The organism is Rhodanobacter sp. MP7CTX1, assembly GCF_014205795.1.
Taxonomy (GTDB): Bacteria; Pseudomonadota; Gammaproteobacteria; order Xanthomonadales; family Rhodanobacteraceae; genus Rhodanobacter.
Genome location: NZ_JACHCN010000001.1, coordinates 113,796 through 170,338, shown reverse-complemented (window position 1 = coordinate 170,338; position 56,543 = coordinate 113,796). Strand labels below are relative to the sequence as shown.

The following is a 56,543-nucleotide window of genomic DNA, read 5'->3' as shown; positions in this document are numbered from 1 at the left end:
ACGTCCTCGACCTGCGCATCACCGCTGGCAATGCGAAACGCCAGTCGCGGATGTTCCGGCCACAGCGGATGCACGCTGCTGTTGCCGCCCGGCTGCAGATAGATCGCCAGCTCATGCTGCTGGCCGAACGCGGTCAGCGCAGCCAGGTCGCGCTCGCTCAGCGGCTGCATGTGCCGAAACACCAGCGCCATGGTGTCATCGCCGGCCGCGAATTCAATTTGCGGAATGTCGCTGGCTGCGTCCATGCCGTTGAGCAGGTCGGCAAGCAGGCCGATCTTCGGGCCCAGCGCCGGGTGCATCACTTCGCACTGCTGGATATCGGCCACGAAGCGCGGATTTTCCTCCTCACGGAAGCCCACCAGCACACGGCCCTTCTTCGCCACGTTGCGAACCGACAATCGTCCCTTGCGCCGATAACCCCAGGGTTCACCCGTAAGCGGCGGCAGCCACGCCTGCGGCGTCACCTTGCCGATGCGTTCGAAATTCTCCGCCAGAACGCGCTGCTTGGTGGCGATCTGTGAGGGGGCATCCAGGTGCTGCAACGAACAACCACTGCACTGGCCGAAGTGTCGGCAACGCGGTTCCACCCGGTGCGGCGAACGGGTTATCAGCTCGACGACTTCAGCTTCGTCAAAATGGCGATGACGCTTGCGCAGACGCAACAGCGCCTGTTCGCCTAGCAGCGCACCACTGACAAAGACCGCCTTGCCATCGACACGGGCCACGCCGCGACCGTCATGACTGAGATCGGTGATGACGGCTTCGAAGGTCGCCGACGGAACGGAGTTGGATCGTGACATGGGATCTGAACAGATAAGGCCGCACTGGCTGGCCGCCGATTATCACAGATCGGCCCGGATGGCGCCCAGCAACGGTGCCCGCGCCAGGTTTTTTTGGGGAACGCCCGACACCACACCGCCCTGGCTGCGCCGGGTGTTCCGTATGAAACCAGCCCTATCGCGGCCTATTTGCGTACCCAGGCACCGCTGGCGTTCTGGTAGTACCAACTTGCCTTGGCTTTGTCGATCCAGCCCTTGGCAAACGTGGCACGGATCTGCGCCTCCCACTCGGGGTGGCTGTTGGCGTGGGCCACTTCGCTATAGAGCGCCGCACGATCGCGATTTTCGTCGGCCACGGTGGCATTGGCCTGGGCCCGCTGGTCCAGTGGCACCTTGCTCGCGTCCCGCATGGCGACCATGCCATCGCTGGTGAAACCCACCGCGCCGCTGTCCAGCAGCGTGCCCAGCGCACCCTGAAAACGTTGTTGCATACGCTGGCGGATCGCTTCGGTAGCACTGGTCTGGATGCGGATGTTCGGCGTATCGGCGGCATACGCTGCCGGAATCAACAGATCGAGCAGCATTGCGGAGGGATGCTGGCCAGCACTTGGTGGCGTGTCTTTTTGATCCTTCGGCGCAGGGGGCGCGGGTTGCCCTTGATCACCCAGCACGTTGCCGATGAATTGATCGGCCGCCTTCTGCGCTGCCGCTTCAGGGAAATACACGTTGATCGTGACGCAGCCGACCAGCAGCACGGCGAGCGTGGCCAACGTTATACGGACAAGCTTGCGCATGATGGACTCCGATGTCCGAGCTGAGAACTGACGTTTGAACGAAAAACCGTGCGCATGCCACCACGCGAGCGATCAACGGATTTCAGGTGCTGTCCCGTCGATCGCGGCATGCAGGCGCCGGACCAGGGTCGGCCAGTCCACCTGAGTTTGATGGCCGATCACCCGCAAATGCGGCAGGCCGCTGCCTTCGACAATAGTGTAACCGTCGTCGCCCGTCTCCAGTCCGCTCATCTGACAGACCGCACCGCGCAACGTGCAGTCGAGACCGATGCGCTTGTAGCTGAACGTCTTGAATAATTTCATCACCATGCCCTGCAGGCCGGAGCTTATCCCGCCGCCGCCGAGCGTGGTGAGATTGTTCACGGCGCGCTGACTGATCCGGCCACCGCTATCGGCCAGCAGGCTCGCCTTGAACGCCACCGGACTCCAGTTCACCAGTCGCAGGTCCGCGATCGAGCCATTCAGCCGTCCGGTCATGTTGCCAAAATCGAAGACGCTGGTGATCGCGGCCAAGTCGAGTTGTTGCAGATGGATGTCGCCGTTCAATACCGGACTTGGCCCAAACGGCTGCTGCAGCGATAGCCGGGTGATATCGACAAAGCCACCGAACAGACTGGCCGACAAGCCGCCCTGCAATTCAAAGCGATCGTCCACCCAGCGCAATGACGGAATCGCGCCGCCAAGCGTGCCGGGGAATGCCGGCCAACCCACGGCATGACTGAATGCGGCCATATCGACCCCGGTCACCACCAGCGAGGTCTCCAGGCGCTGCCCTTTGGCCGCTGCAGGGCGCCAATCGAGTTCGGCTACCCGCAACTGGCCCTTGAACACGGGGACTTCCAGCGGCCGTTGCAGGCTGAGCGTGCCTGCATGGCTGCGCCAACTCGATTGCGCGGCGCCGTTGGGTATCCGATAAAACTGCAGGCTGCGCCAGAGGAGAGTGGTGGCTGGCCGGTCTTCTTGCGCCGCCCAATCCAGTCCGCCGCGTAAACCGCTGACTGCCACGCGGCCGTCCTCATCGGCCAAATCAAGGCCTGCGGTATTGAACGCGAAGCTGTACATGCCGTCGGCACGCAGATCCAGCCCCCCGCTCAACTCGCCGTCGATGCTCATATTGCGTAGGCCCAAGGTGCTCAGCCATGCCTGGCCGTAGCGCTGGTAGGCAGCGGGAAAACTGGCCTGGAAGTGGTCCACTTTGAGCTTCTTCAACTCACCCTTGGCATCGAACGCGAGTGCCCCATCCAGTTGCAAAGCATCCGCGTCATCGACATGCAAACGGCTCAGTTCGAACGCGCCGTGCTGCGCGCTGGCCTGCAGCACCAACTGCACCGGGTGGTTCGGCAGTTTGGCGTAGAGCGGGCCCAACAGTAGTTCGCCCCCGTGCAGGCTGGCATCCAGGTCGATCTGGGCCGGTCCATCGGTGGTGTCGAGGCTGAAGCGGCCATTGCCGCTCATGCCTTGTCCGGCCAGCGTGCCGGTCGGGGTATCGAAACCGACACCATCGAGCGTGAACTGCCCGGTCGACTGCATGCCCGTGTCGCGCAGGTCCAGCGCCAGCACGGCGTCCAGACGGCCCGCGGTGGGACGGCCTGACCAGACTGTACCGAGCAACCCCTGCAACCAGCCAGCAGGGAGATTCTTCAGATTGATCTGCGCGTGAGTGGGCTGATCCAGCGGCGAGGCGACACCGGCCTGTGCATTGCCCTGCTGGATATCAACCTGCAGCGTATTGGCCAGCTCGCTGATCAGCATGTTCACGTGCGCATTGCTGAGCGCCCCACCCGGCGCACCGGTCACGCGCACGCTGCCGTCAAAAATCCAGCCGGCCCGCTCGTTTTGCAGGGCTCCGTCGAGCGTCAGGCCCAACCGTCGCCAGCCCATCGCCGGAATATCCGCCTGGGCAGCATGCAGTTGCAGGTGCAGTCCGCCACCGGCATCCTCGCCAATCCTGGCGGTTACTGTCTGCAATCGGACCCCATGGACGTTGATCGAACGGGCCGTCAGCAGCACATCCGCGCGCGCCGGCATCGCCCAACCGGCGACCAGCAGTAGGCAAAGGCAGAGCAAAAGGTGGCTTGATGTAGGACGCATGTAAGGCCATTCTGCCAAATCCAGCTGAACGATAAGGATTTCGTCATGCCCAGCAATCTCGAAGCGTCGGATTTCGACTCCGCAAACACTCCGTTTGTGAGGGTCATGGTGGCAGACGACGACCCCAGCAGCTGTAAGTTCTTTGCTGATGGGATGCGCTCGCTGGGCGCACACGTGGAGGTCGTTACGGACGGCCTGACAGCGATCAAGCGTGCGCGCACCGAGACCTTCGACTTGCTGCTGCTGGATTGCCGCATGCCGGGCGGCGGCGCACTGCAGATCCTGACCCTGCTGCGCGACGATGCGCAGGCCAACTCGGCAGCAAGCCTCGCGGTGGCCACCACGGCCTGGCTGGAACCGTGCGACCGCCAGCCACTACTCGCTGCCGGCTTCAGTGAGATCTTGATCAAACCCTGCGGGTTGGCGAATTTGCGGCGAATAATGGCGCTGGTTCAACCGGATCGACACGACGTGCCTGTACTGGATGACCAGGCCGCGTTGATTGCCACCGGTGAGGCCACCACCATGCGCGCGCTGCGGCTATTGTTGCGCGATGAGCTGACCCAGCTTGACCGGGACCTCGATCAACTCAATCGCGACAGCGACAGCTTCAGCGATCGACTGCATCGCCTGCGCTCATCCTGCGGTTTCTGCGGGGCTACGGCGCTGTCGACCCAGGCTGCGCTCCTGCAGCGTCAACTGGCGCAACACGACGCGACACCCGAATCGGTGGCACGTTTTCACAAGGCGCTGCTGACCACCCTGCAGGCGTTGGATGCCTAGCGCCGCGACACGGCCATCGACAATACCCGCCAGGCGCGCAATTCGCGGCCGCCGAGATGGAAGCGGATGACCTCTCGCATCATGTCGCGCAGGGACTTAAGGCCGCTGGCATCGGGCATCCGATCCTGCTCCAGCGCCAACAGGTCGCTGCCGCGCAGGGCCTGCGCGTTGCCGCCAGAGCAGCGCTCGGCACCGTGCTCCACCACATAGCGATAGTGCGCATCCGGCATCAGCGGCTCGCCCGTTTCGGCGTCGTGCTGCAGCTGCAGGCCGTAGCCGATCGCCTGCAGCAGGTCGCGTTCGAAGCGGCGCAGACTCCAGGCCAGTGGTTCGTCAGCGGCAAGTCGTGCCAGGGTTTGCGCGTACGCGTCGAACACCGCCGGGACCGGATCCTGTCGTTCGGTCAGGCGCACGATCAGTTCGTTGAGGTAGAGGCCTGCGACGCCGGCGTCGCCGCTCAAGCGCAATGGCGCGCCGGCGATCTCCACACCGGTCAGCGTGGCCATCTCGCCACGCAGCAGCAGATCCAGTGTCAGCGCTTGCAACGGTTCGAGTTGCGCGCGTCGCAGGCGCGCTCGCTCACCGCGGACACCTCTTGCGACCACGCCCAGCCTGCCATGTTCGCGCGTCAGGCACTCCAGCAGCAGCGACGTCTCGCGATAAGGCCGCGCGTGCAGGACATAGGCGGGTTGCTGTTCGAGGCGCATGGGTCAAGTCTAGGGGCGAGAGACGAGTAGCGAGGGCGCCAAAACCGAAAACTGTGGGCAGCCTGAGTTTTTGAGCTTGCGCCCTCGCGACTCGCCCCTCGTCCCTGCTCTAATCCGTATAGCCGAACTTCTTCAGCATGTTCTCATCGTCGACCCAGCCTTCGCGCACCTTCACCCACAGCTTGAGGAAGACCTTGCGCTCGAACATGCGCTCCATGTTGCGCCGTGCGCTCATGCCGATCGACTTGAGCTGGGCACCACCGTGACCGATTACGATGGCCTTCTGACCGTCGCGCTCGACCCAGATGATCGCGTGGATTTCCGCAATGCCATCAGGACGATCGCTGAACTGCTCGATTTCCACGGTGGTCGCGTAGGGCAGCTCCTGATCGAGCCGCAGCATCAGCTGCTCACGCACCATCTCGGCAGCGAGGAAGCGCTCGCTACGATCGGTGATCTCGTCTTCACCATGCACCGGCGGCTGTACCGGCAGACGCTTCAAAATGGCCTGCTCGAGCTCTTTCAGACCCTGCTGCTTGAGCGCGCTGACGTAATGGATTTCGTCATACGTGTGCTTGGCCACCAACTCGGTGACGAACGGCAGCATCACCGTCTTGTCCTTGCTCAGGTCGACCTTGTTGATCACCAGCAGCCGCGGCGTCGACTGCTCGACCAGCGCGGCGTACAGCGCCTCGTCCTCATCGGTCCAGCGACCAGCCTCGATCACCTGCACCACCAGATCGACATCGCTGATCGCCGAACGCGCAGCACGGTTCAGGCTGCGGTTCATCGCGCGTTTGGCGCCGCGGTGCAGTCCGGGTGTATCGACATACATGATCTGCCCGGCTTCGCTGGTGGCGATGCCAAGGATGCGGTGGCGGGTGGTCTGCGGCCGTGGGCTGACGATCGACAGGCGGAAGCCGATCAACGCGTTCAGCAGGGTCGACTTGCCCACGTTGGGGCGCCCGGCCAGGGCGACGTAGCCGCAACGAAAATTCTCATGCGGCAAGCCGCCGACGCCGTCGGCGGCGGGTTCCAGTTCGTGGTTCATGACGTGATGTGCTCAGTAAGCGGACGATGGGTAGTGTAGTGCTTCGCCGCAGTGGCACGGAGCCGGCAACAAGGGCTCGCAGGCGTGACCGGTCATGCGGCAGGCGCCCTGGGCGCCTGAGAAGGTCGTGCAACGGGGGGCGCTGGCAAGCAGGATCAGGACTTGCGGTGCTGTTCCAGCAGCTGGTTCAGCACGGTTTCGGCCGCATCCTGCTCCGCCGCGCGGCGGCTGACCCCGCGGGCCTCGGCCTGAAACGGCAACGGTTCGCTGATCGCGCAACTGACATCGAAGGTCTTGGCGTGATCTTCGCCATGACTGGCAGCCAGCTCATATTGCGGAAGTGGCCAGCCCCCGGCCTGCAGCCATTCCTGCAAGCGGGTCTTGGCGTCCTTGGAAGATCTCGGCAATGCCGCGATACGCTCGCCGAACAGCCCGCGGACGACCTCGCGGCAGGCCTCAAAACCGGCATCCAGGTACACCGCGGCCACCAGTGCCTCGAACGCATCGGCGAGGATCGAATCGCGCCGGAAGCCACCACTTTTAAGCTCGCCGGGACCGAGTTTCAGCTCGTCACCCAGCTCCAGTTCACGCGCCACCAGCGCCAGCGCCTGGCCATTGACCAGTTGGGCACGCAATCGCGACAGCTCGCCCTCGCTGGCCTTGGGATGAGCCTCATAGAGCATCTCGGCGATGATCGCGCCGAGCAAGGCGTCACCGAGAAACTCCAGCCGCTCGTTGTTCGGTTTGCCGATGCTGCGATGGGTCAGTGCCAGCTGCGCCAGCACCGGGTCGCGGAAACGGTAATTCAGTTCCAAAAGTTACTCGCCCAGATTGCCCTGCAAAGCCACGCTCTTGTCGAAGTGCAGCAGGAAATCGATGTTGTACATGAAAGGAATTTTCTTGTCGTAATTGACATTCAGCGTGCTGGTGCCACCGGCGTCGCGCTGAATGGTGATGTCCGCCGGCTTGATGGTGGCATCGTCGACGTACTGGAAATTCATCTTGAAAAACAGCTCACGGCGAATCTCGTCCAGCGTCTTGCCATTGGTACCTTCGGTGGCGATCTGGCTCATCGCCTTGGACACACCCATGAATTCGGAATACGACGGCAACAGCTTCATCGCCATGAAGGCGAAAAAGCCCACGATCGCCATGATGAACAGAAACCCGATAAGAGTGACGCCCGACTGCTTCGATTTCATAGTCCCCTCGCTATGCCGCCTGCGTGGCGTGCCTTTCTGTGATTGAGTTCGCCTAACCCTTCGTCGATCGAGCTTGTCGTCCATCGGGCCCCCATCGATCCCGCCGACGCAACGGTTACGCCAGCGGATTCTCGCACTGTTGGCGGCCCGGCGTACGAGAGCCTGTTCGATCCCGTCACGCCTTAGAACCTGTTCAATCAGTGGATGATGTTGCCGATGCGCGAGAAATCCACGCCGCCGGTACCCCAGCCCTTCCAGCTCATCCAGATCAGGAATGCCTTGCCGGCCAGATTCTGCTCCGGCATGCAGCCCCACCAGCGACTGTCCAGACTGTCGTTCCGGTTGTCACCCATGACCAGATAGCAGCCAGCGGGTACCTTCGAAGGCACTTTTTCGTTGGGAATGGAGTTCGGCGTGGTGTAAGCGGGCATCTGCGCGATCGTGTGATTGACCGGGCTACCGTCCTGGCGCCTCAGATGTTCGGTCCAGACCGTGGCGCCCATGTCCAGCATGATCCGATCCACGCCGCGCTGCGGATTACCCACATACGGGCCAATTTCGTCAGCGGTCACAGGTTGGCCATTGACCAGCAGATCGGCACCATGCACTTCGACGGTATCCCCTGGCAGGCCGATGACCCGCTTGATCCAGTTCTGTGACGGCACCGGGGCATGCGGATCACTGCAGCTCATGTCGCCGCTGCGCACCAACGTACCAGCGTCTTCGCACAGGTAGCCCGGAAAACGGAACACCACGACGTCGCCGCGTTTGGGTTCACCCAGGTCCAGGAACTTGGTGTTGAACGCCGGCATGCGCAGGCCGTAGGCAAACTTGTTCACCAGGATGAAATCGCCCACATCCAGCGTCGGCATCATCGAACCGGAGGGGATCCGAAAGGGCTCGCCGATGAACGAACGCAGCAGCAACACCACCAGCACCACCGGAAACAGCGAACGGGACCAATCCACCGGCGCCGGATCGCGGTACTCGGCGTTGGCCGCATCCAGCCGTGCCTTGCGCTTCTTGTAGAGGAACAGGCGGTCCAGACCCCAGACCACACCGAACAGTACGGTGAGGCCGAGCAGAATCGCCGAAAAGTCGAATTCCATGCCTTAACTCCAGAGTGCCGGGCGGATCATCATTGATCGCGCTTTTACTTGTCTACTTTCAGTACGGCGAGGAAGGCTTCCTGCGGAATCTCCACGCGACCCACTTGCTTCATGCGCTTCTTGCCTTCCTTCTGCTTTTCCAGCAATTTTTTCTTGCGGCTGATATCGCCGCCGTAGCACTTGGCCAGAACATTCTTGCGCAGGGCTTTCACGGTGGAGCGCGCGATGATCTGTGCGCCGACGGCCGCCTGGATGGCCACGTCGAACTGCTGGCGCGGAATCAGATCCTTCATTCGCTCGACCAGTTCGCGTCCGCGCCGATCGGCGTGGCTGCGGTGCATGATCAGGCTGAGGGCGTCGACGCGATCACCATTGATCAGCACGTCGGTACGCACGAATGGACCTGCCTCGAAGCGATCGAAGTGATAGTCCATCGAAGCGTAACCACGCGAGACGGATTTGAGCCTGTCGAAGAAATCCATCACCACTTCGGCCAGCGGCATCTCGTAGCTGATCTGCACCTGGGTTGCCAGATACTGGATCGAACGCTGCACGCCGCGCTTCTCCTCGCACAACGTGATCACGTTGCCGATGTAGTCCGGCGGCGTAAGGATGTTGGCGACGATGATCGGTTCGCGGATCTCCTGCACCTGGGGCGACGACGGCAGCTTGGCTGGATTGTCCAGCAGCATGATCGAGCCATCGGTCTTCAGGATTTCATAGACCACGGTGGGCGCGGTGGTGATCAGGTTCAGATCGTATTCGCGCTCCAGCCGCTCCTGCACGATCTCCATGTGCAGCATGCCGAGGAAACCGCAGCGGAAGCCGAAGCCCATCGCCTCCGACGACTCCGGCTCGAAGAACAGCGCGGCGTCGTTCAGGCGCAACTTGTCCAGCGCCTCGCGCATTGCCGGATAGTCGTCCGAGGACACCGGAAACAGGCCGGCGAACACGCGCGGCTGCATGTGCTGGAAGCCGGGCAGCGCCTTGCCGGCAGGCTTGCTGGCCAGAGTCAGCGTGTCGCCGACCGGCGCGCCGTGCACGTCCTTGATCGATGCATTGATCCAGCCCACTTCACCGGGTCCGAGCCTGTCCAGCTTCTTGCGCTTGGGCGTGAACACGCCGACGTCGCCTACTTCGTGCGTGCGGCCGGTCGACATCACCAGCAGCTTGTCGCCAGGCTTGATCTCGCCCTGCATGACACGCACCAGCGAGACCACGCCGAGATAATTGTCGAACCACGAGTCAATGATCAGCGCCTGCAGCCGATCGGTATCGCGCGGCTTCGGCGGCGGAATGCGGGCGATGATCGCTTCCAGCACTTCGACCACGTTCAGGCCGGTCTTGGCACTGATCGCGACGGCATCGGTGGCATCGATGCCGATCACCGCCTCGATTTCAAGTTTTACTTTTTCGATGTCGGCGGTCGGCAGATCGATCTTGTTCAGCACCGGCACCACTTCCAGCCCCTGCTCCACCGCGGTGTAGCAGTTCGCGACCGATTGCGCTTCGACACCCTGCGCCGCATCCACGACCAGCAGCGCGCCTTCGCAGGCAGCCAGCGAGCGGCTGACTTCATAGGAGAAGTCGACGTGACCCGGGGTATCGATGAAATTCAGCTGATAGGTCTTGCCGTCGCGTGCGGTATACGGCAGCGACACCGACTGTGCCTTGATCGTGATGCCACGCTCGCGCTCGATCGGATTATTGTCCAGCACCTGCGCTTCCATTTCGCGCGAAGTCAGCCCTCCGCAGATCTGGATAATGCGATCGGCCAGTGTGGATTTGCCGTGATCGATATGGGCAATGATGGAGAAGTTGCGGATCAATTCCATGGAGCGCTGGCGGCCTGTCAGGCTTGGGTTGGCCGCCATGCATCAAACACAGGCAGCGCATCACCGGAATGGCGACGCTAACCCGGTATTATCGCATGGATCCCGCTGCCGCTACCCGCCCGTCGCCACGCTTGGCGGATCGGCGGTTGGTAGGGTCCGTCCTTGATGGACGCACCCTACCAACCGGATCGTGTGGTATCAAAGTCGGATCGATCAACGGGCCGCCGCAGGCACTGTCAGCGCTATGAAACTGCTCTGATTGCCCCGCCGCACCAGCAGCAACACGGTATTGCCGGGTTTGACGTCCCTCAAGGCCTCATGGAACGCAGCCACACCGCTGATCTTCTGCTGATTGACCATCAGGATGACGTCGCCCGGCTGCAAACCCGCTTGCGCAGCCACTTCGCTGGCAACGGCGCTGATAGCCACGCCCTGACCCGGCTTCAGGCCCGTTTGCTGGCGAGTATCGCCATCGGGCGCCTGCACGGTCAGACCCAGGGCATTGGCACCACTCTGCGCGGCCGGCGTGGCCTGCCCTGAGCCGCCCACCGCCTGTTCGTCACGCGGCATCTCGGCAATCGCCACTTCGATGGTCTGTTTTCCGCCGCCGCGCAGAATCTGCACGGGCACCTTGGTGCCTGGCTTGGTCATGCCCACCAGCGGCGGAAGATCCGACGCCTGCATCAGCGGCTTTCCATCGTAGGAAAGAATAATGTCACCGGCCTGGATCCCGGCCTTTTCGGCACCGCTGGCTGCCGTGACGGACACCACGGCGGCGCCCGTCGCACTGCTGAGCTTGAACGCCTTGGCCATGTCGTCGCTGACCGGCTGCACCTCGACGCCCAGCACGCCACGCGACACATAGCCCTTGGTCTTGAGCTGCTGGATCGCACTCATCGCCACGTCAATCGGGATCGAGAACGACACGCCCATGTAGTTGCCGGTATTCGAGTAGATCTGCGAATTGATGCCAACCACCTGGCCCTGCAGGTTGAACAACGGGCCGCCGGAATTGCCCCGATTGATCGGGACATCGGTCTGGATGAACGACGTATACGGCTGATCCTGCTGCCCCAGATTGCGACCAACCGCACTCACGATGCCCTGCGTCACGGTGTAGTCGAAACCGAACGGGGAACCGATTGCCAGCACCCACTGGCCCGGCTTCAGGGTGCGCGAATCGCCAATGCTCACCGCCGGCAGGTTGCCGCCGTCATTCACCTTGAGTAGCGCGATATCGTACTTCGGGTCGGTACCGACCACCTTGGCGGTGAGCGTGCGCCGATCTTGCAGGCGCACCGTGACCTCATCGGCACCATCGACAACATGATTGTTGGTTAGGATGTAGCCGTCACCGGAAATGATGAAACCCGAGCCCAGCGAAGTATGTTTCTGCTCTTCGGGCGAGGGCATCATCGGCATGCCGAAGAAGCGCCGCAAGATCTCGGCCTGCGGATCGTCGGGGCTGTCCTGGCCGGGCATGCCGGACTGCGATTGCCGAGGCTTTCCGGCGTATTTGGCTTCGACGTGGACCACTGCGGGCGCGTTTTTCTCCACGATGCCGGTGAAGTCCGGCAGCATGGCCGCGCTAGGCGCGGTCTGCGCCTGCGCGCCCGTAACCGCAGCAATACTTATCCATGCGCAGTACGCCAAGGTGCGCAAGATGGAATGACTCATGACTCCTCCTTGGTTGACTTCAGCTTGAAAACTTCAGGCACCACAAACTTGAGGTTCCGCAAACGAGGGACTGCGAACGCAGTCGACCATGCGGCCCGCATGACGGGCCGATCGGCAGAAAATAAACCGGGGAAGACTAACCGCAGGCAAGCGCACTCGGTCCGGTCTTATTGAGCGACGGCCTGACGCGAAGGTGACGGCGCTACCTTCGGCGATGGATCAAGCAGTAGAAGATAACTGCCGTCGTTGTTGCTGAGTGTCCGGTACCGATGCAGCGGCGTGTCGCCCAACTGGCGACGTGCATAAATCGGCTGATTCTCATCCAGCGGTGCACCCAACGTGGCTGACGCCTGCTGGCTGAGCAACCCTGCAGAATCGCCACTCAGCCACGGCGGCACGGCAGCGGGAATCGTTTGTCTGCTCTCCGGGGCGACCCTGGCAACCGAATTCGCGTTACGCGGCGTACTCAGTCCCGCACGAAGCTCGGCGTCGTTGGTCGGTTGGCCGATCATCAAGGCGGCCGCCGCCACGCTGGCAGCAATCGCGCCGCCGGCCGACCAGCGTAGCCAGTGGTTGCCACGACGCCCGTTGCCCGAATGGCTGCTGGTTGCCGGCGTCGATTCCTGCTCGATCGCCAGCATCACTCGTGAGGCAAACCCCGGCGAGGCCATCAGGGGCAGCTGTCGACGCAATCCGTCGCGGGCGATGTGGTAATGCGCCCAAGCCTGTTGCAACGAGACATCGTGATCGAGTCGACGCAACAGAAAGCGCAGCTCTTCCTTCGACAATTCGCCGTCAATACCGGCCGAAAGGTTTTCCCGAATGGATTGATCTACGTTTGCTTGATTCATGTCTGCCTGATTCATGCATGGTCCTCGCGGTCCGACAACAAAGGCCGCAGCTTTTCATCGATTGCCTCGCGTGCCCGGAAAATACGTGAACGCACCGTACCGATCGGACAGCCCATCGCCTCGGCGATTTCATCGTAACTGAGACCATCCACTTCACGCAGTGTGATGGCGGTCCGCAGTTCCTCGGGCAGGGCTTGGACAGTGGAAAATACGGATTGTTCAATTTCCTGGCGCATCAGCTCACGCTCTGGCGTTGCGCTGTCGTGCATACGCTCGGCCCCAGCCATGAAGACGGCGTCTTCGGCATCGATGTCGTCGGTCGGCGGGCGCCGGCCCATAGCCACCAGATGGTTCTTGGCCGTATTTACCGCGATCTTGTACAGCCAGGTATAGAAAGCACTGTCGCCGCGAAACGAGCCGATTGCCCGCCACGCACGGATGAACGACTCCTGCGCGATGTCCTCGCACTCGGCATGACTTCTCACGTAACGCGAAACGAGGCCGATCACCTTGTGCTGGTACTTAAGCACCAGCAGGTCGAATGCCCGTTTGTCCCCACCCTGGACACGCTCAACCAGCGCGCGATCCAGTTCGTTTTCGCCCATCCGGGCCGTATCCATCGTCAATGCCGTCATCCGCTGCGGGAACTGGTTAGAACTGAACGCCCCGCTCAGACCTCGGCCGAGCGCTCAAGTTCAGCTTGCGTGAGTGTGCTGTCACACCATAACGCACGGCCCGTTGGCTGGTTGTCATGCGCAGGAGTGACGCCTCCCTGCCTGCCAGCGGCCCATCTGCCCGTTATGGGGCCGACCGCCAACAGCTCAAGCCGGCTCGGCCGTTCGCACATCCAACAGGCGTTGCCGCTCGGCCAGCAGATTGTCGAAGCTGATCGGCTGCAGCGGCCGGCAGAAAAGATACCCCTGCAGTTCGTCGCAACCATGGGCGCGCAGGAACTGCAGGTGCTGTTCAATTTCCACACCCTCTGCCACCACGGCACGCTTCAGGCGATGGGCCATTTCGATCGTGGCACGAACGATCGCTTCGTCGTCCGGATCGACACCGATATTGCGCACGAAACTCTGATCGATCTTGATCCGGTCGGCCGGCAATCGACGCAGATAGTCCAGCGATGCGGCGCCGGTGCCGAAATCGTCGATCGCGATATGGCAGCCGAGTCTGTGCAGCGCGTGCAGGTTCTCGACCAGGTTGGGTGCTTCCTTGATGCTGATGCTCTCGGTGATTTCCATCTCCAGCAAGGTGGGGTCCAGGCCGGTTTCGTGCAGCACCCGGCCCACGGTCTCCAGCAGTTGCGGCTCCATCAGTTGCACGGCGGACAAATTGACCCCGAGCCGCAAGCGCAGGCCATAGCGCTCTTCCCATTCCTGCGCCTGCCGGCATGCCGTACGCATGACCCATTCGCCAATCGAGACGATCAAGCCGGTTTCCTCGGCCAGAGGGATGAACACCGCCGGGCTGATCATGCCTAGTTCCGGGTGCTCCCAACGCACCAGTGCCTCCATCCCGACGATGTCCTCGGTGGTCGTATTGACCTGCGGCTGATACACCACGCGCAGCTCGCCGTTGCCTTCCGCATGTCGCAAGCGGGAGCGCAAGGCGGTGCCATGTTGTTGCGCGTATTCGGGGCTCACCTCGTAGATCTTGAAATTGTTGCGGCCGTCATGCTTGGCCGCATACATCGCCTCGTCGGCATGTTTGAGCAGGGTTTCCGCATCGCTCGCGTCATCAGGAAAAAAGCTCAGGCCCATGGAGGCGGTGACCCGCAACTCGGTGCCGTCATCGAGGTACAGCGGCGCTTCCATCACCTGTACGATCTTTTCGGCAACCCTCAATACATCGTCGTTCTTCACGATATGCCGCAGCACGACCGTAAACTCGTCGCCGGCATAGCGCGCCACCGTGTCGGAGGCACGGATACTGCTGCACAGACGCTGCGTGACCACCCGCAATACCTGATCGCCAGCGGCATGACCGTGCGTGTCGTTGACCGTCTTGAAGCGGTCGAGGTCGACGAACAGCACGGCAAAGCATTCGCCGTGGCGGGTCGCCTCCCGGATGATCGTGTCCAGCCGGTCGTTGAACAACAGCCGGTTGGGCAGCCCGGTCAGCGCATCGACCAGCCCCTCGGCACGTCCCTGTTCCCGGGTCCGGCTCAACTCCAATACATGCGAGAAGCGGGCCGCGGCACAACGCAATACCGGCTCGATGATGCCCATTTCGCCGAAGCCTTTGCGGCTGCCGGCCAGCATGGCGCCGAATACCGTGTGGCGTTCGTCGTACAGTGGCAGACCGGCGAATCCGGCGAGACCGAGCTGCTGCAGCAGCGGATCCATCGATGCCAATTGCCGTGCATCGGCACGAATCAAAACAGGCTTGCCGCCGAGTACCAGTTGCAATGAACTCTGCAGTGACGCCGGCGGCCACGCCGGATCCTCACCGTTCCATAACTGCAGGATCTGAGTCGCCGTGTCAGCCCCGTCCTGGCGCGCCGACCAGACGGCGAGGTAATCCAGACCCAGCTCGTCGAACAGCAGCCGCCCCGCGGCGATTTGCGCATCGACGCCACTGGTCGAGGTGAACATGCGTGATAGCAGCGACAACGCAGCCTCGGCCCGCAGATCGGCCCGATCGCTGCGAAACATCAGTGCCAGCGCATCCTGCCCGGCATGACGTATGCGCCGCACGCTGGCCTGCCCCGTATCGACACCCTGTGACGACTTTCGCTGGCACGGATACCAACGGCGGTCGGCCTCAGCCAGTACCTGCTGGATCGAGACGCCTTCAAACCGCAGCACCTGGGACAACGGCAGCCCCTGCCATTGACTGGCATGCATGCGGCTATGCCTGGCCACTGTGGGGCTGACCTCCAGCAATCGGCCCGTCTGTGGGTCGGCAATCAGCCATTCACCGTCGCCTTCCTCGAAGACGTAGCGGTAATCCTCATGCGCGCCGCCAGGGACCGGCTCGACGGTTGCGCTGCCCGGACCCGGTGCGCTGGATGAGCGCCGCCAGCGCGCCACCAACTCGGTGCTGATCTGCGCGGCATTCAACCAGTCGACGATACCTGCGGGCAGCTCGGCAGGATTCAGCGAAGCCTCTTCGGCCAATACCGCGATCAGCGGCGTTTCGGCGCCACCTGGCAGACGGCGCAACTGCTCGCAACACTTTTGTGCCTGCTGCTCGTCACCGGCAAACACCACCACGATCAGCTGCAGCGGCGGCAGCATGGGGCGCCCCTCCAGCAGAATCGCTGCGTGGGGCACATCGCGTGCGCTATGAATGTGCGAATAGCCAGCCTGATCGAGCGCATCGAACAGGTTGCGGCGTAACTCGCGCTGCGCAGCGATCACCAGGATGCCGGAGTTCATTCGCTCACTTGCCTCAAAGTTTCCGGCCTCGAAGTGTCCAATCTCAAACCAGCCACCGGCCGTCGCGCAGGCGCAGGCGCTGCGGCTGGCTGTCCTCAGAGCGCAAATGCGTCGCCAGATCACCCAGATGTTCGGCGAGCGCCGCCGGAACGTCGATCAGCACTACCCGCCGCAAGTGGTCTTTCGGCGAGCGTGCAAGTTGGCGCAGCAAAGTCGCATCCATCGCCGACAACGGCAATTCCAGCCCCACCAGCAAATAGACGCCAAAATGCATGCTCTGCTGCATGTAGCGCAGTGCGTTACCCAGCCGCTGACAATCCGGCACCCGGACGTGCACGTCGCGCAGGCTGCTCAGGCCGGTGTCGGGCTGCCACAGATACACGGCCTGGCCGCTATGTCGGGCAATCACGCGGAACTGATTGATCAGTTCATGGACGTCCTTGCTGTCCAGCACCACCAGACCGCTGGATGCAGCCAGAATGTGCTCGAAAATCTCGGTACCGGCTTGCGGTGGAGCAGAAGCCATCGCGGAAGTCATTGCGTTCCCGTCCTGAGGTGCCGGCGGTATTGCCGGTATAGCCAGGCCCGTCAACAGCTGACGGGATAATTTGTCAGGATTTGTCCGCTTGTGGCGGCTTCCTTGGAACCACGGCGAGTTGAGCCACCCGCCGCCAAGTCCAGCCGCCATCTTTGCCGGGGCCAGTCAGCCTCGACAGAGCGCCTCCTGACCGGACTTCGATTTCACACCTGCTTCACCTGACGGTCAAGCATCCCCGTCACATCTCGCAATCATGGCAGCAGAACGGTATGGTTCAGACCACCTCAACCACGCCTGCAGCCCCCATGTTCGAAGGATTGCGCTTCAATCACTGGAAGACCAGCGAAGGCGACGACGGCGTTGTCGTCCTGAGTCTTGATCGTGCCAACAGCAGCGTCAACGCGATTTCGCGAGCGGTGCTGGATGAGTTCGAATTGATCGTCGAACGGCTGGCGATCGAAAAACCGGCAGGCGTCATCATCCATTCGGCGAAGCCGGCGGGATTCGCGGTGGGTGCCGACATCAAGGAATTTGTCGAATACGCCAAACACGAAACCGTCCATGAAAACATCACGCACGGCCAGCGCATCTATGAAGCACTGGCCCGCCTGCCCTGCCCCACGGTAGCGGCGGTACACGGCGCGTGCATGGGTGGAGGAACCGAACTGATCCTGGCCTGTAGTCAGCGCATCGCCGCGGACGACGACAAGACGAAGATCGCCCTGCCTGAAGTGATGCTCGGGATCCACCCCGGCTGGGGCGGCACCGCACGCCTGCCGCGATTGATCGGTGCCATGGATGCCCTGCCCGTGATGCTGACGGGCAAATCGCTGTCGGCTAAACGCGCGCTCGCGCTCGGTGTAGTCGATCGGCTGAGCCGCCCGGAGGAACTACTGGCCGAGGCCCGCCTGCTGCTGCGTCGGCCCGAGCCGCGCCCATTCGCGCGACGCGCCAAGGCGTGGGCCAGCAATACGTGGCTGGCCCGGCAGATCATCGCGCCGATGGTGCTCAAGCAGACAGCAGCGAAGGTGCGCAAGGAACACTACCCCGCTCCGTTTGCCATGATCGACGTATGGAAGCGTGGCGGCGGCAACATCCAGCAGCGGCTGAAACTGGAAGCACATTCGGTCGCCAAACTGGCGCAGACGCCCACCGCACAGAACCTGATCCGCGTCTTCTTCCTGCAGGAGCGGCTGAAGGGCCTGGGCGGTGGCACCGATCCAGCTATCAAGCATGTGCACGTGGTGGGCGCCGGCGTGATGGGGGGCGACATCGCTGCGTGGGCGGCGTTCAAGGGTTTCGAGGTCACCCTGCAGGACCGCGAGATGAAATACATCCAGCCTGCACTGGATCGCGCCCGACAGCTTTATGAGAAAAAGCTCAAGAACCCGGACAAAGTCGCGCAGACCACTCGCCGTCTGCGCGCCGATGTCGAGGGCAAGGGCGTGGCGCAGGCCGACCTGGCGATCGAGGCGATCTATGAAAACGCCGAGGCCAAGCGCGAGTTGTACGAAGCGATCGAGCCGCAGTTCCAGGGCGACGAGATTCTCGCCAGCAACACCTCCAGCATCCCATTGGACGAACTGCGCCAGGGTCTCAAGGCACCGCAGCGCTTTCTCGGCCTGCACTTCTTCAATCCGGTGGCGCAGATGCCGTTGGTCGAGGTCGTGCGGCACGACCAGCTCGATCCGGTGATCGAGAAGCGCGCGCTGGCATTCTGCAAGGCAATCGGCAAGCTGCCGGTGGTAGTGAAGGGTACGCCGGGCTTTCTCGTCAACCGTATCCTGATGCCCTATCTGCTCGAAGCGATGCGCCTGTACAGCGAAGGCGTGCCGGGCCCTGTGCTGGATCGCGAGGCGAAAAAATTCGGCATGCCGATGGGGCCAATCGAACTGGCCGACACCGTTGGCCTGGACGTCTGTGCCTCGGTCGGCAAGGAACTCGCGCCGTTCCTTGGGCTGGAAGTGCCGCCGGGGCTGGACGAAAAACTCGCCGCCGGCAAGCGCGGCAAGAAGGATGGCCAGGGCCTGTATGTGTGGCAGGACGGCAAGCCGATAAAACCCGAGGTCGACCAGCACTACGTCATGCCGCCTGACCTGCAGGAGCGCATGATTCTGCCGATGGTCAATGAGGCGATCGCCTGCCTCGCGGACGGCGTGGTCGACGACGCCGACCTGCTCGATGCCGGCGTGATCTTCGGCACCGGCTTTGCCCCGTTCCGGGGCGGCCCGATTCAGTACGCGCGCAGCGAAGGCATCGACAAGGTCAAGCTGAAACTGGAGCAGTTAGCCCAGCGCTATGGCGAACGTTTCAGCCCGAAAAATGGGTGGGGTCATCCCGCGCTGGCGCAGAGTGACCTCGTGATCCCATAGCAAAGAAACAGGGACGAGAGTCCCTGCTTCCACTCACCACATCAAGTCGTCGGGCACGCCGTCATCGCCCACGCCGGTGGCATTCGGATCGACCAGCAACGCCAGCTGATGTGAATCGATTTCGCGTACCTGTTCGGCGACCTCGCGACTGACCAGCAAATAGCGCCCCCCTTGCTGCACGACACCCAGCTCGCCGGCGTTGAGCGCTGTCAGCTGTGCGGCGTCGACATGCACCCGCCGGATCTTGCCGCCATATTCGAAATTGCGCGGCTGATCAGCCTCGGCCTTGTTGAGCGCCTTGCCGTCGAGGAGCTGCTGAATTTTGAGTTTACGCTCACGGCGCAGGCGGGCCTGTTCGGCCGCCTCCTGCTCGATGCGTTTGCGTTCGCTGGCTTCGGTTTGCGCACGAATCGCATAAGCCTTGGCGAGATCCATCTCGCCCTGATCCCGACGCGGCGGCCGCGGTACGTGCGATGACGGATGGGGCTTCGCGTTTTTGTGGGCAGGCTTGCCAGCTTGCGCCGGTGGCGGCGTACGCTTTTGCTCGCGAACGCGGTCTTGTTGGCCCCGTTCTTGTTGAACTTGTTTGACGATGCCGCTCTTGAGCAGCTGATCGCGCAGGGAATCGGCCATGAGGGTGATCCGTGGTCGCAGACTTTGTGTAGGTCGGAATCGGAGATTTTGTGAGAATCGAGGTCGTCGGTCAGTAGTGCGGCGGCGGTGGTTCGGTGTGCGGATCGTCGGCCTGCGCAACGCGCATCGATGAAAGCTCGCCGCGCAGCTCGCGCAGCGAACGTTCCAGCGCGGCAATCCGCATCGACTGATCGGCATCTGCCGTCATCAGCGCCTGCACCGTGTCATCGATGAAAGTCAGTTTGACCTCCAGTTCGGCCAGCCGTTGTTCGAGGGTGTCGTTCATTGCTTGATCTGCAGACTGCGGCCACGGCCGATACCGTAGTACGCCAGACCTGCTTCTTCCACCGCGACCGGATCATAGAGATTGCGACCGTCGAAAATGACCGGCTCGCGCAGCGCAGCGCGGATGCGCTGGAAGTCGGCGCTGCGGAATGCTTTCCATTCGGTGACGATGGCCAGCACATCGGCGCCTTCCAGCGCGTCATAGGCGTGCTCGCACAACACCAGATCATCGCGCTCACCGTACAGCCGAAGGGTTTCCTCGCGTGCTTGCGGGTCGAACGCGCGCACCTTCGCACCGGCACTCCACAAGGCTTCCATCAGACGTCGGCTGGAAGCTTCGCGCATGTCATCGGTATTGGGTTTGAATGCCAGACCCCACAATGCAATCGTCTTCCCCGCCACCGATCCGTCGAAGTGACGCGAGATCAGCTCGAACAACTTGGTCTTCTGTTGCAGGTTCACTGCTTCGACTGCAGTAAGCAGCTGTGCGTCGTAACCGTAGCTGCGCGCCGTGCGCTCGAGCGCTTGCACGTCTTTGGGAAAACACGAGCCGCCGTAACCCGCGCCCGGATAAATGAAGTGGTAGCCGATCCGTGGGTCCGAGCCAATACCCTGGCGTACCAGTTCCACATCGGCGCCAACACGTTCGGCGATATTCGCTATTTCGTTCATGAAACTGATTTTGGTCGCCAGCATCGCATTGGCGGCGTACTTGGTCAGCTCGGCCGATCGCTCATCCATCACCACCATGCGGTCGTGATTGCGATTGAACGGCGCATACAACTTGCGCAATAGCGAAACCGCGCGTTCGCTGGATGCGCCCACAATGATGCGATCGGGCCGCAGGCAATCTTCCACCGCGGCGCCTTCCTTCAGAAACTCCGGATTGGACACCACATCGAACTCGACGCTGGCAGCACGCGCGACCAGTTCGGCCGCAACGGTTTCGCGTACGCGATCAGCGGTACCGACAGGCACGGTCGATTTGTTCACCACCACCGCATAGCGATCCAGGTGCCGGCCAATGGTTCTAGCCACCGCCAGTACATATTTCAGATCGGCACTGCCGTCTTCGTCCGGTGGTGTCCCGACCGCGATGAAGATCACATCGCCATGCGCGATTGCAGGCGCCGCATCGATGGTGAAATCAAGCTGCCCACTGGCATGGTTGCGCCGGACGATCGACTCCAGCCCTGGCTCGTAAATCGGAATCTCGCCACGTTTCAGGCGCTCGACCTTGGCCGCATCGATATCAACGCAGACCACACGATTGCCCATTTCCGCCAGGCATGCGCCGGTGACCAGGCCAACATAGCCGGTGCCGAAAATAGTGATTTTCATCATCTCGCGACGACTTCCCTGAACTTTAGCGTGCTGCGTAGCCGCCTATTGTAACCGCGTACCGACCAGCACCTGACACCTGCCAGTCACCAAAAGCAAAGGGGCGCGAATGACTCCGCGCCCCTTTGGATTGTCACAACCGCGTTGACTAAGACTTACTGACCACCACCGGCAGCGCCACCCGGGGCAGCACCAGCCGGCGTCGGGCCGGTCTTGACCAAGGTCACGTCGAAGATCAGCGTGGCATTTGGCGGCATCGGCGGACGCGGCTCGGAACCGTAAGCCAGTGTCGACGGAATGAACAGCTTGTAATGGCCACCGACCTGCATCAGCTGCAGACCTTCCTTGAAGCCCGGAATCACGCCAGCGAGCGGGATCGAAGCCGGACCTGGCGGGTTGTGCTTGGCCGAAGCATCAAACACTTCACCGCTAACGAAAGAACCGGTGTAATCGATCTGCACGGTATCGTTCGGACCCGGGCGAGCGCCGGTACCCTGGCTGATCACCTGATACTGCAGGCCCGAGGCAGTCGTCTTCACGCCGGCAGCGCTCTTGTTCTTGGCCAGGAAAGCATCGCCCTCGGCCTTGTTCTTGGCGCCAACGCGGACCATCTCAGCCTGGTACTTGGTCTGGATCTGGGCCATGAACGCATCATGGACCTGCTTGGCTTCAGCGTCGGTCATGGTCGGCTTCTGGCCCGACAGCGCCGAAGTTACCGCACGGCCCACAGCTGCGGGATCCAGCTCATCGCGCATGATTGGTGGAACTTGGGAAGCGATCTCCCAGCCCACGACGTAGCTAGCCTTTGCCTTGTCGACCGTGCCCGTGCCGGCGGCGCCGGTTTTGGCAGCCTGAGCGTACACGCCCGCAGTCATGCCCAGCGCAACAGCCATGGCGGCCGCCGTCAGCGTGGGACGCAGAAAATGCTTCATTCGTAACTCCCTCGTAATTTGATATGCCGGCATTGCCAACCGGGCCCCCCCAGTGGAGGCAGGCCCCACATTGTGGGGCGCTTGTCCAGTCTTGGCAACGATGCCGTACTACGACCGTCAGTCGACATAAAGGTTCATAGAGCCTTCATCGGGCTCATCCAGGGCCATTGCCGGGTGAACCGGGCTTATCCAGCGTCTCCTTCAAGGCGGCCTGCAGGCGCGCGTGCAGCTGCACCAAACCGCGCCACAGCGCCACTGCGAAGGCCACGCCCAGCAACACCAGCGACAATGCCACCCCACGCGGCGGCAGGATCGTCGACCCGAGCACACTGACCAGCAGCGCCAGCGCCAGTAGGGTTGCCAAGGGAATGACCCGGGCAAGCACCTGCCGGATGGCCTGGGTATATGAGCCGGCAAACCGCTCACTGATGCCGATCTCGGCCAGCAGCATGCCCAGCGCCTCTGCCTTGCGGTAGATCGCGGTCAGTATTGGCAGGGACAGAAAGAGCGCACATGCCCAGATCAACGTGTGGCGCATGTCGCGCCCGATACCGAACATCGAGAACCAGTCCCAGTTGTGTGAGTTGACGTAGGCACCAATCATGAACAGCGTCACCACCAACAGCACATTGATCGCGATATGCCATAGCAGCCGCCGGAAGATCGCTGCCAGCGCGGCGTTTTCATTGACCGGCTTGAGGTTTTCGAGCCAGCCGCTGTAGCTGGTCGCGAGTAGCTGCAACGAACGCGGCGTGACGCGTCGCAGGCCATCGGCCAGTCCGTCTGCCGAGCGCGTCAGATACGGCGATGTCGCCATGCACACGACCGATACTGCCACCGCGATCGGGTAGATGAAGTTGCTGATCACGCCCAACGAAAGCCCAAGCGTGGCGATCACGAACGAGAATTCGCCGATCTGCGCCATGCCCAAACCCGAGCGCAATGCCGTGCGTGGATCGTGGCCGACGAGGAAAATACCCAGGCTGCACACCACGGTTTTGCCGACGATCACCACGGCGGCGATCAGCAGCGCCGGCAAGGCGTATTGCACCAGCAGCGCCGGATCGATCTTCAGGCCAATCGCCACGAAGAACAGCGCCGCAAACATGTCGCGCAGCGGCTCTACCAGACGCACTACGCGGCCCACGCTGCGCGATTCAGCCACCACGGCGCCTGCGAGAAATGCGCCCAGCGCCACACTGAAGCCCATCCAGACCGCGAACAGACTGGCTCCAAAACAGATCCCCAGCACGCTGACCAGCAGCGTTTCATCACGACCGAAACCGGCCACGTAGTCGACCAACCGCGGCAATAGCAGCAGACCGAGGATCATTCCCGCGACCATGAACAGCCCGAGGTGCCCGACCAGCGTGAACGCGGTTTGCGCCTGCACCGAGCCACGAATTGCCACCGCCGTCAGCAAGGTGAGCATGACGATGGTGAGCATGTCCTCGGCGACCAGCAGGCCCACCACCAACTTGGCGAATGGCTGACGCCGCTGGCCGCTCTCGGACAACGTGCGGGTGGCCACCATGGTCGAGGACAACGAGATGATCGCGCCCAGAAACAGCGCATTCATGCCCTTCCAGCCGAACAGTCCGCCGATGCCTACGCCGATCCACAGCATCAAACCGACTTCGACCACCGCGACCAGGAGCACCCCGATGCCGACTTCACGCAGTTTGTGCACGCTGAATTCCAGCCCCAGCGTGAACATCAGCAGTACCACGCCGAGATTGGAGATGTCATCGATGGCTTGCGGATCGGCCACCAGCACGCCGGGCGTATGCGGGCCAATCAACACGCCGGCCAGGATGTAACCCAGCAGCACGGGCTGACGCAGACGCTGAAACAGGATCGTGGTGGCGCCGGCCACGATCATGACGATGGCAAGGTCGCGAATGAATCCGATTTCGTGCATGCCCTTTCAGCACCTGCTCAACTCACCGGCAGCTTAAACGAACACTCCATGATCGGTTCGCTCGACTCGCTCGATCGGTGGGAGCGGTCATTCTGCGCATCACATCAATCATCGCGATGCCGAAAAAAAGCTTGACGGATATCTGACTCGGACCTATTCTTTCGGGCTTCCAGCGGCGGGGCCATAGCTCAGCTGGGAGAGCGCCTGCATGGCATGCAGGAGGTCGGCGGTTCGATCCCGCCTGGCTCCACCAACTTACATTTGTCCCCATCGTCTAGAGGCCTAGGACATCACCCTTTCACGGTGGCGACCGGGGTTCGAATCCCCGTGGGGACGCCACTTCAACCAGGCAGCGCGGTATGGCAGTCGGGTTGGATGGCTAAAGTTGGATCGCTGGAAGTGTTGCAGAGTAACCGTTGGAAAAATGCGGAGTGGTAGTTCAGTCGGTTAGAATGCTGGCCTGTCACGCCGGAGGTCGCGGGTTCGAGTCCCGTCCACTCCGCCACTAACCGAAAGCCCGCCTGGTGCGGGTTTTTTGTTGCCTGTTATTTGCTGGCAGCCTCGATCGGGCTTGCGCTGGATTCGTCGCGCTCCAGGGTGCCGATGGAATGCCCCTGCTCGCCCAGGTACTCCAGCCAGCGCGACAGAAAACCATTCATGCGCAGGCGATGCTGAAGCACCGTGTGCGCCGGCGGAAAGGGGCCCAGCACCTGCCATAGATGCCGCCCAGGGTGGCAATGCAGCGCTTCGGCCACATGCGCGTCGGTGTACATGCGCAACTGCGCCGACGGCGCCCGCTGACCGGTATGCGCGTCGACAAAATCGTAGGTGAGCTCCAGCTCCAGCGTGTACGGATGGCGCTCCTGCAGATGCAGATGCACGTTGAGGCCGTCATCCACATCCGAGACATAGCGTCCCGGCGCCAGCTGCTGCGGGCCGAACAGGCGTGCCAGCCGGTGATAGTTTTCCGCATACAGCCCCATCAGGAAACCGAAGCGGCCCGGCAACAAGGGGGATCGACTATCCAGTGTGGCAATCATCGGCAACACAAACTCCAGAACTCATTCAGAACATGGTCCGCTCGATACCGAAGCGGTCGAAAATCTTGCTGGCAATCTCCTCGATCGAGACATGCGTGGTATTCAGGCTCGGAATGCCGGCGTGGCGCATCAACTTGTCGGCCTGCTCCAACTCCCAGCGGCATTGCTGCAAGGTGGCATATTTGCTGCCGGCACGACGCTGCTCGCGAATCTGCGCCAGCCGTTGCGCTTCGATGGTTAGGCCAAACAGGCGATCGCGGTAGGGACGAAGACGCGCCGGCAGCTCAAGTTTGTCCAGATCATCATCGGTCAGCGGGTAGTTGGCGGCGCTGACCCCATAATGCAAGGCCATGTAGAGGCAGGTCGGCGTCTTGCCCGAACGCGATACGCCGACCAGGATCAGGTCGGCCTGCGCGTAATCCACATCCATGCCGTCATCGTGCGAGAGCGCGTAATTGGTCGCATTGATGCGCGCCTCGTACTTGTCGAAATCAACCATGCCATGCGAACGATTGACCGCACCGGAACGCTTGGTGCCAAGTTCATCCTCCAACGGACCGATGAACGGCGCGAACACATCCAGCATCAGCGCGCCGCTGGCAGCCACGATGTCGCACAGCGCGCGTTCGGCCATCGTATTGACCACGATCGGCCGTTCGCCGGTTTGCGCATAACGCGTCTTGATCCGCAGCGCGGCTGCTTCAGCCTTCTGCGCGTCATCGGTGAACGGCAGTCGATGCTTGTCGAACTGCACGCCCTCGAACTGCGCCAGGATGCTGTTGCCGATCGTCTCCGCGGTAATACCAGTGGAGTCGGAGATGAAGTAAACCGTTCGTTGCATACAGTGGCCTGATCGCTGGGGTGCATCTATCAAGGGCAAGCGGTTATCACCTTAACGCAAGCGCAAAACGCTGTCGCCGATTGACCGCCACCTGACTGGTATGCAGTTGGCACGACAAGACCACGCAATGGTCTTCTTGTGCTTCGCACCATCCACAGCGGACAATACCAGTCCTTTGCAGCCCGTTTCTGGTCTGACTGCCGCATCAGCCTGCACACCCCGACCCACTTCTATTAAAAGCTCTTGAGGAGACACCCCCCTTGAACGATCTGGTGCTTTGGCTCGACCAACTGCGCATGACTGACCTGGGTAAGGTCGGCGGCAAGAACGCCTCGCTAGGCGAGATGATCGGCAACCTCGCCAAGCTCGGTGTTTCCGTGCCGGGCGGCTTTGCCACCACCGCCGATGCGTTCCAGCAGTATTTGGAAAAGAGCGGCCTGGCCAAACGCATTCAGGATCGCCTGGCCTCGCTCGACGTCGATGATGTCGACACGCTGGTCGTGGCAGGCAAGGAAATCCGCGGCTGGATTGTCGACACTGCCCTGCCCGCCGAACTCGAGCAGGCGATCCGCGACGCCTACATCAAGCTGTGCAAAGACGCCGGTGCCGAGAATATCGCGGTCGCCGTACGCTCCTCCGCTACCGCCGAGGATCTGCCGGACGCCTCGTTTGCCGGCCAGCAGGAAACCTTCCTCAACGTGGTCGGCATCGACGACGTGCTGCACAAGGTGAAGGAGGTCTTCGCCTCGCTGTACAACGACCGCGCCATCGCCTACCGCGTGCACCAGGGCTTCAAGCACGAGGACGTATTCCTGTCTGCCGGCGTGCAGCTGATGGTGCGCTCGGATGTGGGCGCATCCGGCGTGCTGTTCACGCTGGACACCGAATCGGGCTTCCGCGATGTCGTCTTCGTCACCGGCTCGTACGGTCTCGGCGAAATGGTCGTGCAGGGCGCGGTCAATCCGGACGAGTTCTATGTGTTCAAGCCGACCCTGAACGCCGGCAAGCCTGCCGTGCTGCGCCGCAATCTAGGCGCCAAGCAGTTGCGCATGGTGTATTCCAGCGCACCCGGCGAGCGCGTGCGCACCGAGGACACCCCGGCCGAAATGCGCAAGCGTTTCTGCATCAACGATGCCGATGTGCAGGAGCTCGCACGCCAGTCGCTGATCATCGAAAAGCACTACGGTCGTCCGATGGACATCGAGTGGGCGAAGGACGGCAACACCGGCAAGCTCTATATCGTGCAGGCTCGCCCGGAGACGGTGAAGTCGCGCGCGCATGCCACCCAGCTCGAGCGCTTCAGTCTCAACGAGAAGAGCAAGGTGCTCGCCGAAGGTCGCTCGATCGGCCAGAAGATCGGCGCCGGCAAGGCCCGCGTGATCCGCTCGCTGGCCGACATGAGCAAGGTGCAGGCCGGCGACGTGCTGATCGCCGACATGACCGACCCCGACTGGGAGCCGGTGATGAAGCGTGCCTCGGCGATCGTCACCAATCGCGGCGGCCGCACCTGCCACGCGGCGATCATCGCCCGCGAACTCGGCGTGCCCGCCGTGGTCGGTACCGGCAACGGGCTGGACAAGATTCCTGACGGCGCCGAGGTCACCGTCTCCTGTGCCGAGGGTGACACCGGCACGATCTATGAGGGCATCCTGAAGTTCGAGCGGATCACCGCCGACCTCGGCGACATGCCCGAAGCGCCGCTGAAAATCATGATGAACGTGGCGAACCCGGAACGCGCGTTCGACTTCGGCATGCTGCCGAACGCCGGTATCGGCCTGGCCCGCCTGGAAATGATCATCGCCAGCCACATCGGTGTGCATCCGAAGGCGCTGCTGGAGTATGCAAAGCAGGACGCCGAGACCAAGGCGAAGATCGACGAGCGCATCGCCGGCTATGCCGATCCGGTGAGCTTCTATGTCGATCGCCTCGCCGAAGGCATCGCCACGATTGCCGCATCGGTGTATCCGAAGCCGGTGATCGTGCGCCTGTCGGATTTCAAGTCCAACGAATACGCCGGCCTGCTCGGCGGCTCGCGCTACGAACCGCACGAAGAAAACCCGATGATCGGCTTCCGCGGCGCCAGCCGTTACGTCGATCCGAGTTTCTCCGAAGCGTTTGGGCTGGAATGCAAAGCCGTCAAGCACGTGCGCGAGGTCATGGGCCTGGATAACGTATGGGTGATGATCCCGTTCGTGCGCACCTTGGGCGAAGGCCGCAAGGTCATCGAAGTGCTGGCGAAGAATGGCCTCAAGCAGGGCGAGCACGACCTCAAGGTCATCATGATGTGCGAAGTGCCCTCCAACGCCCTGCTCGCTGACGAATTCCTCGACATCTTCGACGGCTTCTCGATCGGCTCCAACGACCTGACCCAGCTCACCCTCGGCCTGGACCGCGATTCCAGCATCGTCGCCAGCCTGTTCGACGAACGCGACCCGGCCGTGAAGAAGCTGCTCTCGATGGCAATCAAGAGCGCTCGTGCCAAGGGCAAATACATCGGCATTTGCGGCCAGGGTCCCAGTGACCATCCGGATCTGGCCGAATGGCTGATGGAACAGGGGATCGAATCGCTGTCGCTGAACCCGGACACCGTGGTCGATACCTGGCTGCGGCTGGCGAAGAAAAAAGCCGGCTGATCCTATCGCCCAGGAGACAAGCCCACCGCTCGGTATGCTTGTCTCCATTGCGCCTACCGCGTAAACTTGCCGGCTCGCGCGGACCACGCGCACCCCTCTGGAGAGGTGGCAGAGTGGTCGAATGTACCTGACTCGAAATCAGGCGTAGTGGTAACACTACCGAGGGTTCGAATCCCTCCCTCTCCGCCAGTAAAACAAAACGCCCCTCGCGGGGCGTTTTGTTTTACTGGCGGAGAGGGAGGGACGAGGGCCCTCGGGGGTTCGACGAATTCGTCTGGAACGAATTCGGACAGCCGCAGGCTGGCCCCGAAGCGCGCAGCGCGTAGGGGTGAACCCCATGGATGGGGTGAACAATCCCCCGTGCAGCGGACGTCGCCTCAACGCATAAAAAACGCGCTCTGCTTTCCTGATGATGACCGTCACGAAGAACCCTCAAGCTGCACAGCCGTGCCCCCCCGCTCGCAGAGGAGGGTTGGGGTGGGGTCGCTCTTCGCTCCCGAAGATCAAAAGCTCACCCCCTCCCAACCTCCCCCTGCAAGCAGGGGGAGGAGCAAAGAAGCCGACGCGCTAACAGACGTGCCTCATGAGTTACACCTCTACCCCATCCATCCGCAGATTCTTTTGCGCCCATCACATCACATGGGGCATGCTGCACACCTCGGCCTCACCAGACAGCTCATGATCGAATTCGGACACGGAACGCACGTCGGCCTGCGCCGCACGCGCAATGAAGATACCTATTACGCCGACGCCTCACTTGGGTTGTTTCTAGTGGCGGACGGCATGGGTGGTCATCAGCATGGCGAAGTGGCCTCGGCCCTGGTGCGTGACGCGATGGTCGACCTGGTCACGCGCGGACACAGTTTGATCGATGCCGTGCATGGCGCCGGCGAGCGACTGCTTGCGCATACCCGCGGCAGCCTGGATGTACTACCGATGGGCACCACGATTGCCGCGCTGAGGCTGACCACCGACAGCTACGAAGTGGCATGGGTGGGCGACAGCCGGATCTACATGTGGAAGCGCGAGCTGCGACAGATCAGCCACGACCATTCGCTGGTGCAGGCACTCGTCGAAGCGGGCCAACTTGATCCGGCGAAGGCATCACATCACCCACAGCGCAACGTGCTGACGCAGGCGCTCGGTGTGACGGCAACCGAACAGTTGCACATCGGCATGGCACGCGGACAGTTGGAGCCGAGTATGGGCTTTCTGCTGTGCAGCGACGGCCTGACCGAAGGCGTCGACGATGCATCGATCGCGCGCACCGTTGCACGCACGGATCTGGCAGCGCAAGAGTGCGTCGATCAGCTGCTGCTCAGCGCACTCGACAGTGGTGGCGATGACAATGTCACGGTGATCATCGTACGTTGTAGCTGAGTAAGCCCTCTGAGTTTCGCCAGCCGCTACGACTCGATCAGCTGACGCCACACGCTTTTGCCACCAGTGCTTTTGTCCAGCGCATCGAGACGCTGTTCGTGCCGCACCCGTTCGTCATCGCTGGCACGCAAAACACGCGGGCGCGCAAGCAAGACTACCGGCACCGACAACACGTTGTCGTGTTGCTCGGTCGCGCCTTCAAAACTCAGTTCGAATCCCACTTGTCCCGAGGTCATCGCAAGATAGACATCGGTCAGCAGCTGGGCATCGATCAGGCCGCCGTGCAGATCGCGGCGTGAGTTGTCTACCCCCAGTCTTTTGCACAAGGCATCGAGGCTGTTGCGCTGGCCGGGATAACGTTCACGGGCCATCACCAACGTGTCGAGCACGCTGCAGCGATCAGCGATGCGACCAGCCCCGGTGTTCAGACGCGATAGTTCGGCATCGAGGAATCCGACGTCGAAACTGGCGTTGTGGATGATCAGTTCGGCGCCATCGATGAAGGCCAGGAACTCGTCCACTACTTCGCCAAAGCGCGGCTTGTCGAGCAGAAACTCGTCCTCGATGCCGGTGACCTGGCGTGCGCCTTCGTCGATCGCCCGATCAGGATTGAGATAGGTCTGGTAGTGCCGGCCAGTCAGTCTGCGTTCGACCATTTCGACGCAGGCAATTTCAATCAGTCGATGACCCTGGCGAACTTCAAGACCGGTGGTTTCCGTGTCGAGGACAATCTGCCTCATGCGCTGGCCTTCATCAGCCCAAGCTTCATGAGTTCTGCCTGTTCGCGTGCGGCCTGATCGACCCTTTCATTTTCCGCATGCCCGTTATGGCCACGCACCCACTGCCAACGCACCTGATGGGTGCTGACTGCATCGGACAATCGCTGCCACAGGTCCTGATTTTTCACCGGCTTCTTGTCAGCCGTGCGCCAGCCATTCGCGCGCCACTTCGGCACCCACTCCTCGATGCCCTGCATCACGTAGCGCGAGTCGGTGGTGAGCAGCACCCGACACGGCCGCTTCAGCGCCTCAAGTGCGCCGATGGCCGCCATCAATTCCATGCGGTTATTGGTCGTAGCCGGGTCGCCGCCAGCGACCATGCGCTCGCTGCCGCTGGCACGCAACAACGCAGCCCAACCGCCCGGACCCGGATTGCCCAGACAGGCACCGTCGGTAAACGCTTCCACTTCGCTCATCGTTACTCACATTAGGATCGTAAAATCAAAGTACCGAACTACGCCTGGTACCGGGCGAAAGCTGGCTATTCGCCGGCACCCGCAGCGGCACCGGTTTGATCCGCAGCGGCGTCGCCGCGCGGTGTCGCTTGCGCGCAATCAGCACATAGCCACCGCCCCATGCGCTGATACCTTCAGGGCCAGCCGCTGTCGTGCGAGGAAAGATACGGCCGACGCGTCGCACACGCTCAATGTCCAAACCTGCCCCCTGCATGACCTGCATGAGCCGCAGCGGGAGCTGCAAAACAGGACGTGTGCCACGCGCGCGCCAGTAGAACCACGGTGCCCAACCACTGAGCGGGTGCACACCTGTCAATACCAGCACACCGCCGGGAGCCAGTACGCGGATGGCGTCGGCAAGCACGGCGGATGGTTCCGCCACCACCTCGAGCGCATGTCGCAGCATGACCAGTTCGAACGCATCATCGAGGAACGGCAGCGGCTCGTCCGTTGCGGCCTGCAGATCCCCCCGGTACCTGCCCTCATCCACCCGCAGACGGGTCCAGCAGCTGAACATCAAGCGTGCCGGTGGGGCGTCGTTGGCTGAGGCACCGACGAGCAGTGCGTGCGCGCCAAAACAGCGCTGCAAGTCAGGTGCCATCGCGCGCATCTGATCATCCAGCAGTCGGCGCAAGGGCGCACTGGCATAGATGTCTTGATCGCGTTGAAGCATGCATTCGGTCCAGTCTGAATCTATTGCAAGAGTGTAACGGCTGACGACAGGCAGCAGATCACAGGTCGAACGGAACCACCGCACGCAGCTGAACAACCACCCGATTTGTTAACATTTAGCTAACGAGTCGACAGCCCAGGCTCTTTATAGTCGGTCGCTCAATGCGTGCCCGGATGGTTGCCCGGTCGTCAATCCAACGCAACGGAGCTCATATTGCATCTCGTACCGTTACCGGCACTTGCTGACAACTACATCTGGCTGCTGCACGATGATGACGGAAACGCCATCGTCGTCGATCCGGGCGATGCGGCTGTCGTCGAGCACGCGCTTGCCGAGCGGCGACTGCAACTGCGCGCGATTCTGCTGACCCATCATCATCACGATCACATCGGCGGTGTGGCCGGGCTGCGCGCTCACCACGACGTGCCGGTGTACGCGCCCGTCGATGAACGCATCATGGAAGCGACACAACGCGTACGGGACGGCGACTGGGTAGAACTTGTGGCGCCGCGCCTGCGCTTCGAGGTGATCGAGATTCCCGGACATACCCTCAGCCATATCGCTTACGTCGGGAATGGCGTTCTGTTGTGCGGCGACACCTTGTTCAGTCTCGGCTGTGGCAGGCTGTTCGAGGGCACGCCGGCACAGATGCTCGCCTCGCTGGACCGTCTGTCGATCTTGCCGGGAGATACCCAAGTCTGCGGCGGCCACGAATACACCGCGGCCAACGGACGTTTTGCGATCACCATCGATGCGGACAATCCCGACTTGCACGCGCGTCTGCGGGAGGTCGGTGCGTTGCGCGACAGCAACCGCCCTACTCTGCCGGTCTCGCTGGCCAGCGAGCTGGCCACCAATCCGTTTCTGCGCGTCGATAGCGACCCGGTCGCCGACTGGTGTCGGCGTCAGCACGGCGTCGACAACGATCGGGTCGCGCGTTTTGCCGCCGTTCGCGGAGCCAAGGATGTGTTCCGCCAATGATGAAACGACTTCAATTCGTGCCGCTGGCACTGTCGATCCTGCTGGCCGCGTGCGCCACCGCACCCTCGCAGAGGCCGCACAAACCCGTGGCCATCGCGGCACCGCCAGTGACCGTTGAAAACGGTATCGCGCCTCATGCAGAACTCGTTGTGGCGGCGCCGCAAACCACCGATTTGTGGGATCAATTGCGCGGCAGCTTTGGCATGACCGATTGTGATGCCGACCCTGCGGTGCTGGCCTGGGCCAAGCGTTATACGCACAACCCGGAGCAGTTCGAGAGTCAACTGCGTGAGGCGTTGCCGCGACTGACCTACGTGCAGGAAGTAGCTGCCCACTATGACGTCGCTGGCGAATTTGTCCTGCTGCCCTGGATCGAGAGCTACTTTCAACCGGTGGCGGGCCGCAAAAACAGGCCCGCAGGCATATGGCAGATCATGCCGGCCACGGCCGGCTCCATCGGACTGCGCGTGGACGGTCACTACGATGGCCGGCTTGATGTGGATGCCTCCGCCAACGCCGTGATGAAACTGCTCAAGCAATACCATGACGAGTTTCATGACTGGCGCGTGGTCGACTACGCGTACAACGCCGGTGAATTCAACATCAGCAAACTCGTGAAGGCACGCGGTATGCCACCGGACGAGCCAGTGATTCCAAAATGGCCTGTGCGCAGTGTGACCCGCGAGCACCTGACCAAGTTGCTGGCGATGGCCTGCGTGGTCCGCGAACCTGCCCGCTTCGGCGTCAGCCTGCCCACGCTGCCGAACGAGCAACATCTGGTGCAGGTGAAGATTTCGCACTCGATGCCGATCACGCAGGCTGCCGATCATGCCGGCATCTCGGTGGATTCAATGAAGAGCCTCAACTCGGCATTCCGTAGCGACATGGTTGATACGGATGCCGCCTCGTACCTGCTGCTGCCGGCCAACCATGTCCAGCAATTTCGCGACGCCCTGCTTGATCAATCATCTCTCGTCACGGCGGATAGTCGCCTCACCACCTCGGTGGGCAGCAGCGCCGCCTTGTCGGTTCCAGCGACCCGCTCACCGACAGCGACAGCGCCGGCAAAGACCCATACCGTCAAATCGGGCGAAAGTCTGTGGCAGATCGCCCACTTGTACTCCGTCAACATCGCACAGCTGCAACGCTGGAATCATCTGCATGGGCAAACAGTGAAGCCCGGTCAGGTGCTCATGGTGAGCGAGGCCAACTGAAGGGCAGGCAGGCAGGCAAGCCATGCCGCGTCGCTTGGATACAGCCCGCGCGGGTCGCCCTGCTAGACTCCGCTGGCTACATCTCTGAGGCGCGCTATCAACCTTTGGAGGACGCATGGGATTCCTGCATGGCAAGCGTGTCCTGGTCGTCGGCATCGCCAGCCAACGCTCGATCGCCTGGGGCATTGCGAACGCGATGCACCGCGAGGGCGCGCAACTTGCCTTCACGTATCAGAACGATCGCCTGAAAGATCGCGTCGAGGAAGCGGCCAACACGTTCGGCTCCAACATCGTGCTGCCCTGCGACGTTGCCGAAGACGCACAGATTGATAGCCTGTTCGCCGAACTCGGCAAGCACTGGACGGACGGGTTCGACGTACTCGTGCACTCGGTGGGTTTCGCCCCGCGCGAGGCCCTCCAGGGAGGGTATCTGGACCATCTGACGCGCGAGAACTTCAGCATCGCGCACGACATCTCCAGCTACAGTCTGGCGGCACTGGCCAAGGCGGCACGAACGATGATGGCCGGCCGAAATGGCTCCATTCTCACCTTGACCTACCTGGGTGCCGAACGCGCATTGTCCAACTACAACGTGATGGGGCTGGCCAAGGCCAGTCTCGAGGCGAATGTGCGCTATCTGGCATTCAACCTCGGCCCGGAGGGCACACGTGTCAATGCGATCTCGGCCGGCCCGATCAAGACACTGGCTGCCGCCGGCATCGCGAACTTCCGCAAGATGCTCGATCACGTCGATGAGAATGCACCACTGCGCCGCAGTGTCACCATCGACGAAGTTGGCAATGTCGGCGCTTTCCTGTGTTCGGATCTCGCTTCGGGAATCACCGGTGAAGTCACCCACGTCGACGCTGGCTACAACATTATCGGCATGACCGGTATTTGAAGCTGCCGTTCTGTTGACGCGTACGGCGATAAAAAAGGGGCGGCCATTAGCCGCCCCTTTTTTATTTGCAGCGGCCCCGCAAGGCCACTGCTCATGATTATTGCAACGAACCCATTACAGTTGGGTCTTGTTGATCTTGATCGTGGTTTTTTCCCGCAACACGTTGATCAGTTCGCGGACAGCTTCGGATCCATAAGCCTGGGTCATCTGCTGGCGCAGCGCGTCGCGTTCTCCCGGTGCGACCTTGGACAAATCGCCATCCTGCACCTTGTCCAGCGCCAGCAGAGCGTAGCTGCCGTCCTGCATGTCCACCGCGGCGAACTGCGACTTGCCCGCTGCCGGGTGCGGCAACAGGAACGCCTGCTTCAGCAAGGGCGCCGGCACGGCGGGCTGCTGGTCGTCCCGACGAACCGCTTCATTTGCGGTCTTGATGCTGGCCCCGACGGACGCCGCGACGGCGGCCATCGCGTCACCCTTGTTCAGGCGCGCGAGCAGGTCATCGGCCTGCTTCTTTTCGGCCGCCATGGCGCGTTCGTCAAGGATCCGCTTCTGCACATCAGCGCGAACTTCGGCCAGCGGACGGACGGCAGCCGACACGTGCTTGTCGACGTGGATTACCACCGAGTGATCAGTACCGAGCTCGATCAGCCCGGAATTATTGCCCTGGACCAACACGTCGTCGCCAAATGCCGCAGCGACCAGCTTCGGGTTCGCGGCCAGGCCGTCGCCACCCTTGCGCGAAAACATCCCCGTGCTCTTGATCGGCAGATTCATGGCGGTTGCCGCCGGTTCGAGCGACGACGGGTTCTGATAGGTGTTGTCGGACAGCTTGCCGGCAACGTCGTTGTATTTGCGGTCCTGCTCGCCAACCGATGCCTCCTTGACCAGTTGAGCGCGCACTTCTTCAAACGGCTTGGATGCACCACTGCGAACATCACGCAGAAAGATGATGTGATAGCCATCGGGTGACAGTACGGGCTTGGATATCTGACCCTTCTGCAGCGTGAACATGGCCGCATCGAACGCCGGGTTGGTCACGCCTTTTTCCAGCCAGCCCAGGTCGCCGCCCTGGCGCTTGGAGCCCAAATCCTCGGAGTCCTGTTCGGCCAGCCTTGCAAAATCGCCGGGGTTTGCTTCGGCCGCGATTTTCTCGGCCTTGGCCAGCGCGGCCTTCTGCTGGTCCGGGGTGGCATTGGTCGGCACGTTGATCAGGATGTGCGAGACCAGCCGTTGCTCGGGCTGCACGAAGCGCTGTTTTTCTTTTTCGTAGCGCTTCTTCAACTCATCGTCGCTCGGCGCGGCATCCGGTTTGAGATCGGCACCATTGACTTCAATGTATTTCACCGAGACCTGCTCGGGATTCATGTAGTCGGCCTGATGAGCCTTGTAGAAAGTTTCAATCTCCGGATCGCTGACCGTGCTATCGGCCAGGGCCGGTCGTGGCAGCACGAAATAACGCAGGTCGCGACGCTGGCTGACCAGACTGAGGAAGCGGTCGAGCGTGGCATCGCCGACGATGGTGCTGTCGGTGACGGCATCCGGCAGCAGCTGGGTTGCCAGCGATGCGCGAATTTCGTTCTCGAAGGTCTGCGGCGACTTGCGTTGGCTTTCCAGCCATGTCTGGTACGTGGTCGGGTCAAACTGATTGTTCAACTGAAACGCGGGGATCGCCGCGATGTAGTCGCGCACGGCCTGATCTGACACCCGCATACCCCAGTCATCATTGGCCTTGAGCAGCAGCTGCTGGTCGACCAGGCCGTCAAGCACTTGCTGTTTCACCTCAGGCTTTTCAAAAATGCTCGGATCGAAATGATCTCCCTGATCGGCGCTTGCCTGCTGCCGCAACTGGTTCATCCGATCCTGGTAATCCTGCGGGGTGATCTCATGCTTGCCGACCTTCGCCACGAAGGAGTCTTCATGCGATGTGAAGTAGCTCTCCATGCCAAAGAGCGACATCGCCAAAACGCAAACGCCCAGAAGGATGACCGACGGCCACCCATGCATTTTGTTACGTATTGCCTGCAGCATCGAAATCTTCCCGCGACGTGATTGATGGCGCATGTACAGCGCGTGGCAGTGATGGCCCGGACACCACAGGCGCCGATGCCCGATCGAAAAAGCGCGAAATAATTGCGCCCTTGCCTAAAAAAACAAGAACCCCACCGAGGCGCATCTTGCCTAAAAACAAGGGCGCCACACGGGCGCCCTTGCGAACTGTGGCGGAGCGGACGGGACTCGAACCCGCGACCTCCGGCGTGACAGGCCAGCATTCTAACCGACTGAACTACCGCTCCGCATTTTTCTGGTGGGTGCTGTAGGGATCGAACCTACGACCACCGCCTTGTAAGGGCGACGCTCTACCGCTGAGCTAAGCACCCGAAACCAAGCGAGTAGCCGCTTAGTTTAGGGCATCCTTGAGGGTCTTGCCAGCCTTGAAAGCCGGGACTTTCGAGGCCTTGATCTTGATCGCTTCGTTGGTACGCGGATTACGACCCGTACGCGCCGCGCGCTTGCGCACGGTGAACGTGCCAAAGCCAACAACCGATACATCCTCACCTTTCTTCAACGACTTCTGCACGGTCGCGAAAAAAGCCTCGAGAGCACGGCCTGCATCAGCCTTGGTGAGCTCGGCTGCTTCGGCGATGGCATTGATCAGATCAGTTTTATTCATTGAAAAGCTCCCTTGATTCGGTTTTCGGTCGGCATAGTCTGTCTGGGACGAGACAACACCGGCATGGATGGTTGGCTTTTGCTAGGCGCCGTTACGCAACCCCGCATCACTGCGCCGACGTAGCGCCGGGATTGCGGTATCGCCTTTATACCAGTGCGTTGCTGAACTCCGCAACACAAGCTACAGCAACGTTTCCGGCACGCATGCGACTGACGAAACCGCTTGCAAAACGAACGGCAGGCGACTACGTCGATACTTCATCGACTGGGCGCGAAGAATTCAAACAAAAGCACCCCGCCCAAGCAGGGTGCTTTTGATGGGGCGTGCCGCTGGAATCAGTGCGTGCGCGAGTGCAGTTCCGAGGGTTCACCCACCGGCGTCGCAGGAGCTTCTTCCTTGACCGGATTCGGCTGCAGCGGCCGCTCCAGTGCGATGTCCAGCACCTCGTCGATCCAGCGTACCGGGTGAATCTCCAAGGAAGAGGTGATGTTGGCCGGCATGTCGGCCAGATCCTTCTTGTTGTCCTCGGGAATGATCACAGTAGTGATGCCGCCGCGATGAGCCGCCAGCAATTTCTCCTTGAGTCCGCCAATCGGCAACACGCGGCCACGCAAGGTGATTTCGCCGGTCATCGCCACCTCGGAACGAACCGGCACCTTGGTCAGCACGGACACCAGGGCGGTGCACATGGCGATGCCGGCGCTGGGGCCATCTTTCGGCGTGGCGCCTTCCGGCACATGGATATGCACGTCGAGCTTCTGGTGGAACTCCGGATCGATGCCCATCTGATCGGCGCGTGCACGCACGACCGAAAGCGCGGCCTGGATCGACTCTTTCATGACGTCGCCAAGCTGTCCGGTGTGCACCAACCTGCCCTTGCCCGGCACGACGGAGCATTCGATGCTGAGCAGCTCGCCGCCGACCTGCGTCCAGGCAAGCCCGGTCACCAGGCCGACTTCGTTCTGCAATTCCTTGCGACCGAAATCGAAACGGCGAACGCCCAGATAGTGTTCAAGATTGGACGAATCCACCTTGATGCTCCCCGGCGACTTCTTCGCCTTGGCGCTCTTGGCGGTTTCCGCTGCCTTTTTGACCTGACCCTGGGCCAGCAACGCTTTCGCCGCCTTCCTGGCCTGACCCTGCTTCACCTCGCCCAGCGTCAGCTCTTTCACCACCTTGCGGCAGATCTTGGATATCTCGCGCTCCAGGTTGCGCACGCCCGATTCGCGCGTGTAGTAGCGCACGATGTCGCGCAAGGCCTCCACTTCCACACGGAGCTCTTCGGGCTTCAGCCCATTCGCCTTGAGCTGCTTGGACAGCAGGTATTTCTCCGCGATGCCCAGCTTTTCATCTTCCGTATAACCCGGAATGCGGATGACTTCCATGCGGTCGAGCAGCGGCCCGGGGATGTTCAAAGAATTGGCCGTGGCAATCCACATCACCTCGGACAGGTCCAGATCGACCTCCAGGTAATGATCGTTGAAGGCGTGGTTCTGTTCCGGATCGAGCACCTCGAGCAAGGCCGAGGACGGATCGCCACGGAAGTCCATCGACATCTTGTCGATCTCGTCCAGCACGAACAGCGGATTCTTGGCGCCCGCCTTGTTGATGTTCTGCACGATACGGCCAGGCATCGAGCCGATGTAGGTGCGTCGATGGCCGCGAATCTCGGCCTCGTCGCGCACGCCGCCCAGGCTCATGCGCACGAATTTCCGGTTGGTCGCCTTCGCAATCGATTGCCCGAGCGAGGTCTTGCCGACGCCAGGCGGGCCAACCAGGCACAGGATCGGGCCCTTCATTACGGACACACGCTGCTGCACGGCAAGGTATTCAAGGATGCGATCCTTGACCTTCTCCAGTCCGAAGTGATCGGCGTCGAGCACTTCCTGCGCCATCTTCAAGTCTTTGCGCACTTTGCTGCGCTTTTTCCACGGCACGCCAACCAGCCAGTCGAGGTAGTTGCGTACCACGGTTGCTTCGGCCGACATCGGTGACATCTGCTTGAGCTTGCCAAATTCCTGCCTGGCCTTGGCCAGCACGGCCTTGGGCATGCCGGAAGCCTCGATCTTCTTCTGTAGCTCCTCGACCTCGTTGGGGCCCTCTTCGTTGTCGCCGAGCTCCTTCTGGATCGCCTTCATCTGCTCGTTGAGGTAATACTCGCGCTGGCTTTTCTCCATCTGCGATTTCACGCGGCCGCGAATGCGCTTCTCGACCTGCTGAAGATCCATCTCGCCATCCACCAGCCCGATCAGCAATTCAAGTCGCTGGCCGACATCGGTCGTTTCCAGCACTTTCTGCTTGTCCGCCATGCGCACGGAAAGGTGCGCGGCGATGGAATCGGCGACGCGCGACGGATCATCGATGCCCGCCAGGCTGGCCAGCACTTCGGGCGGCAACTTGCGACTTTGCTTGACCAGTTGCTCGAACAGCGAAATCAACGTGCGTGACACCACGTCTAACTCGCGCTCCTTCGTGTTGTAGACCGGTTCGATCACGCGCGAACGCGCCGTGAGCATGCCGCCCTCTTCCTTGAAATCCTCGACCGCAACGCGTGACTGACCTTCGACCAGCACCTTGACGGTGCCGTCGGGCAATTTCAGCAATTGCAGCACGCCGGCCAGGGTACCGATCTGATGCAGGTCGGCAATCTCCGGATCGTCGATATCGGGGCTTTTCTGCGCGACCAGCAGGATCTGCCGCTCACCCTCCATCGCGCGCTCCAGCGCACGCATGGATTTGTCGCGACCAACGAACAATGGAATGACCATGTGCGGATAAACCACGACGTCGCGCAGTGGCAATACCGGCAAGGCATCCAGTGCAGCAGGAAGTTGGGCGTTCTTGGCCATTGAAGAGGGGTCCCTCGGGTTCGGATCAAGGTTCGTCCCGACACTGCGCCGGGTACATCACTACGTCAAGTGGAGGCAACCTCGCACTCACTCAAGGTGTGACAGAGGCTGAAAACAGAACGGCCCCGGTTACTCACCGGGGCCGTCTTCATGGTTGCCCTGCGCGCCCTCAGGCAACGTCGCTGCCGGTCGCCCCCAGGGGCTCAGGCAATCCGCCACCCCAACCGAAGGGGTCAGGCTGCGCCGCCGCCTTCGCCAGCGATGCGCTGCTGCAGGTTGCCGCGGTAGATCAGGTAGGGTTCGGCCTGCCCATCGATCACGGCATCGTCGACTACCACCTTGCTCACGTGCTCCAGCGAAGGCAGCTCGTACATGGTGTCCAGCAATACCTGTTCGAGAATGGTTCGCAGTCCGCGAGCGCCGGTCTTGCGCTTGAGCGCCTTCTTGGCAATCGCCTGCAGAGCCTCCGGGCGGAACTCCAGCTCCACCTCTTCCATCTCGAACAGCTTCTTGAACTGCTTGGTGACGGCGTTCTTCGGCTCGGTGAGAATCTTCACCAGCGATGCTTCATCCAGCTCATCGAGCGTTGCCACGACTGGCAGGCGCCCCACGAATTCCGGAATCAGGCCGAAACGCACCAGATCGGCAGGTTCCACGTCGGCCAGCACTTTGCCCAGATTCTCGGTGCGCTCCTTGCTGCGAACCTCGGCCGAGAAGCCGATGCTCGTGTTCTCGGAACGCTGCTGGATCACTTTCTCCAGGCCCGCGAACGCACCACCGCAGATGAAGAGGATGTTCTTGGTGTCGACCTGCAGGAACTCCTGCTGCGGGTGCTTGCGCCCGCCCTGCGGCGGCACCGAGGCGAGCGTACCTTCGATCAGCTTCAGCAACGCCTGCTGCACGCCTTCGCCGGACACGTCGCGAGTGATCGACGGGTTCTCGCTCTTGCGCGAAATCTTGTCGATCTCGTCGATATAGACGATGCCCGACTGCGCCTTCTCGACGTCGTAGTCGCACTTCTGCAACAGCTTCTGGATGATGTTTTCCACGTCTTCGCCGACATAACCCGCTTCGGTCAGCGTGGTGGCATCGGCGATGGTGAACGGCACATTGAGCAGGCGCGCCAGCGTTTCGGCCAGCAGCGTCTTGCCCGAACCGGTCGGACCAATCAGCAGGATGTTGGACTTGCCCAGCTCGATGTCATCGCTCTTCTGGCGCGACTCGATCCGCTTGTAGTGGTTGTACACCGCCACTGCCAATGCCTTCTTCGCGCGCGTCTGGCCCACGACGTATTGATCCAGCGACTCCCGGATTTCACGTGGCTTGGGCAGCTGGGTGCGCCCGGAGGCGGCCTTCTCTTCCAGCTCCTCGCGGATGATGTCGTTGCACAACTCCACGCACTCGTCGCAGATGAACACGGAGGGACCCGCGATCAGTTTGCGTACTTCATGCTGGCTCTTGCCACAGAAGGAGCAATAGAGAATCTTGCCACTGTCGCTGGAACGCCCCTGCCGGTCGTCACTCATTTTTCGATCCCGCTGGTAAATCTGAATGCGCCGCGAGAATAGCACAGGGCTCCGCGTTTGCCTGCAAACGCGGAGCCCATCTCGTGACTACGAGGTGTAGTGCTGAAATCAGGCCGATTTCACCGTTTCGCCAGCCCGTTTGTCGAGTACTTCGTCAATCAGGCCGTAAGTCTTTGCATCCACCGCGTTCATGAAGCGATCGCGCTCCATGTCCAGCTCGATCTTCTCGATCGGCTGCCCGGTATGTTCCACGTAGATCTGGTTCAGGCGCTGGCGCATGTACAGGATCTCACGCGCCTGGATTTCGATGTCGGTCGCCTGCCCCTGCGTGCCGCCGGAGGGCTGGTGGATCATGACGCGGGAATTGGGCAGAGAGAAACGCTTGCCCTTGGCTCCCGCCGTCAACAACAGCGAACCCATGCTGCAGGCCTGGCCGATGCACATGGTGCTGACGTCCGGCTTGATGAACTGCATGGTGTCGTAGATCGCCAGACCGGCGGTCACCGCCCCACCGGGGCTGTTGATGTAGAAATGGATGTCCTTGTCCGGATTCTCCGACTCCAGGAACAGCATCTGCGCGACCAGCAGGTTGGCGACCTGGTCATTGACCTCGCCAACCAGGAAGATCACGCGTTCCTTCAGGAGGCGCGAGTAAATGTCATAGGAGCGCTCGCCGCGAGCAGTCTGCTCGACGACCATCGGCACCAAATTGAGGTTCTGGATCTGATCCATGGCCATGCTTGCAGCTCTCCGGTTGGTGGGCCTGAGGAGTAACTCAGGCGTTGGCTGGGCGCATGACGTCATCAAAGCTCAGGTCCTGCTGGGTCGTTTTAGCATGTTCTGCCACCCATTCGGCTACCTGATCTTCCATCACGCGATTTTGCAGCCCAGACATCAACTGGGGGTCGCCGTTGTAGAGTTCAATGACCTTTTCCGGCTCCTCGTAGGTCGAAGCGATCGCGGCGAGCTGCTCGGCAACCCGCGCGCGGTCGATCTTGAGCTCCTGCTTGCGGGCGATTTCGCCCATCAACAGGCCTGCAATGACCCGCTTGCGCGCCATCGGCGTTGCCGCCTCGATCAGCTGCGGCGGCGCCTGCTGACCGCGCGGAACGTTGCCGGAAGCCATGTTCTGGGCCTCGGACTGCACCATCAGACGGGGCACATCCAACTCGGGATGCGCATTGGCCAGCTTTTCCGCCACTTCGGACTTCAAACGCGCCATCAGCGCAGCCTTCAGTTCACGCTCGAGATTGGCGCGTACTTCCTTGCGGAAAGTCTCCAGATTACCGTCGTCGATACCGAACAGCTTGACGAACTCACCGTCGATCTCCGGCAGCTTCGGCTCCTGCACCTTGATGATCTTGAAGCTGACCTTGGCGGTCTTGCCGGCCAACTGCTCGTTGCGGAAATCTTCCGGGAAAGCGATTTCGGTGTCGAAGCTGTCGCCGGCCTTGCGACCAGCAAGCGCCTCGTCCAGTGCCTTGAACAGGGTACCCGAGCCAAGCACGCTACCGGCGCGTTCCAGACCCTCAACCGGGAACCGGTAATCACCGGCTTCGGCAGAGTATTCAAACATCACAAAATCGCCCTCGACCGAGGCGCGCTCGACTTCGTCGAAGCTGCGGCGCTGCTGACGCAGGGTTTCCAGCATCTTGTCGATATCGGCATCGGTCACCACCGCCGTCTGACGGTTGATCTCGAGCGCGGCCACATCGACAGCGGGAAACTCCGGCATCACCTCGAAGGTGGCGGTATAGGCGATTTCGCCATTTTCCGGCTGACCGGTGGTGTCGATGGCCGGGTTCGCGATCGGCTGCAGCTTCTCCTGCTCCACCGCTTCACGCAGCGTGCTGCCGATCAGGTCGGACAACACCTCACCACGCACCTGCGCGCCGAAGCGCTGCTTGATCACCGTGGTGGGCACCTTGCCGGGGCGAAAGCCCTTCAGGCGAACCGTGCGGCCCATCTCCGCAATGCGCGCACTCACCTGCGTCTCGAACCGCTCCGCGGGAAACTTCACCGTGAGCTTGCGCTCGAGCGAGCCGATGTTCTCAACCGAAACCTGCATGACGTCTCCTGGTACTACCTATGTTGTGGGCCCGGCACAGGCGCCATGGCGACAACTGTCGCCTGCAAAAAACAAACAAATCACGGGAATGGTGCGAGAGGCGGGACTCGAACCCGCACGGGGATTAGCCGTCAGAACCTAAAGCCGATGCACCAGTACCCCAATCAGCCACTTAGCTTATCAGCTACCGTTTTCGCTGCCAATTAGCTGCCTTTCGCTCCTTTTTCCGGGTGCCACTGCGGTGCCACAGGGATAAAACACGCAGCCTAGGGGAGACGATCCAAGAGAGAGAACCTAAAGACTCTTAAAGAGCACTTTAGGTCTCTCCTGTACCAGCGTCTCAATCCTACTCCTCCCCCAATCCAGCTCACCACCAAGGCCCCCTCACCGGGGCCTTTTTCGTTTCTAGGAGACCCGCATGGATACCGTGCAGCACACCCCGTCCCTCCGCGACAGACAGCTCGCCCTCGAAGAAGAATCCCTGACCCTGGGCATCGACCGCTACCAAAAGGAACGCGGACGCCAGGACGAGGCTGACTCTGGCCCCGGCCGTCGCCTCATTAATGAAAGCATCACTCCCCTGTCGGACGCCATCGACGCCTTTGTGGCCGATGCGCGCAACGGAAAGCCCGGTAAGAAGCACACCGCCGTCCGCTGGGTCGAGAAGTTCCCATCGACTGAGATTGCCTACATCACTGTGCGCCACTGCATGAACGCTATCTCAAGCAGAGATACCCGCGTGCAGCGCGTCGCCGAGGCCATCGCCACCTCAATGGAGGACTCGATCAACTACTCGCGATTCCGCGAGGTCTCCCCCGGTCTCTACAAGCACATCCAGGGCGTCCTGAAGAAGTCCACGTCCCAGCGTCACTCCCGCAACGTCATGGAGGCGGCCACCCGCCGCGTCGAGCTGGATCAGTTCGCGTTCCCCGCCAACGACGGGGTTCACTTCGGCATGAAGATGGTCGAGCTGTTCATCGAATCCACGGGCTTTGCCGTCCTGTTCAATGACTCCTCGCATGGCAAGGATCGTGAACGCATTCTCCTGCGTGGCACCCAGCAGGTTCTCGAATGGCTCGACAAGGCCCACGATGCAGCCGCGCACTTCAGCCCGATCCGCATGCCCATGCTGGTTCCCCCGGTCGATTGGGTGTCCTCCAAGGGTGGCGGCTACCTGACGGACGCTGGCGGTCTCGTGCCCCTGGTGCGTACCCGCAACAAGTCCTACCTGCGCGAGCTGGGCAACGTGGACATGCCGGCTGTGTACCAGTCGATCAACGCGATCCAGGCGACCCCCTGGAAGGTGAACACCTCCGTTCTCCAGGTCATGCAAGAAGCCTGGGAGGCTGGCGGTGGCATCGCCGGCCTACCCTCCCGCGACCTGATCGAGCTGCCGGGACTGCCGTCGCTGGACATGGACACATATAAGGTAGAGCAGCCCGAGGCATTCAAAGCCTGGAAGCGCAAGCGCGCTGACATATATGAGGAGAACGCCCGTTCCACCTCCCAGCGTGTCTCGGCAGCGCAGAAGATCGCCCTGGCGGCCCGCTTCGCACCCGAGGAGGCCATCTACTTCCCGCACTCGCTGGACTTCAGAGGCCGTGTCTATCCCATACCGGGCACGCTGAACCCCCAGGCGGACGACCAGGGCAAGGCGCTTCTGACGTTCTCCAAGGGGAAACCCCTCGGCGCGTCCGGTGCCCGCTGGCTCGCCATCCACGTCGCCAACCTGTTCGGCGTGGACAAGGTTCCGTTCGCCGAGCGCATCCAGTGGGTGAAGGATCACGAGGAGCAGATTCTCGATTCCGCCATCGACCCGCTGGACGGTCAACGCTTCTGGACGGAAGCCGATTCGCCGTGGTCGGCCCTGGCCGCCTGCTTCGAGTGGGCCGGCTACAAGATGATGGGCACCGAGTACGTGTCGCATCTCCCCATCGCCCTCGACGGCTCATGCAATGGCCTGCAGAACTTCAGCGCCATGCTGCGTGATCCCATCGGTGGCAAGGCAACCAACCTGATCCCCCAGGAGAAACCCGCCGACATCTATACACAGGTGATGAAGGTCGCCGCCGAGCGAGTCAGACGAGAAGCCGAAGGTGGTGATCCGATGGCCGCCCGCTGGGACGGCCAGCTCACCCGCGACATCGTGAAGCGTCCCGTGATGACCCTTCCTTATGGTGTGACCAAGGCCGGCATGCGCGGACAGCTCATGGAGAAGATGGGTAATGCCCGCGACAAGGATGCCCACGAGGAAGCCTCGTATCTGGCTGGTGTCCTTTGGGATGCCATCGGTCAGGTGGTGATCGCCGCGCGTGTGGCGATGGATTGGCTGAAGGTGTCGGCGAAGGTCGCAGCGAAGGGCGACATGCCCGTGAACTGGACTACGCCGGCTGGCTTCCCTGTTCTGCAGGAGTACCGCGAGACACTCGGACAGGTCATTCAGACCCACGTCGGTGGTCGAAGGGTGGGTATAACACGCAGCGTAGAAGGAACAAAACTTGATTCACGCAGACAGGCCCTCGGCATCTCGCCGAACTTCATCCACTCCTGCGATGCGGCCCACCTGATGCTCACTGTCTGCACTGCCCTTGAGAACGGCATTACGGACTTCGCGATGATCCACGACTCATACGCCGCACACGCGGCTGACACCGATGTACTGGCGGCCTCGCTGAGAGCTGCCTTCCGTGAGCAGTATTCCCGCGAAGTCCTTACCGACTTCCGCAACGAATTGGCCGATCAGCTTCCCGCTGAAGTGGCCGTCGAACTTCCCGAACTTCCCCCGTGTGGCGACCTCGACCTCTCTTTGGTGGAGCAGTCCCTCTATTTCTTTGCCTGAACACTTGACACAAATCAACCCTTGAGGAAACGCATGAGCATTCAATTCAACAGCGCACTCAACACCCACACCGCCACCGACAGATACGGCGTTGTGCTCGCGATCTACGACCCCGCCGTCCACTGCACGCTGGCTGACTTCCGAGTCGCCGCGCGCTCCCTGCTGGGGGGCTGATCCGATGTTCATCTGGACTTTCGGCGACGTGATCGGCGTCGCCCTGCTGGGCACATGCGTCCTCATCGGCGCCGCAGCCGCGACCGTCCTGGCCGCCAAGGCCGCCGCCCGCCGCATCCGTCGCACCTTCCGCAACCTCTGGAGTCGCTTTCATGGCTAAGGCCCGCACGCTGTCCCCGTTCTACACCAAGCGCATGCAGCGCATGGCCGTCGCCGCATCGCGCACCAACGATCTGCCACTGATCCTCGCGGTCACCAGCGAGATCAAGCGCGCCCTGCGCAAGCGTGCGTTCTTCCACCTGATCCGCCACTCGTGGCCGGCGCAGCGCACGGGCGTCAACTACGCCGCCATCGACACCAACCTGGGACTGATGGCGCGCTTCTCGTGAGCATCGTCTCCACAGTCCGCGACCGCGTACTCGCCTCGTCCCCTACCGCTGCGGCGGAGGGGGCCTTCGAGGTCATCAACGCGCTGCAAGACCTTCACCCGGCCCGCCAAGTTCTCGCACTGGCCGCCGCGCTGAAGGTGACCGCAGAAGTTCTGGAGATCGACCCACGCGAGCTGCTGAGCATCGTGGATCGCATGCAGAACGACTGCCACTTCCGCAACGAAAACACCTTCTCTGCCGTAGCCGCCTACGTGGCCGGCGAGATCAAGCAGAGGTTCACCTGAAAACCCCAACCGAACTCCTACGGGACGCCTACCGCGAGCTGGATGAAACCGGCTCGCTGTCCCTAAAGACCCTGCGCAATCTCCACACGGCCGGCATCGACACCGCCGTGTTGACTGCAATCTCAAACCCCTACCCGGAAGACTGAATGGCACAGAAGAAGTACCCGATCCTCAACACCCCGAAGGGTGTGGCCGTATGGCCGAACCTCAACGCCCCGGACACGAAGTTCAAGCCCGAAGGCGAGTACACCGCACGACTGGCGTTCGATCCGAACCTGCCCGAGGTGCAGCAGCTCATCGCCACGCTGGAGAAGGTGCGCGACGAACTGTTCGAGGAGTTCAAGGCTGAGAAGCCGGCTCACAAGAAGTTCGAGGTCGCCCCGGTGTTCACCGAGGAGCTGGACAAGGACGGCGAAGAGACCGGCCGCATCACCATCAACTTCAAGATGAAGGCGAGCGGTGTCAGCAAGCAGACCAACAAGCCGTGGTCGCGCAAGCCCGCGATCTTCGACAGCAAAGGCAAAGAGATCAAGAACCCGCCGACCATCGGTGGCGGTTCCACACTCCGTGTTGCCTGCGAGCTGGGCGGCGGCGGTGTGCCGAGCGCCAAGAAGTTCTACCTGTCCCCGAAACTGGTCGGCGTGAAGCTGCTGGAACTGGTGACCTTCGGTAGCAAGTCCTCGAAAGAGATGGGCTTCGACGAAGACGAAGGTGGCTACGAAGCTGACGACGCACCGGCACCGAGCACGTTCGGTGGCGAAGACGACGCCGGCAGCGACGAGGACACCAGTGGCGGCAGCGGGGACTTCTAAGTTCCTGACACCGGGCATGAAGCCGGAAGCGGTGGTGGCGGGACATCTCGCCACCATCCACATCCCACTCGAACCTCTGCCTGCATCCCGTCCCCGCGTCACTCGCTGGGGCACCTACATCGCAAAGCCGTACAAGCAGTGGATCGACGCTGCACTCGAAGTAATCCCCGAGGGAAACCTCTGGCTCGATAAGAACCGACCCCTCCTCGTTGTGACCACGGCCGTCTGCACGAAGGCCCGCACGTCCAAGCTGTTCTTCCCCCGTATGGATGTAGACAACACCGCCAAGGCGGCACTCGACATCATCACGAAGATCGGCGGCTATTGGGCTGACGACAATCAGATCGTCCACCTGGTCACGACCAAGCGATTCGCCGCTCCAGGCGAAGCCGCATACACCTCCGTAAGCATCTACTCGTTGTGAAACTCAAGGCCCTCGACACCATCGAGCGCGTCTTCGTCACCTGTTCCATGACCGCTCCGTCCGCCGACATCGGCGTTGCGGAACTGGCGAGCGCACATCGCCGCCAGGGTTACTCCGAGATCGCCGTTCACTACGTCATTCGACGGGACGGCCGTGTGGAGAAGGGTCGCGACGAAAGCGTGCGTGGTGCTGCTGCGCCCACCCATGCATCCAGCTCTCTACAGGTCTGCCTCATCGGCGGCCTTACGGAGTTTCTGGAGACCAAGGGGACTTTCACACCCGAGCAGATTGAGGTGCTGCGGAACGTCAAAGAGCTGCGTGGCTTGCCGCTCGTGTTTGGTCACGAGCCACCCCTCCTCGCCCTCAAAGAACTCCTCAAGGAACCCTGATGAACCTCCCGCTGCAATCCCGAACCGTGCTCTCGCACCTCCGCGCCGAGTCGCACATCACCTCCTGGCAAGCCGAGGGTGTCTACCGCATCCGCCGCTTGGCATCCCGCATCGACGAGATCGTTGCGGCGGGCTACGACGTAATCAAGACCGAGGCGAAAGACGCCACTGGTCAGCGATACATCCGCTATTCCCTCAGCGCAACGCAGAAGCGTTACGCCGGCCCGATCAATCCGCCGCGCGCCAAGTGCATCCGGCTGACGGTCGAGCACATCGAAGAAACCATGCGCGACCTCGGCCACTGCGAGTGCGCCATCGACCGCCTCATCTCCCGTCTCAAGGAAACTGCATGACCCAGGTTGCAACAACAATGCGCGCCGCGTTCGAGAAGGCCGCCGCTGCACCCAAAGCAAACCGCATCAACCGTCTGCTGGTCAGCTCCGCGCTGCGCCGCAAGGTCGGCCTGGTGACCCGCAAGACCATGTGGTCAATCCAGCGTGGAAACCGCTGAGTCCGAGCTGGTCTCGAAAGGCTCTTGCGAAGACTGCGGTTCCTCTGATGCGTGTGCCCTCTATTCCGATGGGCACACGCACTGCTTCTCCTGCGGCAAGACCCGCCAGGGCGACAGCACCCACACGCCACAACGGAGCAAGCGCATGTCCGCTGAGTTTCTGCACGGACAGTCCCAGGCTCTAACGAAGCGTGGGCTGTCAGAGGATACCTGTGCCAAGTTCGGCTACAAAGTCGGAGAGCACCACGGGAAGCCAGTACAAATAGCCAACTACATGCGCGACGGTGAAGTGGTTGCGCAGAAGGTTCGATACGCCGGAAAGGAGTTCAACGTCCGTGGATCACTCAAGGGTGCCGGCCTGTACGGTCAGCACCTCTGGAGTCCCGGCCGCCGCATCGTCATCACCGAAGGTGAGATCGACTGCCTCAGCGTAAGTCAGGCGCAAGAGAACAAGTGGCCCGTCGTGTCCGTACCAAACGGTGCTCAAGGCGCGAAGAAGACCATCGCCCAAGAACTTGAGTGGCTGGAGAAGTTCGAGGAGATCGTCCTCGTGTTCGACATGGACGAACCTGGTCAGACCGCTGCGCAAGAGTGCGCGCTGCTGTTCACACCGGGTAAGTGCAAGATCGCGCACCTGTCGATGAAAGACCCGAACGATCTGCTGCTGGCCGGTAAGGCCCGCGAGATCATCACGGCCATCTGGAACGCCAAGGTGTTCCGCCCCGATGGCATCGTGACCTTCGGTGACATCAAAGAGAAGGCGCTCGCCGCGCTCACTCAGGGACTCCCCTGGTTCCTGCCATCCCTGACCGCCTCCACATACGGCCGCCGCTACGGCGAGGTGTATGCATTCGGTGCGGGCACGGGTGTCGGCAAGACAGACCTGTTTACGCAGGAGATCGTCCACACCGCCGTGACGCTCAACGAGAAGGTCGGCCTGTTCTACCTGGAACAGCCACCCGTCGAGACCGGCAAGCGTGTTGCGGGCAAGCTCGCTGGTCGCCGCTTCCATGTGCCCGACGATTCGTGGACACAGGAGGAGCTGACCGATGCGTTCGAGAAGGTCGAAGCCAGCGGCAACGTCTTCATGTACGACTCATTCGGTAGCACGGAGTGGTCTGTAGTCCACGCGAAGATGAAGTACCTCGCCGCTGCTGAAGGCGTGAAGCACTTCTACCTCGACCACCTCACGGCTCTTGCGGCTGCGGAGGAAGACGAGCGCAAAGCTCTTGAGCAGATCATGGCCGACATCGCCTCGTTCGCTCAGGCATACAACGTCTGCTTCTACCTGATCTCGCACTTGGCAACGCCGGAAGGCAAGCCACACGAAGAAGGTGGGCGAGTGATGATCCGTCACTTCAAAGGCTCCCGCGCGATTGGCTTCTGGAGCCACTTCATGTTCGGCCTGGAGCGTGACCAGCAAGCGGAAGACATCAACATCCGCCAGCACACCACGTTCCGCATCCTGAAGGATCGCTTCACCGGCCAGGCCACGGGCAAGACCATCGGTCTCGGCTACGACGTGGAGACCGGCAGGTTGTTCGAGCAGGAGCTGGAAGAAACCCCGATGTTCCCACCGGAGCCAGGGGAAGGCAGTCAAGACTTTTGACTGACCCCGCTGCAACGACTCACGAGTTCTACATCCCCATGGACGCACCGGCACTTGCTGGTGCGTCTGCATGTTTCCCATACGCAGTCCCCATGACCGCATCCGATGCAGCCCGTCGATTCCCCGAGGGCGGTAGGCGTGTGCGCGTAACCATCACCGTCGAGGAAATCACATGAAGCTTTACATCGAACTGCTGCTGGCCCGCCTGTTCCCGTTCACCGTCGATTCGATCACCGCGCGCTTCGAGAAGGACGTGCAGAACCTGGAAAAGCTGGCCCTGGATCACCGCGCCGCTGCCGAGTCGCATACCGAAATGGCGCACGACTTCCTGGACTTCGCTGACGCCGCACACGACGAAGCCGACCGCGCCACGCGCATCGCTGCCCGCGTCAAAGCCCTGATCGACTAAGCCCTCGATGCTCATATTTGATATTGAGACCAACGGCCTCCTTGAGGAAAAAGACGGCAAGCCGCCGATGGATACGATTCATTGCATCGCAATGCGCGACATCCTGAAGGGCATCACGTATAGGGCCAACGATCACGGATCGAAGCTGAGCAACGAGGCTGCAATTTGCATCCTGATGGAAGCCCCGGACATCTGCGGGCACAACATCATCGGCTTCGACATCCCTGCGATCCAGAAGGTCTATCCGTGGTTCAAGCCGAAGGGCCGTGTGTGGGACACGCTCATCATGTCCCAACTCATGTTCACCGATCTGTTCAACGATGACATGAAGCGAGTCCGGCAGCACGAGAAGGACGCCGCTGCCGGTCGGCGCATTGCTGGTATCTACCCGAAGAAACTCATGGGCAAGCACTCGCTTGAAGCGTGGGGCTGGCGCATGGGCGTCTGGAAGGGCGACTACTCCGACATGATGAAAGCCAAAGGCCTCGACCCTTGGGCGGAGTGGAATCAGGAGATGGACGACTATTGCGTCCAGGACATCCGCGTCACCGCCAAGCTGTACGACAAGCTGATGGCGCAGGGTTTCAGCGAAGACAGCATCCGCCTGGAACACGACATCGCCCCGATCCTTCGGCGACAGGAGACTTACGGTTTCTTGTTCGACAAAGCGAAGGGTAAAGAGCTAGAGGTGACGCTGGTCGGCCTGCGTGCCGAGCTGACCGAGAAGCTGCGCGCTGTCTTCCCGCCTTGGGAAGCAAAGAACGGCATCCTCATCCCGAAGCGTGCCAACAAGTCGAAAGGCTACGAGGTCGGTGTTCCCTTCCAAAAGTGGAAGACCATCACCTTCAACCCCGGCTCACGCGCGCACATCTGCGACCGCTTGAAGCACCTTTACGGATGGACTCCTACGGAGTTCACCGAGGCCGGCACGCCGCAGATGGACGAGACCACGCTCGAAGGTCTGAAGTATCCCGAGGTGCCGCTGCTGATCGAATACCTGACCGTTGCGAAACGGATAGGACAGCTCAGCGAAGGCAAGCAAGCGTGGTTCAAGGCAGTAAAGGCGGACGGCCGTATCCACGGTCGAGTGAATCAGAACGGCGCTGTCACCGGCCGAATGACGCACTCCGCGCCCAACATGGCGCAGGTACCCTCCTCCGGTTCCCTGTATGGCCCTGAGTGTCGAGCGTTGTTCGGTGTGCCCAAAGGGAAGAAGCAGGTAGGCGCGGACGCCAGCGGCCTTGAGCTGCGATGCCTCGCGCACTTCATGGGCCGCTGGGATCACGGCGCATACGCGAAGGTCATCCTGGACGGTGACGTACACACGACCAACCAGATCGCTGCTGGCCTCCTCACCCGCAACGAAGCCAAGACCTTCATCTACGCCTTCCTCTACGGAGCTGGCGACGCGAAGATCGGCTCGATTGTCGGCAAGGGCGCGAAGCGTGGTGCCGAACTGAAGGCTCAGTTCCTTAAGGGACTGCCGGCACTGGATGCGCTCATCAAGGCCATCCAGCAGACCGTCCGCAAGCAGGGATACCTGAAGGGCCTCGACGGCCGCAAGGTGCATGTCCGTAGTGCTCACGCTGCACTGAACACTCTCCTCCAGGGTGCCGGCGCAATCGTGATGAAGAAGGCTCTCGTGCTACTTGATGAGCGTCTGCAAGAGAACGGCTTGATCCCCGGCATCCACTACGAGTTCGTCGCCAACGTGCATGACGAATTTCAGATGGAGGTCGATGAGGAACTTGCCGAGACCGTAGGTGCCGCCGCTACCGATGCGATCTTCCGCGCCGGTCAGCACTATGGCTTCCGTTGCCCACTGGCCGGCGAGTTCAAAGTCGGCAACAACTGGCACGACTGCCACTGAGGCAGAGCGCCACACCGGCAAGCCGTCTCCTTGCACTGACGAAGCACCGGGCGAAGAAGCGGGGCATCCCATTCGACCTCACGATTGAGGACGTGGTGATCCCCGACTTCTGCCCGGTGCTGGGCTTACCGCTGTATCGCAACACTGGAGGACTGGCTCAAGGCCCGAACTCCCCATCCCTCGACCGCAGCGATCCGACCCTCGGTTACACGAGGGGCAACGTCACGGTCATCTCCTCCAAAGCAAACGCCATCAAGAGCAACGCAACTCCCGAGGAGCTGCTGCGTGTGGCCGCCTATTACCAGGAGCACCGATGAAGTCCTGCAAAGACTGCAAGTTCTACCAGCGCGCACCCGGCTATCCCTCCGAGTACGACCAATGCACACGGAAGCACACCGAGGCCCACGTGCCTGATCCTGTGATGGGAGGCACGAAGCGGGTATGCACGACGCCGATGTCCGGCTTCGTCCGCTGCCACGACGAGCGCACCGCGTTCCGTCCGTGGAAGTGCGGCAGCAAAGCGCGCCACTTCCAACCGAAGGTCTCGACCCCCGAGGACTACCACTGGTGAAGGCCCTGAAGTTCATCTTCGGTGGCCTCATCGACACCATCAAGCAACGCAGGGTCATCAAGTCCCGCGAGCGTGCCGCGCTGCACAGCCTACGTCTCGCGAAGATTCAAGCGCAGATCGCGGCGGTGCAAGCCTACATGGGTCGGCCATGACCAAAGTCCTCTACTACCTCGCGGCCCTCCTGATCCTCGTCGCTCTCGGCGCGGGCGCATACGGAGTCTATTCGTATCGCTCGATGACCACGCGCGTCGAGAAGCTGGAAGAAACAGCTCAGCAGTACGACGCACTCACGCAGCGGTTCGACGCCTTCTCAAAGGAGGTCGCCTACCGCCGCGACCTCGACCCACTGATCCGCACCAACCGGGATCGCGTCACACACGAACTGGAGATAACCGCCCGTGAAGATCAGCCCACTGCTGCTTTTCTTGATACCCCTCTGCCTGCAGGGCTGCGCGAAGCATACGACCGTGCGAAGCAGCAACGCCTTCCTCTCCCCGACCGTCATTGAGGGCCGCCACGCATCCCTAGATGCCCTGGTGGACGACCCCAAGAGCACTGGTGGAGACCTATTCAACTTCGCCGGTCAGGCGGAAGACGCACTGCTTCGCTGCAACGCGGACAAGCAGAGCGCAACCAACGAACTGAATCCCAAGGAACCCTAATGCCCCCTAAGACAACGAAGGAAGCCCTGCTTAAGCAAGTGGCCGATCTGAAAGACGCTGTGACCAACATGAAGGAACCGCGCACGCTGAAGGCGGCCGGCGAGCTGACGGTTCACCACATCGACCTTCACCGTGGCAGTGTCGATATGCACCACGTCGATCACATGCGCGAGCACCTACGCCGTGATGTAGCACGCCACATGGCCGAGGAGCTGATTCGCAGTGGCGCAATCAAGTTCTCCGAAACGCTCGAAGACGACTACCGCCGCTTCGCGAAGGTACTGCGCGTCTCAGGTTCGTTGCAGGTTTGCTGACGATCCTCATTGACGCCGACGTACTCCGCTACCAGCTCTCCTTCAAGAACACGAAGACGGTGAAGTGGGAAGACGAAGATGACGGCGCTGAGGTGGTGACTGCCGAGGTCACTAACCCTGAAAAGGCGAAGGCCGACCTGGACGACTACATTGAGGAGCTGCTGGAGAAGTTCGGCACACGCCACTTCCTCCTGCCCCTCTCGGTAAGCACCAACTTCCGCAAGTCGATCCTGCCCACGTACAAGGGCAACCGCACGAAACCAAAGCCGGCCCTGTGGAATGCCGTGGATGGATTCCTCCACGAGCTATACCCCGAGAAGATCATCACCCGAGAGTACCTCGAAGGCGATGACATCCTCGGTCTCTTGGCGACCATGCCGAAGCCCCGGCTGTGCCCTGGCAAGCGAATCATCGTGTCCATCGACAAGGACATGCAGACGATCCCAGGCCGCCTGTTCAATCCCGGCAAGCCCGACATCGGTATGGATGCCAACACGCTCGCAGAGCAAGCCGGCATCCAGCAGGGTGAACTGGAGATGGGCCTCGCTGAGATCGAGCGCACCGTCATCAACGACATCGAAACGTCGGGTATGCGCGGACGCTTGGGCCTCGGCCTGAAGCACCTCGTGGCAACCGGCAACGTGCTGATGTACGTGCCTGACGACGGCAACGCCAAGATGTATCCGCTGTCCCGCTACGTTGTTGACCGTGACGGCATGGGTTCTGTGCTGGAGATGGTCACCCTCGATAGCGTCGCCCCATCAACCATGGGGACGGAGCTGAAGGCCATCCTCGGCCTCGACAAGAACAAAGGCGCGACGAAGGACGCTGGCCCTGAGCAAGATGTGGAGCTGTATACCCGCATCTACCGCGAGGGCGAGCTGTGGCAGGTATACCAGGAAGTGAACAGCAACATCGTTCCCGGCTCCCAGGGTTCCTACCCCATCGACGCGTGCCCCTGGATTCCCCTGCGGATTCCAGAGGAAGA

At 61.6% G+C, this 56,543-nt stretch carries 56 protein-coding genes and 6 tRNA genes (2 of these 62 cut by a window edge); 30 read left to right on the top strand and 32 right to left on the bottom strand.

The window, feature by feature from the left end:
- The 3 genes from rlmD to HDE77_RS00870 all read right to left on the bottom strand — a co-directional run.
- A protein-coding gene (gene rlmD / locus HDE77_RS00880) for a 23S rRNA (uracil(1939)-C(5))-methyltransferase RlmD (RefSeq protein WP_184415222.1) crosses the window boundary here: on the bottom strand, positions 1-800 show its 5' portion. 538 nt of this gene lie to the left of the window's left edge; 800 of the gene's 1,338 nt are visible here — the first part of the coding sequence; the start codon lies at positions 798-800; its stop codon lies beyond the left edge, outside the window.
- Between the two features lie 164 nt (positions 801-964).
- Complete coding sequence (locus HDE77_RS00875) at positions 965-1,573, bottom strand: YdbL family protein (protein ID WP_184415220.1); 609 nt, start codon at positions 1,571-1,573, stop codon at positions 965-967.
- A gap of 72 nt (positions 1,574-1,645) precedes the next feature.
- Positions 1,646-3,664, bottom strand: a complete 2,019-nt coding sequence (locus HDE77_RS00870; RefSeq protein WP_184415218.1) for a hypothetical protein — start codon at positions 3,662-3,664, stop codon at positions 1,646-1,648.
- 45 nt (positions 3,665-3,709) lie between these two features.
- Here HDE77_RS00870 and HDE77_RS00865 point away from each other — a divergent pair, with 45 nt between their 5' ends.
- On the top strand, positions 3,710-4,447 hold the full coding sequence (locus HDE77_RS00865) for a response regulator (protein ID WP_184415216.1): 738 nt from the start codon (positions 3,710-3,712) through the stop codon (positions 4,445-4,447).
- On the opposite strand, the gene recO is transcribed toward HDE77_RS00865, so the two are convergent.
- The 11 genes from recO to HDE77_RS00810 all read right to left on the bottom strand — a co-directional run bounded on the left by recO (position 4,444) and on the right by HDE77_RS00810 (position 16,803).
- Positions 4,444-5,154, bottom strand: coding sequence for a DNA repair protein RecO (recO, locus tag HDE77_RS00860; RefSeq protein ID WP_184415214.1), 711 nt, complete (start codon positions 5,152-5,154; stop codon positions 4,444-4,446). The two genes, HDE77_RS00865 and recO, sit on opposite strands and share 4 nt — an antisense overlap.
- Before the next feature lie 109 nt (positions 5,155-5,263).
- The gene (gene era, locus HDE77_RS00855) at positions 5,264-6,205 is read right to left on the bottom strand and encodes a GTPase Era (RefSeq protein ID WP_184415212.1); all 942 of its coding nucleotides are present in this window, start codon (positions 6,203-6,205) and stop codon (positions 5,264-5,266) included.
- Positions 6,206-6,360: 155 nt separating this feature from the next.
- On the bottom strand, positions 6,361-7,020 hold the full coding sequence (gene rnc, locus HDE77_RS00850; protein WP_184415210.1) for a ribonuclease III: 660 nt from the start codon (positions 7,018-7,020) through the stop codon (positions 6,361-6,363).
- Between the two features lie 3 nt (positions 7,021-7,023).
- Positions 7,024-7,407, bottom strand: a complete 384-nt coding sequence (locus HDE77_RS00845; RefSeq protein WP_184415207.1) for a DUF4845 domain-containing protein — start codon at positions 7,405-7,407, stop codon at positions 7,024-7,026.
- 197 nt (positions 7,408-7,604) lie between these two features.
- Positions 7,605-8,516, bottom strand: a complete 912-nt coding sequence (gene lepB, locus HDE77_RS00840) for a signal peptidase I (protein ID WP_184415205.1) — start codon at positions 8,514-8,516, stop codon at positions 7,605-7,607.
- A 44-nt stretch (positions 8,517-8,560) separates the two neighbouring features.
- Positions 8,561-10,351 (bottom strand): translation elongation factor 4, encoded by a 1,791-nt coding sequence (lepA, locus tag HDE77_RS00835; protein ID WP_184415203.1) that lies wholly within the window; start codon positions 10,349-10,351, stop codon positions 8,561-8,563.
- A gap of 213 nt (positions 10,352-10,564) precedes the next feature.
- Positions 10,565-12,028: a DegQ family serine endoprotease gene (locus HDE77_RS00830; RefSeq protein WP_184415201.1), complete on the bottom strand. Its 1,464-nt coding sequence runs from the start codon at positions 12,026-12,028 to the stop codon at positions 10,565-10,567.
- A gap of 167 nt (positions 12,029-12,195) precedes the next feature.
- Positions 12,196-12,879 carry a sigma-E factor negative regulatory protein gene (locus HDE77_RS00825; RefSeq protein ID WP_184415199.1) on the bottom strand — a complete coding sequence of 228 codons (684 nt, stop codon included), beginning with the start codon at positions 12,877-12,879 and terminating at the stop codon, positions 12,196-12,198.
- An 11-nt stretch (positions 12,880-12,890) separates the two neighbouring features.
- Entirely contained in the window at positions 12,891-13,484 is a 594-nt protein-coding gene (rpoE, locus tag HDE77_RS00820; protein WP_184415579.1) for an RNA polymerase sigma factor RpoE, read from the bottom strand.
- A 216-nt stretch (positions 13,485-13,700) separates the two neighbouring features.
- The gene (locus HDE77_RS00815) at positions 13,701-16,265 is read right to left on the bottom strand and encodes a bifunctional diguanylate cyclase/phosphodiesterase (RefSeq protein WP_184415197.1); all 2,565 of its coding nucleotides are present in this window, start codon (positions 16,263-16,265) and stop codon (positions 13,701-13,703) included.
- Positions 16,266-16,308: 43 nt separating this feature from the next.
- Positions 16,309-16,803, bottom strand: coding sequence for a hypothetical protein (locus tag HDE77_RS00810; protein ID WP_184415195.1), 495 nt, complete (start codon positions 16,801-16,803; stop codon positions 16,309-16,311).
- Positions 16,804-17,108: 305 nt separating this feature from the next.
- Between HDE77_RS00810 and HDE77_RS00805 the strand changes: the two genes are divergently transcribed.
- A complete protein-coding gene (locus HDE77_RS00805) occupies positions 17,109-19,175 on the top strand; it encodes a 3-hydroxyacyl-CoA dehydrogenase NAD-binding domain-containing protein (RefSeq protein WP_184415193.1) in 2,067 nt (688 codons plus the stop codon).
- 33 nt (positions 19,176-19,208) lie between these two features.
- Here the strand turns inward: HDE77_RS00805 and HDE77_RS00800 are convergent, their stop codons facing one another.
- From HDE77_RS00800 to HDE77_RS00780, 5 genes are all read right to left on the bottom strand, one after another.
- Positions 19,209-19,808: a DUF2058 family protein gene (locus tag HDE77_RS00800; RefSeq protein ID WP_184415191.1), complete on the bottom strand. Its 600-nt coding sequence runs from the start codon at positions 19,806-19,808 to the stop codon at positions 19,209-19,211.
- Between the two features lie 70 nt (positions 19,809-19,878).
- Positions 19,879-20,094: a SlyX family protein gene (locus tag HDE77_RS00795; RefSeq protein WP_184415189.1), complete on the bottom strand. Its 216-nt coding sequence runs from the start codon at positions 20,092-20,094 to the stop codon at positions 19,879-19,881.
- Complete coding sequence (locus HDE77_RS00790) at positions 20,091-21,434, bottom strand: UDP-glucose/GDP-mannose dehydrogenase family protein (RefSeq protein WP_184415187.1); 1,344 nt, start codon at positions 21,432-21,434, stop codon at positions 20,091-20,093. Before HDE77_RS00790 ends, HDE77_RS00795 begins: the two co-directional genes overlap by 4 nt.
- A gap of 155 nt (positions 21,435-21,589) precedes the next feature.
- Positions 21,590-22,366 carry an FKBP-type peptidyl-prolyl cis-trans isomerase gene (locus HDE77_RS00785; RefSeq protein ID WP_184415185.1) on the bottom strand — a complete coding sequence of 259 codons (777 nt, stop codon included), beginning with the start codon at positions 22,364-22,366 and terminating at the stop codon, positions 21,590-21,592.
- 154 nt (positions 22,367-22,520) lie between these two features.
- Complete coding sequence (locus tag HDE77_RS00780) at positions 22,521-24,287, bottom strand: cation:proton antiporter (protein WP_184415183.1); 1,767 nt, start codon at positions 24,285-24,287, stop codon at positions 22,521-22,523.
- 177 nt (positions 24,288-24,464) lie between these two features.
- Here HDE77_RS00780 and HDE77_RS00775 point away from each other — a divergent pair.
- The 3 genes from HDE77_RS00775 (at position 24,465) to HDE77_RS00765 (ending at position 24,792) form a co-directional block, all read left to right on the top strand.
- Positions 24,465-24,540: transfer RNA gene (locus tag HDE77_RS00775), tRNA-Ala, on the top strand.
- A 10-nt stretch (positions 24,541-24,550) separates the two neighbouring features.
- A tRNA-Glu gene (locus HDE77_RS00770) sits at positions 24,551-24,626 on the top strand.
- Between the two features lie 89 nt (positions 24,627-24,715).
- Positions 24,716-24,792: transfer RNA gene (locus HDE77_RS00765), tRNA-Asp, on the top strand.
- Between the two features lie 40 nt (positions 24,793-24,832).
- Here HDE77_RS00765 and HDE77_RS00760 read toward each other — a convergent pair.
- Both HDE77_RS00760 and HDE77_RS00755 read right to left on the bottom strand, forming a co-directional pair.
- Positions 24,833-25,327 (bottom strand): DUF1249 domain-containing protein, encoded by a 495-nt coding sequence (locus HDE77_RS00760; RefSeq protein WP_184415181.1) that lies wholly within the window; start codon positions 25,325-25,327, stop codon positions 24,833-24,835.
- A 25-nt stretch (positions 25,328-25,352) separates the two neighbouring features.
- Positions 25,353-26,168: a pyruvate, water dikinase regulatory protein gene (locus HDE77_RS00755; protein WP_184415179.1), complete on the bottom strand. Its 816-nt coding sequence runs from the start codon at positions 26,166-26,168 to the stop codon at positions 25,353-25,355.
- A gap of 260 nt (positions 26,169-26,428) precedes the next feature.
- Between HDE77_RS00755 and ppsA the strand changes: the two genes are divergently transcribed.
- From ppsA to HDE77_RS00740, 3 genes are all read left to right on the top strand, one after another.
- Positions 26,429-28,801: a phosphoenolpyruvate synthase gene (gene ppsA / locus HDE77_RS00750; protein ID WP_184415177.1), complete on the top strand. Its 2,373-nt coding sequence runs from the start codon at positions 26,429-26,431 to the stop codon at positions 28,799-28,801.
- Positions 28,802-28,900: 99 nt separating this feature from the next.
- A tRNA-Ser gene (locus HDE77_RS00745) sits at positions 28,901-28,990 on the top strand.
- A gap of 489 nt (positions 28,991-29,479) precedes the next feature.
- Positions 29,480-30,181 carry a protein phosphatase 2C domain-containing protein gene (locus HDE77_RS00740; RefSeq protein WP_184415175.1) on the top strand — a complete coding sequence of 234 codons (702 nt, stop codon included), beginning with the start codon at positions 29,480-29,482 and terminating at the stop codon, positions 30,179-30,181.
- Between the two features lie 26 nt (positions 30,182-30,207).
- On the opposite strand, the gene dnaQ is transcribed toward HDE77_RS00740, so the two are convergent.
- Genes dnaQ through HDE77_RS00725 form a run of 3 tightly spaced genes read right to left on the bottom strand, consistent with a single transcriptional unit; the run spans position 30,208 to position 32,088 of the window.
- On the bottom strand, positions 30,208-30,921 hold the full coding sequence (gene dnaQ / locus HDE77_RS00735; protein WP_184415173.1) for a DNA polymerase III subunit epsilon: 714 nt from the start codon (positions 30,919-30,921) through the stop codon (positions 30,208-30,210).
- Positions 30,918-31,376 carry a ribonuclease HI gene (gene rnhA, locus HDE77_RS00730; RefSeq protein ID WP_184415171.1) on the bottom strand — a complete coding sequence of 153 codons (459 nt, stop codon included), beginning with the start codon at positions 31,374-31,376 and terminating at the stop codon, positions 30,918-30,920. The genes dnaQ and rnhA overlap by 4 nt, the downstream gene beginning before the upstream one ends.
- A gap of 25 nt (positions 31,377-31,401) precedes the next feature.
- Positions 31,402-32,088, bottom strand: a complete 687-nt coding sequence (locus HDE77_RS00725; protein ID WP_184415169.1) for a methyltransferase domain-containing protein — start codon at positions 32,086-32,088, stop codon at positions 31,402-31,404.
- A gap of 213 nt (positions 32,089-32,301) precedes the next feature.
- On the opposite strand from HDE77_RS00725, the gene gloB reads away from it, so the two are divergent.
- The 3 genes from gloB (at position 32,302) to HDE77_RS00710 (ending at position 35,184) form a co-directional block, all read left to right on the top strand.
- Positions 32,302-33,069, top strand: coding sequence for a hydroxyacylglutathione hydrolase (gene gloB / locus HDE77_RS00720; RefSeq protein ID WP_184415167.1), 768 nt, complete (start codon positions 32,302-32,304; stop codon positions 33,067-33,069).
- Positions 33,069-34,283 (top strand): transglycosylase SLT domain-containing protein, encoded by a 1,215-nt coding sequence (locus HDE77_RS00715; protein WP_343206031.1) that lies wholly within the window; start codon positions 33,069-33,071, stop codon positions 34,281-34,283. Before gloB ends, HDE77_RS00715 begins: the two co-directional genes overlap by 1 nt.
- A 115-nt stretch (positions 34,284-34,398) precedes the next feature.
- Positions 34,399-35,184, top strand: coding sequence for an enoyl-ACP reductase (locus HDE77_RS00710; protein WP_184415165.1), 786 nt, complete (start codon positions 34,399-34,401; stop codon positions 35,182-35,184).
- A 114-nt stretch (positions 35,185-35,298) separates the two neighbouring features.
- Here the strand turns inward: HDE77_RS00710 and HDE77_RS00705 are convergent, their stop codons facing one another.
- The 8 genes from HDE77_RS00705 to tig form a co-directional block, all read right to left on the bottom strand.
- Positions 35,299-37,212: a SurA N-terminal domain-containing protein gene (locus HDE77_RS00705; RefSeq protein WP_184415163.1), complete on the bottom strand. Its 1,914-nt coding sequence runs from the start codon at positions 37,210-37,212 to the stop codon at positions 35,299-35,301.
- Between the two features lie 189 nt (positions 37,213-37,401).
- Positions 37,402-37,478 (bottom strand) — tRNA-Asp (locus HDE77_RS00700).
- Between the two features lie 9 nt (positions 37,479-37,487).
- Positions 37,488-37,562, bottom strand: a tRNA-Val gene (locus tag HDE77_RS00695).
- A 20-nt stretch (positions 37,563-37,582) separates the two neighbouring features.
- A complete protein-coding gene (locus tag HDE77_RS00690; protein ID WP_184415161.1) occupies positions 37,583-37,855 on the bottom strand; it encodes an HU family DNA-binding protein in 273 nt (90 codons plus the stop codon).
- A 335-nt stretch (positions 37,856-38,190) separates the two neighbouring features.
- A complete protein-coding gene (gene lon / locus HDE77_RS00685) occupies positions 38,191-40,704 on the bottom strand; it encodes an endopeptidase La (protein ID WP_184415160.1) in 2,514 nt (837 codons plus the stop codon).
- A 233-nt stretch (positions 40,705-40,937) separates the two neighbouring features.
- On the bottom strand, positions 40,938-42,230 hold the full coding sequence (gene clpX / locus HDE77_RS00680) for an ATP-dependent Clp protease ATP-binding subunit ClpX (RefSeq protein ID WP_184415157.1): 1,293 nt from the start codon (positions 42,228-42,230) through the stop codon (positions 40,938-40,940).
- Positions 42,231-42,338: 108 nt separating this feature from the next.
- Positions 42,339-42,962, bottom strand: coding sequence for an ATP-dependent Clp endopeptidase proteolytic subunit ClpP (gene clpP / locus HDE77_RS00675; protein ID WP_304625130.1), 624 nt, complete (start codon positions 42,960-42,962; stop codon positions 42,339-42,341).
- Between the two features lie 43 nt (positions 42,963-43,005).
- A complete protein-coding gene (gene tig / locus HDE77_RS00670; RefSeq protein WP_184415153.1) occupies positions 43,006-44,298 on the bottom strand; it encodes a trigger factor in 1,293 nt (430 codons plus the stop codon).
- 418 nt (positions 44,299-44,716) lie between these two features.
- Between tig and HDE77_RS00665 the strand changes: the two genes are divergently transcribed.
- The 19 genes from HDE77_RS00665 to HDE77_RS00575 all read left to right on the top strand — a co-directional run.
- A complete protein-coding gene (locus HDE77_RS00665; RefSeq protein ID WP_184415152.1) occupies positions 44,717-47,137 on the top strand; it encodes a DNA-directed RNA polymerase in 2,421 nt (806 codons plus the stop codon).
- Between the two features lie 33 nt (positions 47,138-47,170).
- Positions 47,171-47,311, top strand: a complete 141-nt coding sequence (locus HDE77_RS00660; RefSeq protein ID WP_184415150.1) for a hypothetical protein — start codon at positions 47,171-47,173, stop codon at positions 47,309-47,311.
- Between the two features lie 4 nt (positions 47,312-47,315).
- The gene (locus HDE77_RS00655) at positions 47,316-47,471 is read left to right on the top strand and encodes a hypothetical protein (protein ID WP_184415148.1); all 156 of its coding nucleotides are present in this window, start codon (positions 47,316-47,318) and stop codon (positions 47,469-47,471) included.
- Complete coding sequence (locus HDE77_RS00650; protein WP_184415146.1) at positions 47,464-47,700, top strand: hypothetical protein; 237 nt, start codon at positions 47,464-47,466, stop codon at positions 47,698-47,700. Before HDE77_RS00655 ends, HDE77_RS00650 begins: the two co-directional genes overlap by 8 nt.
- Entirely contained in the window at positions 47,697-47,984 is a 288-nt protein-coding gene (locus tag HDE77_RS00645) for a hypothetical protein (protein WP_221444058.1), read from the top strand. Before HDE77_RS00650 ends, HDE77_RS00645 begins: the two co-directional genes overlap by 4 nt.
- Positions 47,985-48,130: 146 nt before the next feature.
- On the top strand, positions 48,131-48,796 hold the full coding sequence (locus HDE77_RS00640) for a hypothetical protein (RefSeq protein WP_184415144.1): 666 nt from the start codon (positions 48,131-48,133) through the stop codon (positions 48,794-48,796).
- Positions 48,797-48,812: 16 nt separating this feature from the next.
- Complete coding sequence (locus HDE77_RS00635; RefSeq protein ID WP_184415142.1) at positions 48,813-49,220, top strand: RusA family crossover junction endodeoxyribonuclease; 408 nt, start codon at positions 48,813-48,815, stop codon at positions 49,218-49,220.
- On the top strand, positions 49,217-49,609 hold the full coding sequence (locus HDE77_RS00630; protein WP_184415140.1) for an N-acetylmuramoyl-L-alanine amidase: 393 nt from the start codon (positions 49,217-49,219) through the stop codon (positions 49,607-49,609). The genes HDE77_RS00635 and HDE77_RS00630 overlap by 4 nt, the downstream gene beginning before the upstream one ends.
- A complete protein-coding gene (locus tag HDE77_RS00625; RefSeq protein ID WP_184415138.1) occupies positions 49,609-49,962 on the top strand; it encodes a helix-turn-helix domain-containing protein in 354 nt (117 codons plus the stop codon). Before HDE77_RS00630 ends, HDE77_RS00625 begins: the two co-directional genes overlap by 1 nt.
- Positions 49,959-50,120, top strand: coding sequence for a hypothetical protein (locus HDE77_RS00620; RefSeq protein ID WP_184415136.1), 162 nt, complete (start codon positions 49,959-49,961; stop codon positions 50,118-50,120). The genes HDE77_RS00625 and HDE77_RS00620 overlap by 4 nt, the downstream gene beginning before the upstream one ends.
- Positions 50,121-50,265: 145 nt before the next feature.
- Positions 50,266-51,729: a toprim domain-containing protein gene (locus HDE77_RS00615; RefSeq protein WP_184415134.1), complete on the top strand. Its 1,464-nt coding sequence runs from the start codon at positions 50,266-50,268 to the stop codon at positions 51,727-51,729.
- A gap of 172 nt (positions 51,730-51,901) precedes the next feature.
- Positions 51,902-52,138 carry a hypothetical protein gene (locus tag HDE77_RS00610; RefSeq protein ID WP_184415132.1) on the top strand — a complete coding sequence of 79 codons (237 nt, stop codon included), beginning with the start codon at positions 51,902-51,904 and terminating at the stop codon, positions 52,136-52,138.
- Between the two features lie 7 nt (positions 52,139-52,145).
- Positions 52,146-54,008, top strand: coding sequence for a DNA polymerase (locus HDE77_RS00605; RefSeq protein ID WP_255482463.1), 1,863 nt, complete (start codon positions 52,146-52,148; stop codon positions 54,006-54,008).
- Positions 54,009-54,100: 92 nt separating this feature from the next.
- A complete protein-coding gene (locus tag HDE77_RS00600) occupies positions 54,101-54,325 on the top strand; it encodes a hypothetical protein (protein ID WP_184415130.1) in 225 nt (74 codons plus the stop codon).
- Positions 54,322-54,579 (top strand): hypothetical protein, encoded by a 258-nt coding sequence (locus HDE77_RS00595; protein ID WP_184415128.1) that lies wholly within the window; start codon positions 54,322-54,324, stop codon positions 54,577-54,579. The genes HDE77_RS00600 and HDE77_RS00595 overlap by 4 nt, the downstream gene beginning before the upstream one ends.
- Complete coding sequence (locus HDE77_RS00590; RefSeq protein ID WP_184415126.1) at positions 54,576-54,731, top strand: hypothetical protein; 156 nt, start codon at positions 54,576-54,578, stop codon at positions 54,729-54,731. The genes HDE77_RS00595 and HDE77_RS00590 overlap by 4 nt, the downstream gene beginning before the upstream one ends.
- A complete protein-coding gene (locus tag HDE77_RS00585) occupies positions 54,728-55,087 on the top strand; it encodes a hypothetical protein (protein WP_184415124.1) in 360 nt (119 codons plus the stop codon). The genes HDE77_RS00590 and HDE77_RS00585 overlap by 4 nt, the downstream gene beginning before the upstream one ends.
- Before the next feature lie 153 nt (positions 55,088-55,240).
- Positions 55,241-55,555: a hypothetical protein gene (locus HDE77_RS00580; protein ID WP_184415122.1), complete on the top strand. Its 315-nt coding sequence runs from the start codon at positions 55,241-55,243 to the stop codon at positions 55,553-55,555.
- On the top strand, positions 55,549-56,543 hold the 5' portion of the coding sequence (locus tag HDE77_RS00575) for a portal protein (RefSeq protein WP_184415120.1). It continues 796 nt past the right edge of the window; 995 of the gene's 1,791 nt are visible here — the first part of the coding sequence; the start codon lies at positions 55,549-55,551; its stop codon lies beyond the right edge, outside the window. Before HDE77_RS00580 ends, HDE77_RS00575 begins: the two co-directional genes overlap by 7 nt.

Coding starts and splice junctions, on each gene's coding strand:
- HDE77_RS00595 (WP_184415128.1), top strand. CDS start 54,322: ATGAAGTCCTGCAAAGACTGCAAGTTCTACCAGCGCGCACCCGGCTAT.
- HDE77_RS00815 (WP_184415197.1), bottom strand. CDS start 16,265: ATGAACTCCGGCATCCTGGTGATCGCTGCGCAGCGCGAGTTACGCCGC.
- HDE77_RS00875 (WP_184415220.1), bottom strand. CDS start 1,573: ATGCGCAAGCTTGTCCGTATAACGTTGGCCACGCTCGCCGTGCTGCTG.
- HDE77_RS00805 (WP_184415193.1), top strand. CDS start 17,109: ATGTTCGAAGGATTGCGCTTCAATCACTGGAAGACCAGCGAAGGCGAC.
- HDE77_RS00825 (WP_184415199.1), bottom strand. CDS start 12,879: ATGAATCAAGCAAACGTAGATCAATCCATTCGGGAAAACCTTTCGGCC.
- HDE77_RS00690 (WP_184415161.1), bottom strand. CDS start 37,855: ATGAATAAAACTGATCTGATCAATGCCATCGCCGAAGCAGCCGAGCTC.
- HDE77_RS00605 (WP_255482463.1), top strand. CDS start 52,146: ATGCTCATATTTGATATTGAGACCAACGGCCTCCTTGAGGAAAAAGAC.
- HDE77_RS00625 (WP_184415138.1), top strand. CDS start 49,609: ATGAACCTCCCGCTGCAATCCCGAACCGTGCTCTCGCACCTCCGCGCC.
- HDE77_RS00705 (WP_184415163.1), bottom strand. CDS start 37,212: ATGCTGCAGGCAATACGTAACAAAATGCATGGGTGGCCGTCGGTCATC.
- HDE77_RS00800 (WP_184415191.1), bottom strand. CDS start 19,808: ATGGCCGATTCCCTGCGCGATCAGCTGCTCAAGAGCGGCATCGTCAAA.
- lepA (WP_184415203.1), bottom strand. CDS start 10,351: ATGGAATTGATCCGCAACTTCTCCATCATTGCCCATATCGATCACGGC.
- HDE77_RS00615 (WP_184415134.1), top strand. CDS start 50,266: ATGTCCGCTGAGTTTCTGCACGGACAGTCCCAGGCTCTAACGAAGCGT.
- clpP (WP_304625130.1), bottom strand. CDS start 42,962: ATGGATCAGATCCAGAACCTCAATTTGGTGCCGATGGTCGTCGAGCAG.
- HDE77_RS00655 (WP_184415148.1), top strand. CDS start 47,316: ATGTTCATCTGGACTTTCGGCGACGTGATCGGCGTCGCCCTGCTGGGC.
- lepB (WP_184415205.1), bottom strand. CDS start 8,516: ATGGAATTCGACTTTTCGGCGATTCTGCTCGGCCTCACCGTACTGTTC.
- rpoE (WP_184415579.1), bottom strand. CDS start 13,484: ATGGGCGAAAACGAACTGGATCGCGCGCTGGTTGAGCGTGTCCAGGGT.
- HDE77_RS00715 (WP_343206031.1), top strand. CDS start 33,069: ATGAAACGACTTCAATTCGTGCCGCTGGCACTGTCGATCCTGCTGGCC.
- HDE77_RS00795 (WP_184415189.1), bottom strand. CDS start 20,094: ATGAACGACACCCTCGAACAACGGCTGGCCGAACTGGAGGTCAAACTG.
- HDE77_RS00610 (WP_184415132.1), top strand. CDS start 51,902: ATGAAGCTTTACATCGAACTGCTGCTGGCCCGCCTGTTCCCGTTCACC.
- HDE77_RS00740 (WP_184415175.1), top strand. CDS start 29,480: ATGATCGAATTCGGACACGGAACGCACGTCGGCCTGCGCCGCACGCGC.
- HDE77_RS00620 (WP_184415136.1), top strand. CDS start 49,959: ATGACCCAGGTTGCAACAACAATGCGCGCCGCGTTCGAGAAGGCCGCC.
- HDE77_RS00865 (WP_184415216.1), top strand. CDS start 3,710: ATGCCCAGCAATCTCGAAGCGTCGGATTTCGACTCCGCAAACACTCCG.
- HDE77_RS00785 (WP_184415185.1), bottom strand. CDS start 22,366: ATGAAGCATTTTCTGCGTCCCACGCTGACGGCGGCCGCCATGGCTGTT.
- HDE77_RS00665 (WP_184415152.1), top strand. CDS start 44,717: ATGGATACCGTGCAGCACACCCCGTCCCTCCGCGACAGACAGCTCGCC.
- HDE77_RS00580 (WP_184415122.1), top strand. CDS start 55,241: ATGCCCCCTAAGACAACGAAGGAAGCCCTGCTTAAGCAAGTGGCCGAT.
- HDE77_RS00635 (WP_184415142.1), top strand. CDS start 48,813: ATGAAGCCGGAAGCGGTGGTGGCGGGACATCTCGCCACCATCCACATC.
- HDE77_RS00845 (WP_184415207.1), bottom strand. CDS start 7,407: ATGAAATCGAAGCAGTCGGGCGTCACTCTTATCGGGTTTCTGTTCATC.
- tig (WP_184415153.1), bottom strand. CDS start 44,298: ATGCAGGTTTCGGTTGAGAACATCGGCTCGCTCGAGCGCAAGCTCACG.
- HDE77_RS00790 (WP_184415187.1), bottom strand. CDS start 21,434: ATGAAAATCACTATTTTCGGCACCGGCTATGTTGGCCTGGTCACCGGC.
- HDE77_RS00870 (WP_184415218.1), bottom strand. CDS start 3,664: ATGCGTCCTACATCAAGCCACCTTTTGCTCTGCCTTTGCCTACTGCTG.
- HDE77_RS00650 (WP_184415146.1), top strand. CDS start 47,464: ATGGCTAAGGCCCGCACGCTGTCCCCGTTCTACACCAAGCGCATGCAG.
- lon (WP_184415160.1), bottom strand. CDS start 40,704: ATGGCCAAGAACGCCCAACTTCCTGCTGCACTGGATGCCTTGCCGGTA.
- HDE77_RS00660 (WP_184415150.1), top strand. CDS start 47,171: ATGAGCATTCAATTCAACAGCGCACTCAACACCCACACCGCCACCGAC.
- HDE77_RS00830 (WP_184415201.1), bottom strand. CDS start 12,028: ATGAGTCATTCCATCTTGCGCACCTTGGCGTACTGCGCATGGATAAGT.
- dnaQ (WP_184415173.1), bottom strand. CDS start 30,921: ATGAGGCAGATTGTCCTCGACACGGAAACCACCGGTCTTGAAGTTCGC.
- clpX (WP_184415157.1), bottom strand. CDS start 42,230: ATGAGTGACGACCGGCAGGGGCGTTCCAGCGACAGTGGCAAGATTCTC.
- era (WP_184415212.1), bottom strand. CDS start 6,205: ATGAACCACGAACTGGAACCCGCCGCCGACGGCGTCGGCGGCTTGCCG.
- HDE77_RS00725 (WP_184415169.1), bottom strand. CDS start 32,088: ATGCTTCAACGCGATCAAGACATCTATGCCAGTGCGCCCTTGCGCCGA.
- HDE77_RS00780 (WP_184415183.1), bottom strand. CDS start 24,287: ATGCACGAAATCGGATTCATTCGCGACCTTGCCATCGTCATGATCGTG.
- recO (WP_184415214.1), bottom strand. CDS start 5,154: ATGCGCCTCGAACAGCAACCCGCCTATGTCCTGCACGCGCGGCCTTAT.
- HDE77_RS00760 (WP_184415181.1), bottom strand. CDS start 25,327: ATGATTGCCACACTGGATAGTCGATCCCCCTTGTTGCCGGGCCGCTTC.
- HDE77_RS00710 (WP_184415165.1), top strand. CDS start 34,399: ATGGGATTCCTGCATGGCAAGCGTGTCCTGGTCGTCGGCATCGCCAGC.
- rnhA (WP_184415171.1), bottom strand. CDS start 31,376: ATGAGCGAAGTGGAAGCGTTTACCGACGGTGCCTGTCTGGGCAATCCG.
- HDE77_RS00755 (WP_184415179.1), bottom strand. CDS start 26,168: ATGCAACGAACGGTTTACTTCATCTCCGACTCCACTGGTATTACCGCG.
- HDE77_RS00640 (WP_184415144.1), top strand. CDS start 48,131: ATGGCACAGAAGAAGTACCCGATCCTCAACACCCCGAAGGGTGTGGCC.
- HDE77_RS00585 (WP_184415124.1), top strand. CDS start 54,728: ATGACCAAAGTCCTCTACTACCTCGCGGCCCTCCTGATCCTCGTCGCT.
- HDE77_RS00810 (WP_184415195.1), bottom strand. CDS start 16,803: ATGACTTCCGCGATGGCTTCTGCTCCACCGCAAGCCGGTACCGAGATT.